This window comes from Williamsia sterculiae (genome assembly GCF_900156495.1).
Taxonomy (GTDB): Bacteria; Actinomycetota; Actinomycetes; order Mycobacteriales; family Mycobacteriaceae; genus Williamsia_B; species Williamsia_B sterculiae.
On record NZ_FTNT01000003.1, the window covers coordinates 115,076 to 171,903 of the forward strand.

Sequence of the window (56,828 nt, forward strand, 5' to 3'; positions counted from 1 at the left end):
TCGCGGGGCCACGGGCCGTGGGCGTGGTTCGCCGGTGCCGATGTGTGTCCAATCAGCGGCCAGCGGTTGGATCAGCGGCGAAGGCCTGCGTCTCTGGACCAGCTCCCGTCTCTAGACCAGCTCTTCGGACGGCATGGACACGGTCGCGCCGAGGTCGACGAGTCGCGCCTCGTGCTCGGTGAAGTGGTGACGGCAGAACAGCAGCAACCCACCCGCGGGGAGGTCCGCACGAACACGTGCGGCGGCTCCACAACGATCACACCGGTCTGCGGCAGTGAGAGGCGTGGAGATCGGGGGTGTAGTGGTGACATCTGACATTTTTCCTCCGTCCCGGGCCAGCGTGACGCTTTCCCTTCGCGTGCCGCGTCCGATGCGACGCGACGCACTCACTGTCTCAGACGATGCTGGACGCCGTATTGTTCCCGGCCCGCCCCGCCGTGTGTTGTCACTCACCCGTAACACGGGGCCGATGGGACGTTCTCGGAACACCCCGTGGCCGACGGTCGATGGCAGGACGCGTTGGGATGTGCGCTGGTCAGCGAAGGAAATCCACTGTGCGTAGCGGTTTTGTCCCGGTTCTGTTCATCGTCGGAGCCGTCTGTCAGTACGGCGGTGCCGCGCTGGCGATTCCGCTCTTCGCGAACTGGGACCCGGTCAGCGTGGCCTGGTTGCGGTGTCTCGCCGCCGGGGTGGTGTTGGTCACAGCGCTCCGTCCGCGGGGCGTCGACCGGAGTCGATTACTCAGGGCAACGATCTTCGGGTTGACCACGCTGGCGATGAACGGTGCCTTCTACCTGGCCATCGACCGCATCCCGCTCGGAGTCGCCGTGGCGGTGGAGTTCGTCGGTCCGGTGGCCGTGGCCATTCTCGGCTCCCGACGGCTCGCCGACGTGGCCGCCGCCGTGACCGTGCTCGTCGGGGTGGTGCTGGTGTCCGGCGCATCACTGAGCGGTGAGTGGGTCGGGGTGGTGTGGGCGCTGGCCGCGGCGGCGATGTGGGCGGGTTATGTGGTGATCGGCAAACGCATCAGCGACCGATCGGCGTCGGGTGCCGACACCGACGCGGACCGCCCTCGGCCCTGGAGGCGAGGGGTGGAGGATCTGGGCATCGGTCTGACGGTGGCGTCGTTGCTGCTCATACCGCTGATCGTGGTCCTGCGGGTGGTGGACGTGCAGAGTGTGTCGAGGACCGGGGGCGGTCCGGTGGCCTGGTGGCATCTGGTGGCGCTCGGCATCGCCGTCGGTGTGCTCTCCAGCGCGGTGCCCTACGTCCTCGATCAGGTGTCGCTGTTGTTCCTGGGGCGGGCCCGGTTCGCGTTGCTGCTGGCGTTGCTGCCGGTGACCGCGGCGCTGGTCGGCGCGGTCACCCTGGGTCAACTGGGTGACCTCCGCGAGTGGCTGGGCATCGTGATGGTGTGCGCGGCCATCGCTCTGACCGCCCTGAACGACGCCCGCCGGTCACCGGCGCGGAAGTATCCGCCCGGTGACGGGATCGCGGATCCGCCTGCCTGACCGCTTATCGTGGGAGAGTGGTCGCCATGACGACCTCCGAGACCGCAGACGACCCGACAGGTCCGCTGGTGCACCTGTGCCCCCGCGACGACTGGGCGGCCGCGGACGGTGACCTGCGGCCCGCGTCGTTGGCCGACCAGGGGTTCGTCCACCTGTCCTTCCTCCGCCAGGTGCACATCCCGGCGTCGGCATTGTTCGCCGGACGGGACGATCTGTTGCTCCTGCACATCGATGTCGATCGACTGACGGACCCGGTGGTCGTGGAGGCCGCAGACCCGCCGCGGTCGGACGGTATGCGCTTCCCGCACCTCTACGGACCGATACCGGTGACAGCGGTTGTCGGGACCGAGGCGTACCCACCGAATGCCGACGGGACGTTTTCGGCGCGCTGACATCGGTGGGGCAGTAGCGTGCCCGGTGTGCCCATCGCCCTCGAGAACGTCGCCATCGCCGTCCGTGACCTCGACGCGACGATCAGGTTCTTCACCGACCTCGGTCTGACCGTCCTCGGCCGCGACGAGGTGAGCGGCGCATGGGCCGACACCGCCGTCGGGTTGGACGGCAACCACGCCAAGATCGCCATGCTGCAGACGCCGGACGGGCACGGTCGGCTGGAACTGTTCGAGTACATCCACCCCGACGCCATCGAGACCGAGCCCACCCTGCCCAACGAGATCGGCATGCACCGCGTGGCGTTCTCGGTCGACGACATCGACGACGCTCTGGCGATCGCCGCTCGGCACGGTTGTCATCCGTTGCGCGGGGTCGCGAACTACGCCGACGTGTACAAGCTGACCTATGTCCGCGGACCGAGCGGCATCATCGTGATGTTCGCCCAGGATCTGACGGCACGGTGAGATCTCGGTCCGACGCGAGCGACTAGTCCAGGTAGTCGCGCAACACCTGCGAACGTGACGGGTGGCGCAGCTTGGACATGGTCTTCGACTCGATCTGCCGGATGCGCTCGCGGGTGACCCCGTACACCTGCCCGATCTCGTCGAGGGTGCGCGGCTGACCGTCGGTCAGGCCGAAGCGCAACCGGACCACGCCGGCCTCGCGCTCCGACAGGGTCTCCAGCACCGACTGGAGTTGATCCTGCAGCAGGGTGAACGAGACGGCGTCCACGGCCACCACGGCCTCGGAGTCCTCGATGAAGTCGCCGAGCTGACTGTCGCCCTCGTCGCCGATGGTCTGGTCCAGTGAGATCGGCTCGCGCGCGTACTGCTGGATCTCCAGGACCTTCTCGGGCGTGATGTCCATCTCCTTGGCGAGTTCCTCCGGAGTGGGCTCGCGCCCGAGGTCCTGGAGCAGTTCGCGCTGGATACGACCGAGTTTGTTGATGACCTCCACCATGTGCACCGGGATACGGATGGTGCGGGCCTGATCGGCCATGGCGCGGGTGATGGCCTGTCGGATCCACCAGGTGGCGTAGGTCGAGAACTTGTACCCCTTGGTGTAGTCGAACTTCTCGACCGCACGGATCAGACCCAGGTTGCCTTCCTGGATCAGGTCGAGGAACGCCATGCCGCGGCCGGTGTAGCGCTTGGCCAACGAGACCACCAGACGCAGGTTGGCCTCCAGCAGGTGGTTCTTGGCGCGGTTGCCGTCGCGGGAGATCCACAGGTAGTCGCGACGCTGGGCGGTGGTCAGCTTCTCGCCGGCCTCGGCCTTGCGCCGCATCTGCTCGGTGGCGTAGAGACCGGCCTCGATGCGTTTGGCCAGCTCCACCTCCTCCTCGGCGTTCAGCAGGGCGACCTTGCCGATCTGCTTGAGGTAGGCACGGACGGAGTCGGCCGACGCGGTGAGCTCGGCGTCCTTGCGCGCCTGCCGCAACGCCTCGGACTCCTCCTCGTCCCAGACGAAGTCGCCGGACTTCTTGTCCTCCTCGGTGGGCTCCTCGATCTCCTCTTCGTCGGCCGGGCCGGCCTTCACGGCCTTCGGGGTCGGCGCGGTCGAGGCGGCGTCCGCGGTGTCGTCCGTGTCGTCGGTGATCTCGACGTCGGTGTCGGTCAACTCACCCTCGGGTGCGTCGATGTCGTCTATCGAGGTGTCGGCCTCGTCACCGTCGACCACGCCGTCGGCCGCTGTATCGGCGGTGGCGGCAGCTGCCTTCTTCGCGGCGGCCTTGCGGGGAGCCTTCTTCACCGCGGTCTTCTTGGCCGGGGCTTTCTTCGCCGGCGCCTTACGGGCCGTCTTCTTCGCGGTCGTCTTCTTCGCCGGTGCCGGAGCCGCGCCGGTACCCGTGTCGTCGGACTCCGAGGTCTCGGGGTCCTGTGTTGCCTGGCGGGTCTTGGTGGCTGCCACGTATACCTTTCGAAAACTAGCTCAGGTGGCGGCACGCCGATGGTGATGAACCTCGGCGGCTCTGCGATGTGATCGTGTCCCCGATGGGGTAGGACCTCTCCATTGTAACGACTACCGCGTCGTCGGCCCGCCGTGGTGCTCGCAGGCGCCCGGCGAGCCGAGGGCCCGGCAGGCGGCGATCACACCTTGAGACCGGCCGAGACCGCCATCGCCGCGCCCACGATACCGGCGGTGTTCTGCAACGTGGCCGGGACCACGGGCACCGTGTTGGTCAGGTGCGGCAGCCATTTGTCGGCCTTACGGCTGATCCCGCCACCCACGATGAACAGGTTGGGTGAGAACAGCTTCTCGTAGGTGATGAGCACGGCCGACACCTTGGTGGCCCACTTCTCGTACGACCAGCCCTTGTCCTCCTTGACCTTCGACGAGGCCTGGTGTTCGGCTTCCTTCCCGTCGACCTCGAGGTGGCCGAGTTCGGTGTTCGGCAGCAGGACCCCGTTGTGCAGGATGGCCGAACCGATCCCGGTACCGAAGGTCAGCAGGAAGATGACCCCCTTGGCGTCCTTACCCGCGCCGTAGGCGTCCTCGGCCATCCCGGCGGCGTCGGCGTCGTTGAGCACCGAGACCTGACGACCGTCGAGCGCGGTACTGAACAGCGAATAGACCTCCGTGCCGATCCATCCCTTGTCGATGTTGGCCGCGCTGCGGGCGACCCCTCCGGTCACCACCGACGGGAGGGTGATCCCCACCGGGCCCGACCAGCTGAAGTGTTCGACCACCTCGCGCACGCCCTTCGCCACCGCGTCGGGGGTGGACGGGTGCGGGGTGAGCACCTTGTGCCGCTCACCGACCAGGGCGCCGGTGTCGAAGTCGACCACCCCGCCCTTGATGCCGGAGCCACCCACATCCACCCCGAACCCGAGGTTGGTGCCGGTGGGTGCGGTCTGGATGCCCGGGTGGGACTCGGGCAGGGAGGTGTCGGATTGTTCGGGCGTCGAGGCGGACATCGGGATCCCTTCGAAGTCGAGGTGTCGGCGTGGACGTCACACGCCCAACAGACGAGAGCTGGACAGGCGCAAACTGCTGACAAGGCTAGTCACGCGGGCGGGTTCGCGCGTTGCGTCTCGCGATCCTCTCCTCACCGGGCGCGCCGGTCGGTTCGGCGTCGCGCACCGTGCTGTGCTGACATGGAGGTGTGACCGACGTACCGGCGACACCCGACCGATCGACCCACCTCACGACCTCGACGCACGGCGCCGGAGAGCGGGTGACCCGAGACCCGGTGGAGCTCACCCGCATCGCCGTCGAGATCGCCGAGGCGGCCGCTGAGCACGTCCGCGCGCGGCGGGCCGAGGTGTTCGGGGCGGGCCCGGGGCCGGCGCAGTCGCACGCGGTCACCGCCAAGTCGACGCGGACCGATCCGGTCACCGTGGTCGACACCGAGACCGAGACCCTGGTCCGCCGTCTGTTGGCACAGCGTCGGCCCGACGACACCGTGCTCGGCGAGGAGGACGGCGGCAGCGTCGACGTCCCCGACGGTGTGCGCTGGGTGGTCGACCCGATCGACGGCACGGTCAACTTCCTCTACGGGATCCCCGCCTACGCCGTCTCGTTGGCCGCGCAGATCGCGGGGGAGTCGGTGGCCGGGGCGGTGGTCGACGTCGCACGGGGCATCACCTACAGCGCCGCTGCGGGTGCCGGTGCCCGGGCCGACGACGGCGTCGAGTCCCGGGTACTCCGGTGCTCGGTGGTCGACGAGGTGGGGATGACGCTGGTGGCCACCGGTTTCGGCTATGCCGCCGACCGCAGGCGCAGGCAGGGCGAGATCGTCGCCGGGTTGTTACCGCAGGTCCGTGACCTCAGGCGGGTCGGCTCGGCCGCCCTGGATCTCTGCATGGTCGCCGCGGGTACCGTCGACGCGCACTTCGAGCACGGACTGAACCCGTGGGACTGGGCGGCCGGGGCGCTCATCGCCGCCGAGGCGGGGGCGGTGGTCACCGTGCCCGGTCCGGGGTCGCGCGGACAGGCAGGCGACGTGACCCTGGCGTCGGCGCCCGGCGTCGCCGCGGAGTTCACCGCGATCCTGCGTGATCTCGGTGCGTTGGATCCCGTCCCGGGCTGACCGACTCCCGGCGCCGGTCAACACTTCCCGGAGTGGACCGCCTTGATCAGGGACGGGTCGACGCCGGCCTTGGGATCCTTGGGGTCGGCGGAACGCAGTGACTCCAGCGCGGCCTGCGCGTCCTGCGACTGCTCGCGACCGGTGAAGTGCTGTCCGAGCGCCACGTCCACCTCGGTGCCCTTGCGACCGTCGTTGACGACCTGCGCGCACGGAACGGCGAGCCATACCGACGCGGCCGCGGCCTTCCCCGCGTCGCCGAAGCGGATCTGCGCCACACAGTTGAGGTCGGTGGCGCCGTACACGGTGTCGTCGCCGTAGGGGTTCGCGGCGGTGGGCAGGAATCCCTGCCCGGTCAGGTCATCGAGGACCTGGTGCGCCTGGCCGCGTTGCCCGGATGCGTTGAGCACCCGGACGGTGAACGTGGACAACGGTGCCGGGGCCACCCCGAGCATGGTGTCGCGGTCGATGACGGTGAGTCTCGCCGGAGCTGCCGGAGCTGCCGATGCGGTCCCGGACGCGGCAGCCGGGGCCGTCGGTTGCGGGCAGTCCACCGGGGTGGCGTTGGACGAGGCCCGCGAGAGGGCGCTGATCCAGACGGCGCCCATGATGACGATCAGCACCACCACGGTGATGATCGCGGGCACGATGCGGCGTCGGCGGAACGGTCGACCACGGTCGTCGGTGGGATAACCGGTCGTGATGTTCGAAACCACCAGAAAACGCACCTTTCGGGCCGGGTTGTGCGAGTCACCACTGTACGGTGCGCGCAACGCCATCCGGCGCACGTTCGCGGCGGTGTCGGCAGCCCCTTCGACGGCCGGATGCCGCAGGTGTTGACGCGGGCACCCCTCCTGGGTATGCTTCGCCCGCTTCCCCGGTATTCACGTCGACCGTCTGTCACACAAGGGACAGTGGCGAAGATCACACGATACCGGCATGGTGTGGGCAACGAATCGGAGGCATTCGACGTTGTCCAGTGAACGCGGTCGAGGCCCAACAGTGAGCCGAGATCGGCGACGTGGCATCCGCGGCAGACCAGGCCGCCGGCCACAACTCACCACCGGATGCTTCCAACACGACGTTAGGCGGACACATGGCGACTGACTATGACGCACCCCGGCGAACAGAGACCGAGGAGATCGGCGAGGACTCGCTCGAGGAACTGAAGGCACGGCGCAGCGAGGCCCAGGCGGCCTCGGTGGACGTGGACGAGGGCGATACGGCGGAATCCTTCGAACTCCCCGGCGCGGACCTGTCCGGCGAGGAGTTGTCGGTCCGGGTCATCCCCAAGCAGGCCGACGAATTCACCTGTACCAGCTGCTTCCTGGTGTATCACCGCAGCCGGCTGGCTCGTGAGTCCGGAAGTCAGCGGATCTGCGTCGACTGCGCCTGAGCGCGTCTCGACCCGGACGACCGGGGCCATCGGGCTCCACGAGGGACGCCCGCCCGCGGCGACGATGCCCCAGGGCGACAACATAAGTGAACACGAGGTGAGCGCGGTGTGGCGCTCACGTGACGAACTGCCCGACACCCCGACGGTGCCGGGCAGTCTTGTGTCTCGGGTCGGTCAGCGCGTGGCGGCGTCGGTCAGACCCAGCGCCGTGATCAGCCGCTCGGGATGCCGGGTGCTGACCAGCCAGTACGGCGTCGGGTCGTCGGGGTCGTCGAGGACCAGCAGCACCATCGTCTTCACCCAGAACTTGTGCACCAGATAGGCCGCCGGGTCGAGTTGCCTGCCCAGTGCCGCGCTCTTCGCGGTGGCGGGAACACTGCCCGCCCTCGCGATGACCGACACGGGCAGATGGGCCCTGTGGGCGAACAATTCCGGCGGGAAACCGTCGGCACCGGGCGCGACCCGGATCTGGGTGCGGCCCATCGACCACAGCATCCAGGCCGCCAACGCCGCGAGCAGCGGATAGGCGATCGCACTCCACAGCATGTGTCGCGCCGAGATCTGGATCTCGTATCCGAACACCGCCACCACGACGGCCGCGGCGGGCCACCACCACAGGGGGACGCGCAACCGCTCGTCGAAGGTGTGCGACGCGGCCGCGCTCTTGGGGGAGTCGGTCGAGGGGGATCCAGCCACGCCGTCAGCGTAGTCTCCCCGATGTGGCAAGCGATTCGGAGATCATCGACCCCCGTCCCGAGGCGCACGAGGTGTCCGCGGTGCGGGTACGCCGCCTCGATGTGGGGCTCCCGCTCCCGACCCGGGCTCACCCCGGTGACGCCGGTGTCGACCTGCACTCGGCTGTCGACGTCCGGCTGGAACCCGGTGCCAGGGAGCTGGTCGGCACGGGGATCGCGCTGGCCCTGCCCGTCGGCACCGTCGGCCTCGTGCACCCGCGCTCCGGTCTCGCCGCCCGCGCCGGACTGTCGATCGTGAACACCCCAGGCACCATCGACGCCGGGTACCGCGGAGAGATCAAGGTGTGTCTGGTCAACACCGATCCGACCACGCCGATCACCATCTCCCGCGGTGACCGTATCGCCCAGCTGCTGGTCCAGCGGGTGGAGCTGCCCGAATTCGTCGAGGTCGACGAGCTCGACGACACCAGCAGGGGCACCGGTGGATACGGGTCCAGCGGCGGCCACACCACGCTGGCGACCTCGGCCCCGTCGACCACGGAGGTGACGCCCTGATGGCCCGCCGCGACCGGCCCACCGACTCCGACGAGCAGACCCCGCAACCGGCCATCGGCCAGGGTCTGGGCCCCTACGACATCGGCGACCTCGGCGCCGAACCCGATCTGGAGAACTCCCATCTCGACCTCGGGTCGGTCTTGGTGCCGGTGGTCGAGGGCGGCCAGGTGACCGTCGAGATGTCCGCCGAACACCAACCGCAGGCGGTGCACCTGGTCACCCCGCACGGCCGCATCACCGTGGCCGCTTTCGCCGCCCCCAAGTCGCCGGGGTTGTGGCGTGAGGTGATGAAGGAACTCACCGAGTCGTTGCGTGGCGAGGGTGCCCAGGCGGCCTACGAGAACGGCCACTGGGGGCGCGAGATCGTGGCCACCGTCCCCGGTGCCGTGCACCGGTTCATCGGTGTCGACGGTCCACGGTGGATGGTGCGGTTGGTCGCCAGCGCACCCCCGGAGTCCGCCGACGCGCTGACTCCGGTGGCCAGGGCGGTGCTCAGCGAGAGCGTGGTGCGGCGGGGGACCGATCCGTTGCCCCCCCGCGAACCGTTGCCCGTGGTGCTGCCCCCTGTGCTCGCCGAACAGGTCGCCGCGGCCCAACAGCAACTGCTGGCCGAGCAGGCCGGAGACGAGGGCGCCGGATTCGACGTATCCGCCACCGAGACCCCCGTCGTCGAGACCGCGGCCGTCGCTCCCGGCTCCGACGAACCGGTCGCCGACCCGCCGCCCGGAGCCCGGTTCCAGAGCGCCCAGGCGACCGTGTTCAGCGAGGACGACGAGACACAGCCGGTCGTGCAGGACACCCCCGACGATGCGGTGACGCCCCCGGACGACCCCGCATCGGGGTCGGAGTCGGCCGAACCGTCGGAGGGCTCGGCGCTGCAACAGCTACGCCGCCGTCGGTGGCGGCGCGGCTGACGGCTCCGCGGCGTGCGGGACCTGCCGCAGGCGCATCGAAAGCGCAGGTCAGAGGCGTGAGTTCGGGCGGTCGGGCCGCCTGTGGTGAACCGCCGCGCACAGGTCTACAGTGGCCATGACCAAGGCCGGATGGGCCAGGGCTTGACAACGATGTCGGCGGGTGCGTCGACATGGTTGCCGGGAGTCGGGCACAGCCCGCCCGACGGAGAGGTGACAATGACCGCAGGTGGATACCTGAAGCGTCTGACGCGCAGGTTGACCGAGGACCTCGAGAGTCTCGACGCCGAGGAGATCTCACAGGAGTCGCGTGCGGCCGGTGGGCAGCGCGCGGCGGAATGTTGTCGAGGCGAAGAGGTCACGATGCACGGCGAACTGCGGTCGGTGCAGACGTGTTCGAAGGCCGCGCACAGCGGGGTGATCGCCGAATTCTTCGACGGCACGGACGTGGTCAAACTGAAGTGGATCGGTCGCAACCGCATCCCGGGTCTCGAGCCGGGTCGCAAGCTCACCGTCCGGGGTCGGGTGGGCGAGAAGGACGGGGTCAAGGTCATCTTCAACCCGTACTACGAGCTGCTCGGTGAGGACTGACCCCGTTTCCGGTGGCACCGACCCCGAGGGGGATCGAGTCCCCGGCGGGGACCACCACGGTGGTGACGACGAGACCACTGCCGGCGACGCGCGAGGTGACCGCGCGGACAACGGGACGATGCTCGAGCAGCTCGGTGGGGTCTCCGGGCTGATCTACTCCACGGTGCCGATCGTGGTGTTCGTGCCGGTGAACAGTTTCTTCGGTCTGAAGTGGGCCATCATCGCCGCCCTGGCGTCGGCCGCGGCGATCTTCGCCATCCGGTTGGCCCGCCGCGAAGCGCTCCAACCCGCCGTCTCCGGTCTCATCGGGGTCGCGATCTGTGCGTTCATCGCCCACCGCACCGGCAGTGCCAAGGGCTACTTCCTCTTCGGTATCTGGTCGACCCTGGTGTACGCCGCCGTGTTCGTCCTGTCGATCGTGGTGCGATGGCCGTTGGTCGGCGTGGTCTGGAACATGATCAACGGCAACGGCTCCGAGTGGCGCAGACATCGCCGGACGTTGGTCGCCTACGACATCGCCACCGCCTGCTGGGCGGTGCTGTTCATCGCCCGCTACCTCGTACAGTCGTCGCTCTACGACCACGACCAGACCGGCTGGCTCGCCGCGTCCCGCATCGCGATGGGCTGGCCACTCACCGCCGTCGCCGTGCTCGCGACCGTGCTGCTGGTGCGGTGGGCCGACCGCGGCGCCGCCGAGAGCCCGGACAACACCCGGTCGGGTGCCGCGTCACCGGAGCACGCCGGGGACTGAACCGACGATCAGGGCTCGATGATGGCGGTGCGCAGCGCCTCCTCGACCTCCACCGGGGCGATGAAGACCAACTCGTCGCCGCCCTCCACCGGGTCGTCGGACTGCGGCACGATCACCCGGCCGCCGCGCAGGATGGCGACGAGTGCGGCGTCGCGGGGCAGCAGCAGTTTGCGCACCGGTTTCCCGGCCAGTGGCGTGTTGTCCGGCAGCGTCATCTCCACCAGGTTGGCCTGGCCCTGGCGGAAGGTCATCAGCCGGACCAGATCACCCACCGACACCGCCTCCTCGACCAGGGAGGCCAGGATGCGGGGGGTGGACACCGCGACGTCGACGCCCCAGTCCTCGTCGAACAGCCACTCGTTGCGCGGGTCGTTGACCCGTGCGACCACGCGGTTCACCGCGAACTCGGTCTTGGCCAGGAGACTGACCACCAGATTCGCCTTGTCGTCGCCGGTGGCCGCGACCATCACGTCGTAGGTCTCCAGCGCGGCCTGTTCCAGGTTGTCCAGCTCGCAGGCGTCGGCGAAGAGCCAGGTGGCCCCGACCACCGCGTCCTCGTCGATGTGGGCGCGTTTGCGCTCCAACAACGTCACCTCATGGGAGTTGGCCAGCAACTCGCGGGCGATGGACCTGCCCACCGCGCCTGCGCCGGCGATTGCCACCTTCACGGGTTCCTCCTGTGGGCACGGGTGCCGTACGGATGGCTCACGGTCGCGTAGGCCCCCGTCGTCTGGGATGCCGTCGCGCGCGATGTCGATGGTCGGGGAGTGGGTGACCGGTCAGGCATCGTCGCGCTCCCGGGGTGCGGCGGCGATCGCGCGGGCTTCGTCGATGCGTTCGCGGAGCACCGCGACGTAGATCGAGTCGTCCTGCTGCAGCGCGGTCTTCGGATCCGGCAACACGGCGTTGCCCAGGCGCAACAGGAACACCACCCGGGCCCCGGTCTGCGCCTGCAGCTTGGCTGCGGTCACCCCCACCCACGATTCGTGCAACTCGAGGGGGATCACCACCACCTTGCGTGACGGGTCGCTCCAGCCGTCGTCGGCGCGGGACTCACCGAGCGCGGACATGAACCGTTCGGTGGTCCACGGCACCGTCGCGACGGTCGGGATGCCGAGGCGTTCGTAGACGGCCGCCCGTTTGGCGTCGTAGATCCGCGCGACGACCCGTTCCACGCCGAACTGCTCGCGGGCGACTCGCGCGGAGATGATGTTGGAGTTGTCACCCGAGGAGACCGCGGCGAACGCGTCCGCCTCGTCGATGCCCGCCTTGCGCAACACGTCCCGGTCGAATCCGACGCCGCGCACGCGGGTGCCCGTGAAGTCGGGGCCGAGTCGGCGGAACGCGGTCTCGTCGCGGTCCACGATCGCGACGGTATGACCCGCCCGTTCCAGCGCCACGGCCAGGGACGACCCCACCCGGCCGCAGCCCATGATGACAATCCGCAAACCGAACTCCTCGCTGGTCGGTGGTCGGTACGCACCGGTCCGCCACGTCGTGCACGACGCATCGTGACGCCAGTATCCCCCGGCGGTCTGAAACCGTAGCGCGTGCGTCCGGCGAAAACTGCGGGAGATCCGATCTCCCACAGTTTCGGTTGTCAGCCGCCGATGCATCGACGGGAGATCCCCGGTCGAGCGGGAAATCGGATGTCCCGCAGTTTTCGCGGGCAGGCCACCGGCGGCCGGAGCGTGCGCGGTCACCGGACCACATCGGTCCGGGAGTATGCGGGTCGGGGGGACGACGTCGGTCGCCAACCCCTAGTGTTGCCTGCGTGTCGAAGGTCTCGAAGGTGTCCGTGGCGACCAAACGGCTGGTGCTCGGACGCCCCTTCCGCAGCGACAGCCTCGGTCACACCCTGCTCCCGAAACGCATCGCGCTGCCGGTCTTCGCCTCCGACGCCATGTCGTCGGTCGCCTACGCCCCCCAGGAGATCTTCCTGGTGCTCTCGGTGGCCGGGTTGTCGGCGTACACCTACACCCCGTGGATCGGGATCGCTGTCGCGGTGGTGATGGCCGTGGTGGTCGCCAGCTACCGACAGAACGTGCACGCCTACCCGTCCGGCGGTGGCGACTACGAGGTCGCGACGGTCAACCTCGGTCCCAAGGCCGGGTTGACGGTGGGCAGTGCACTGCTCGTCGACTATGTGCTCACCGTCGCGGTATCGATCTCGTCGGCCGCGGAGAACATCGGTTCGGCGATCCCGTTCGTCGAACAGCACAAGGTGCTCATGTGTGTCGGCGCGATCCTGCTGCTCACCGCGGTGAACCTACGCGGCATCAAGGAATCGGGTGCGGCGCTGGCCGTCCCCACCTATGCCTTCATCGTCGGCATGGTCGTGATGCTGGTCTGGGGGTACGTCGAGATCTTCGTGATGGGGAGGTCGCTCACCGCCGAGACCGCGTCATACGGGGTGAAGGCCGAGCACAACCACCTCGTCGGCATCGCGTTCGTGTTCCTCATCGCCCGGGCGTTCTCGTCCGGCTGTGCCGCGCTGACCGGTGTGGAGGCGATCAGCAACGGGGTGCCCGCCTTCCGCAAGCCGAAGTCCCGCAACGCCGCGACCACCCTGCTGCTGCTGGGGTCGATCGCGGTGGTGTTGCTGCTGGGGATCATCCTGCTGGCCAAAAAGATCGGTGTGAAATACGTCGCCAACCCCGCCTCCGACCTGGTCGGTGCACCGGCGGGTTATCAGCAGAAGTCGCTGATCGCCCAGCTCGGGCACGCGGTGTTCCACGACTTCACGCCCGGCTTCTATTTCATCACCGTGGTCACGGCGCTGATCCTGGCGTTGGCCGCGAACACCGCGTTCAACGGGTTCCCGGTCCTCGGTTCGGTACTCGCCCAGGACAGGTATCTGCCGCGGCAGTTGTACACCCGTGGCGACCGGTTGGCCTTCTCCAACGGCATCCTGTTCCTGGCCGCCGCGGCGATCGTCTTCGTCGTGGCGTTCGGCGCCCAGGTCACCGCGCTCATCCAGCTCTACATCGTCGGTGTGTTCGTCTCGTTCACGCTGAGCCAGACGGGCATGGTGCGGCATTGGACCCGCAGCCTGCGGACCGAGACCGACCCCCGTGCCCGCGGCCGGATGCAGCGGTCGCGGGTGATCAACTCCATCGGGCTGCTGATGACCGGCACCGTGTTGATCATCGTGTTGCTGACCAAGTTCACCGCGGGTGCCTGGATCGCCATCGTGGCGATGATCGCGATCTTCGTGATCATGATGCTGATCCACCGGCACTACAACACCGTGCAGGATGAACTGCACAACGCGGATGCGGACTACGAGTCGATCCTGCCCAGCCGCACCCACTCGATCGTGTTGGTGTCCAGTCTGCACCTGCCGACCCGTCGCGCGGTGCTCTACGCGCGGGCCACCCGCCCCGACGAACTCGAGGCGGTCACCGTCAACGTCGACGACGCCGAGACCCGCAAGTTGGTGTCGCAGTGGGAGAAGAGCGACATCTCGGTTCCGCTCAAGGTGATCGCCTCGCCGTACCGGGAGATCACCCGTCCGATCATCGACTACGTCCGTCGGGTGCGGCGGGAGTCCCCGCGCGACGTCATCACGGTCTTCATCCCGGAATATGTGGTCGGCCACTGGTGGGAGCAGATCCTGCACAACCAGTCGGCGCTGCGACTGAAGGGTAGGTTGCTGTTCGAACCCGGGGTGATGGTCACCTCGGTGCCGTGGCAGTTGTCGTCCTCCGACCGCCGCAAGGACCGGGACACCCTCTACACCGCACCCGGTGACACCCGGCGCGGTGTCGGGTCGGTCCGTGCGGCCGACCGCTCGCAGCGCTGATGACCGGTCTCGGATGGGTGGGGCAGGTGCTCACCGTCGAGATCACCGGATTCGCACACGGCGGGCTGGGTGTGGCACGCCATGACGGCCGGGTGGTGTTCGTGCGCGGCGCGCTGCCGGACGAGCGGGTGACCGCCCGCGTGGTCGACGATCGCAAGGCCGCCTTCTGTCACGCGGAGCTGGTCGAGGTCCTCACACCCTCGGTGCATCGCATTGATCCCGTCTGTCCGGCGGCCGCCGCGGGCGCGGGATGTTGTGACCTGTCCTTCGTCACCGGGTCGCACGGACGAGAACTCAAGAGCCGGGCGTTGGCCGATCAGCTACGCCGCATCGGCGGAGTGGACTGGGAGGGGGTGGTGGAACCGATCGGGTCGTCGGACACCGACGCACCCCAGGTCGGTTGGCGTACCCGGGTTCGTCTGGCGGTCGACGCCGACGGTCGTCTCGGCTACCACAGACACGGCAGCGACGAGGTGATCGCGCAGACCGACTGCGCCCAGCCGGTGGCCGGCCTCACCGACGGGCTCGCCGGTCTCGGCGGACTGCGTCCCGGCACCGAGCTGGTGGTGTCGATCGACGACGCCGTCGGCGACGCGGCCCCCGCGCGGCAGATCGTGCAGATCGCCGCGCCGAGCCGCGGTCGAGGTCGGCAGCGCCGCCGCCCCCGTACCGGACCGCCCCGGGTGATCGAGGGCGGCCCGACCACCCTGCGACGAGTCGGGGAACGGATGTGGCAGGTACCGGTGACCGGGTTCTGGCAGGCGCACCGCGACGCCGCCCTGGTGTACAGCGACGTGGTCACCGGCTGGGCATCGACCGGCGCGGAGGTGGCCGTCGGCTGGGACCTCTACGGCGGCGTGGGGGTGTTGGCCGGGGCACTACGCGACGCCGGGGTGGCGCAGGTGTGGACCGCCGAGGGTGACGCCACGGCCACCGCGGTGGCCGTGAACAGCTTCGCCGACGACAGCGGGGTCCACCCGGTCACCGGGTCCACCGAGACGGTCGTCACCGGACTGCCCCGTCCGGGCGTGGTGGTCGCCGACCCGCCGCGGTCCGGGGCGGGCAGGGCGGTGGTCGCCGCGATCTGCGCGGCCGGACCCGACACCGTGATCCACGTGGGCTGTGACCCCGCCGCCCTCGCGCGGGATCTGCGGTTGTTCGCCGAGCACGGATACCGCGTACGCGACATCCGCGGATTCGACGCGTTCCCGCTCACCCATCACGTAGAGGCCATCGCCGTGTTGAATCGCGACCGGTGATCGTCTGCGATCTGAGGCCACGTCCGTAGACTGTCGCCTACACCGCAGATTGGAGTGTCGATGGGTCAGCTCGAAGCGATCCGGTGTCCCGCAGACCTGCGTGGACTGTCGGACGAACAGGTCTGCGACCTGGCCGACGAGATCCGAGAGTTCCTGATCGACAAGGTTTCTGCCACCGGCGGTCATCTCGGCCCCAACCTGGGTGTGGTCGAGCTCACCCTCGCCGTGCACCGGGTGTTCGACTCACCGACCGATCCCGTCGTCTTCGACACCGGCCATCAGAGCTACGTGCACAAGATCATCACCGGCCGGGCGGCCGGTTTCGACCGATTGCGTCAGCGCGACGGTCTGACCGGGTATCAGGACCGAGGTGAGAGTGAACACGACTGGGTGGAGTCGTCGCATGCCTCCGCCGCGATCTCCTACGCGGACGGACTGTCGAAGGCCTTCGAGCTCGACGGGGCCGACCGACACGTGGTCGCCGTCGTCGGGGACGGCGCGCTCACCGGCGGCATGTGCTGGGAGGCGTTGAACAACATCGCCGACGGTCACCGCCCCGTGGTCATCGTCGTCAACGACAACGGCCGCTCCTACGCACCGACCATCGGCGGCCTGGCGCGACATCTGTCCGGTCTGCGGTTGCAGCCCGGATACGAGAAGGCCCTGGAGGAGACCCGCAAACTGCTGCAGCAGGTGCCCGTGGTCGGACCCGCGGCGTACGCGGTGATGCACGGTCTGAAGACCGGTCTCAAGGACCTCGTGGCCCCGCAGGCCATGTTCACCGACCTGGGGCTGAAATACGTCGGACCGGTCGACGGCCACGACCTGCACGCCATGGAGTCGGCCTTGTCGCAGGCCAAGGCCTACGGCGGTCCGGTCATCGTGCACGCGGTGACCCGCAAGGGGATGGGTTACGCCCCCGCGGAGAACGACGAGGCCGACCAGATGCACTCCACCGGCATCATCGACCCCACCACCGGCATCCCCACCAGCGTGCCGCCACAGGATTGGACGTCGGAGTTCTCCGCCGCGTTGGTCGAGGCCGGCGCGCGCCGCGACGACATCGTCGCCATCACCGCGGCGATGTCCGGCCCCACCGGGTTGGCCGCCTTCGGCGAGCGCTTCCCGCACCGGTTGTTCGACGTCGGCATCGCCGAGCAGCATGCGCTCACCTCGGCCGCGGGTCTGGCCCTCGGCGGCAAACATCCGGTGGTCGCCATCTACTCGACCTTCCTCAACCGCGCCTTCGACCAATTGCTCATGGACGTGGGTCTGCTGCACCAACCGGTGACGTTGGTCCTCGACCGCGCTGGGGTGACCGGCCCGGACGGTCCCAGCCATCACGGTATGTGGGATCTGTCGCTGCTGGCGCTGGTCCCGGGAATGCGGGTGGCCACCCCGCGAGACGCCGTCCGGTTGCGCGAGGAACTGGGCGAGGCGCTGGACGTCGCGGACGGCCCGACCGCGCTGCGGTTCCCGAAAGGCCCGGTGCCGGAGGACATCCGCGCGGTGGAGCGGCTCGACGACGGGGTCGACGTGTTGTACCGGTCGACCCGCCACCCCGACGACGTGGTGATCGTCGCGGTGGGGGCGCTGTGCTCGTTGGCGGTGGACACCGCCGAACGGTTGGCGCATCAGGGGATCGGCGCCACCGTGGTCGACCCGCGGTGGGTGCTGCCCGTGCCCGGTTCGGTGGTCGAGCTGGCCCGGTCGCACCGGCTGGTGGTCACCGTCGAGGACAACGGGGTGCAGGGCGGCGTGGGGGCCACGGTCACCGCCCGGCTGCAGGACGCGGAGATCGACATCCCGGTACAGGTGCACGGCATCCCGCAGGAGTACCTCCAGCACGCCTCCCGGGGGCAGTTGCTCGAACAGCTCGGCCTGACCGCGCAGGACCTGTCGCGCAGCATCACCGCCACGGTGTCGGGAATGCAGTCGGCAGGCGTGCACGACGACTCACGCGACGACGCGGACGTCGAGGCGTCCGGGGTCGACACCTCCGGGGTCGAACAGGACCGCTGAGTCGGCTCAGTCGTCGGCGGTGGCGGTGTCGTCCTGCGCGTCCGCACCGACCAGCGCGGCGGCGATGGCTGCGACGGTCAGCTCGCGCTGCCACCGGCGCGCGGATCCCTCGCTCAGCCGGGCGTCGACGCTCTCCGCGGTGACCGGGGACGGCAGTCCGTCCCAACACAGCTGGCGCACCAGATCGGGTTGCAGCAGGTTCTCCGCGGGCACGCCGTGTGTCTCGGCGATCCCGGTCAGCTCCGCGCGGACCGCGGTGAACCGCCGGGACGCGTCGGGGTTGCGTTGCCGCCACCGACTCACCGGCGGCAGACCGGGTTGGCCGGCGCCGCGGGCGGGCAGGTCGGCGTCGGGCAGTGCCCGGGCACGTTCGATGGCCCCCCACCACCGGCGGGCCTGCCGCCGCTGTCGCGGGCCCTTGAACACCGGTAGTCGCAGCAGGTCGTCCAGGCTGGTGGGCGATGCGGTGGCCGCCTCGACCATCGCCTTGTCCGGCAGTACCCGCCCCGGGGCGACGTCGCGGTTGCGCGCCACCTCCTCGCGGGCCTCCCAGAGTTCCCGCACCACCGCGAGTTGTCGGGGACTGCGCACGGTGTGGATCTGCGAGGTGCGGCGCCACCGATCGGTCCGCGGCGCCGGATCGGGTCGGGTCCGGACGTACTCGAACTCCTCTGCCGCCCAGCGATCCTTGCCCTGGTCGGCCAGGGCCGTCGCCACCGCGTCACGCAACTCCACCAGCACCTCGACGTCCAGGGCGGCGTAGTTCAACCAGTCGTCGGGCAGCGGGCGCTGCGACCAGTCGGCCGCACCGTGGCCCTTGGCCAATCCCAGCCCCAGGAATTCGGCGACCATCGTCGCGAGGTTCACCCGCGCCACCCCGAGGAGCCGGCCGCCCAGTTCGGTGTCGAACAGCTGGGCACACCGGAAACCGAGCTCGCGGAGACAGGGCAGATCCTGGTCGGCGGCGTGCAACACCCACTCCGGGCCGTCCAGGACCTCGGTGAGTGGGGTCAGCGCCTGGGGCGCGTCGATGGGGTCGACGAGAAACGACCCGGCGCCCTGCCGGCGGATCTGGATCAGGTACGCCCGCCCCGAATAGCGGAACCCCGAGGCGCGTTCGGTGTCGAGGGCCACCGGTCCCGAGCCTGCCGCCAGCGCAGCGGCCGCGGCCGCGAACTCGGCAGGTGTGGTCAGCACGGGTGGAACCCCGTCAGCGGGTGTCGTCAGGGGCTCGGGTTCACCGGCGGGGTCGTCGGTGACGGCGGCATCGGGAACGGGGGTCTGCGAGGCAGGTGTCACCGCGTCGGCGGGGTCCTGAGCCGTCATCGCGGGGTCGGGTCAGCTCGGGATCTCGCCCAGCCGGGTGATCCCGGCGGGAGGCAGTCCGGCGACCGCCGAGAGCACATCGCAGAACGCCTCGACGTGGGACCCCAGCGCCAGGCCGGTCGCGGTCCAGGACGCGCGCAGTTCCAGCTGATGGGCCCGGGGTGGGCCGGCGATGTCACCGAAGCGCACCGAGGTCGTCGACGTCACCGTGCCACCGAGTGCCGTCACCTCCGAACCGTCGTTCCGTGGCGCCTCGGTCAACGCGTCCGACAGCCAACTCCACGCCACCTCGGGCAGCAGCGGGTCGGTGGCCAACGCCTGCTCCACCTCGGCCTGCAGATAGGCGACCAGGCGGATGGTGCCGTTCCAGGCATCCTGACCGTCAGGGTCGTAGAGCAGGATGAGGCGACCGAAGGCGGTTCCGTCGGAGTCGGTGGGCACCACGTCGGTCTCGGGCTGGCGCACCTCCGCGCCGAGCGCGTAGCTGTACGGGGCCAACCGTTGCGGCGGGCGGATGCTGCCCACCTCGATCTCCGGTCGGATGCGGGCCGAATGCATCGAATCCACGGCGACACGGAAATCGGCAGGTTGAGCCGAGGTTCCGGATGTGGTCACCCGATCGACGGTAGGCGTAACCGCAGCACCGGGCGGGTAGGCGCGCCGACGGGGGACGGTCGCGGCGTGAGACGATGGTTGCCGATGAGCCTCCCGACGACGCCGTCCGCGACGGCCGCAGCCGCCACCCGCCTCCCGTTGATCGCCGCGGCCACCGGTGCCACCCCCGACCGCAGGCCGGTGTGGTTCATGCGGCAGGCCGGACGGTCGTTGCCCGAGTATCGGGAGGTGCGGGCCGGCCACGGGATGTTGGAGGCGTGTTTCGACGCCGACCTGCTCACCGAGATCACCCTGCAGCCGGTGCGCAGACACGGGGTCGACGCGGCGATCCTGTTCTCCGACATCGTGGTGCCGTTGCGGGCCGCGGGCATCGACCTCGACATCGTCGCCGGTACGGGTCCGGTCATCGCCGAGCCGGTGCGCGACCGGGCGGGTATCGCGACCATCCCGCAGCTGCTGCCGGAATCGGTGGGGTCCGTCGCCCGCGGTATCGGCACGCTCACCGCGGTACTCCGATCCGACCATCCGGGCACCGCGTTGATCGGCTTCGCCGGGGCTCCGTTCACATTGGCGTCGTATCTGATCGAGGGCGGACCGAGCCGCAACTACGAGCGGACCAAGTCACTGATGTACTCCGACCCGGAGGCCTGGCATCAACTGGTCGGCAGGCTCGCGGACATCACCATCGCCTTCCTGCGCATGCAGCTCGAGGCCGGGGTCGACGCGGTCCAGCTGTTCGATTCGTGGGCGGGGATGCTCTCGTTGGCGGACTACCGCGAGTACGTGCAGCCGCACAGTGCCCGGGTCCTCGCCGAGGTCGCCGACTTCGGTCGCCCGCGGATCCACTTCGGCGTCGGCACCGGGGAACTGTTGGCCGCCATGGGTGAGGCGGGTGCCGACGTGGTGGGTGTCGACTGGCGGTTGCCACTGGACACCGCGCAGCGGCGCATCGGCGGCGACCGTGCGCTGCAGGGCAACCTGGATCCGGCGATCCTGTCGGCGCCCTGGGCGGTGATCGACCGCGAGGTCCGGCGGATCTGTGCCGAGGCCGACGCCGCGATCGCGACAGGCGCCCGCGGCCACATCTTCAACCTCGGACACGGGGTCCTGCCCGAGACCGATCCCACCGTGCTCACCCGCATCGTGGAGCTGGTGCACACGCTGTGAACCCCGGGTCGCCGGCGGCCGGACCGGCCCGACGGCTCACGATCGCGGTGATCGGCGGTGGCATCTCCGGACTGGTCGCCGCCCATGCTCTGCGCACCCACCTGGGTGCGGAACTGGACCTCGATCTGTTCGAACGGTCGGACTCGCTCGGTGGACTGCTGCGCGAGCGGGTGGTGGCGGGCCGGGCCGTCGACGTGGGTGCCGAGGCCTTCGTGGTGCGTCGCCCCGAGGTGCTCGCGCTGGTCGACGAACTGGGGTTGTCGCACAGCGTGGTCCACCCGACGGGTCGTCGGCCCGCGCTGTTGGCTCGGGGCAGGCTGTGGCCGCTGCCGCGTCCGACTCTGATGGGTGTTCCGGCGGGCCCCGAGGCGATCGCCGATGTCGCCGACGCGGACGACGTCGATTGGACGCGTGCCGAACCCACGCGACCGCTGGGGTGGACCCGCGGGGACGATCCGGCGTTGGGGGAGTTCGTCACCGAACGGTTCGGGGCCTCGGTCACCGCGCGCAGTGTCGACCCCATGCTCGCCGGGGTCTACTCCTGCCGGGCCGACGACATCGGGCTGCGGGCGGCGCTCCCGCAGCTCGCCGCCCGGCTCGACGCCGGTGCCGAGAGTCTCACCGCCGCGGTCACCGGACTGATCAGCGCGGGTGGGGACGGACCGGTGTTCGGCACCCTCGACGGCGGTTATTGGATGCTGGTGGACCGGTTGCGCGTCACATCGGGGGCCACCGTGCATCTGAACAGCACGGTCGACGCCGTGACCCACGACGGGACGGCCTGGCGGCTGGGAGACCGGGGTGAGCACGTCGGGGGTGCCTACGACGGCGTGGTCGTCGCCCTGCCCGCGCCCGCGGCCGCGACGGTGCTGCGCGACGGTGCACCGGAGGCGTCCGCGGCCCTGAGGCGGGTGCAGGTGGCCGGATCGGCCCTGGTGTCGGTGGCGTTGGCCCCCGCGGCCCGGATACCCGACCACTCGGGGGTGCTCGTCGCCACCGGCGAGCCGACCGCGGCCAAGGCGTTCACCTTCTCCTCGCACAAGTGGCAGCACCTCGTCGGCGATGCGCAGCATGTGCGGATCTCGTTCGGCCGTCTCGACGACCCGGTCACCCTCGCCGACGACGCACTGGTCGCCGCGGCGGTCCGTGACCTCGGCCGGGTGTCCGCGCTGGCCGGTGGCGCGGTGTCGCCGGGGGATGTGGTGGACGCGGTGGTCCAGCGTTGGCCGGTCGGGTTGCCGCGATACGCCCCCGGGCACGGCGACCTCATCGCGACCGTGGACGCGCACCGGCCCCGCGGCCTGGCGTTGGCCGGATCCGCCTATTCCGGGGTCGGGGTGCCCGCATGTGTGGGGCGGGCGCGGCACGCGGCCCGGCTGCTCGTCGGAGATCTCGCCGATGGCACGATGGGTGCATGACCGGACCGGATGCCCCACACACCGCCTGTGAGAGCGACGCCCGATGAGCAGGCTGAACCCATGAGCAGACTGAACTACGCGGAACTGAACTCGACCATCCGCTACCTGATGTTCTCGGTGTTCGCGGTGCGACCGGGTGAACTGGGTGACGATCGCGCCGCTGCGACCGCCGAGACCAAGACGTTCTTCGGGGAGCTCGAGGATCGCGGTGTGGTGGTCCGCGGGCTCTACGACGTCGCGGGGATGCGTGCCGACGCCGACTTCATGATCTGGTGGCACGCCGAGACCGTCGAACAGTTGCAGACCGCGTACCACGATTTCCGCCGCAGCACTCCGCTGGGCCGGGCGAGCACCCCGGTGTGGAGCAACACCGCCCTGCACCGACCCGCCGAGTTCAATCGCAGCCACATCCCGGCGTTCCTCGCCGGCGAGGACCCCGGCCGCTACATCTGCGTGTACCCGTTCGTGCGGTCGTACGAGTGGTACCTGCTGCCCGACGCGGACCGTCGCAAGATGCTCGCCGACCACGGGATGCAGGCACGGGAGTTCAAGGACGTCCGCGCGAACACCGTCGCGTCGTTCGCGCTGGGGGACTACGAGTGGATTCTGGCGTTCGAGGCGCCGGAACTACACCGCATCGTCGATCTGATGCGTGAGTTGCGGGCCACCGAGGCGAGGATGCACGTGCGGGAGGAGACGCCGTTCTTCACCGGCCCGCGGATCGAGCCCGCCGAGCTCATCGCCGCACTGCCCTGACCGGTCGGCCACCTCTCGACCAGATGAGATCGCCCGTGTCAGCTCGTGGGCAGGCGCCGTTCCGGCTCGGGTGAGGTGCCGACGGGTGTGCGGGCGTGCTCGTTGCGGACGTCGAGATAGCGGAACAGCAGCACACAGAACACGCTGAACATCAGCACCGACCAGCCCCAGGTGACCTTGTTGTACTCGAGCACCCGGCCCAGCGCCGCCCACCGCTTGGACGAGAAGCTGTCGAAGTTCATGCACAGGTAGACGCCCAGCCACACCGGCCAGTTGCGCATCACCGAACCCGGCATGAGGACGGTCATCACCATCGGGAACAGCAGCATCGAGTAGTAACCCTGCCCCAGCGACGACACCAGGAACGACGTGCAGAGCAGCACACCGGCCGAGGTGGTCAGCCACAGCAGCTCGTTGGTGCGGCGGTAGTAGCGGTAGAGGAACCACAGGCAGAACACCGCCATCAGGACGAACGCGATCCGCATCAGGTAGAGCAGCCAGGGCTGCACACCGAGGTAGGAGCCGTTGCCGGCGATGGAACTGTTGTAGTAGTCGCGCGCCAGACCCAGGTAGGGGACGGTGCGGCGGACGAACGACATCGGGTCGGCCGACAGCGGCCAGGCCAGCGCGGTAAGCACCACCGGGATGCCGATGGCGGTGACGAGTGCTCGCCACTGCCGGTTCAACAGCGGCAGCAGCAGCAGCGGCGCCAACACGGGCTTCACGGCCAGGGTGAGCGCGATGGGGACACCGGCCCACAGGTCGCGACGCGCGAGCAGCAACATCATGAACAGCAGCTCGCCGAGCAGGACGAACGAGTTGAAGTTGGTGAAGATCAATGTGTGCGCCACGGTCTCGGTGCTGAAGAAGAAGAACAGCACCAGCGGCATCACCACCGACCGCACGCCGTAGCCGAACATCCTGGTCAATAGATACGCGCAGATCAGCAGGGCGATCACGCTGACGAAGATGAACAGCCAGCGGGCTCGCTCGGGGTCGATGTAACCCAGCGGTGCCATCAACAGCGTTCCCGACGGTGGGTACAGATAGTGCGGGTCGACGGTGTTGTAGTTCTCGGTGTACACGGGCTGGTGGCGCAGGAAGGCCAGCGCGGCCTTGTAGACCGGGGTGAAGTCGTCGGTGCGGTCACCGTTGACGCCGAGGAACACCGATCTCTGCACGATCAACACGATGCTGATGGGCCACAGGATCAGCGACACGATGCGCTGGGTGTCCATCGTGGGCGAGAGTCTGTCGAGCATCGGCACCCGCGAACCGTACTACGACGGTGTGTCCGGAACGCGAACTGACACCGGCCCGGCGGTCACGCCGGGCAGTCCGTGGACGGCGGTGCGGTGCCCGTGTCCAGGTAGGCGCGGGTGGCACCACCCGCGCAGTCCGAGCGGGCCCAGGCCGAATATCCGACGCCCTGCCAACCGATGGCGCCCACCGAGACCCGGGCGCCGACGAGCGCTTTGGTGACGGCCTCGATGCCACCGTTGCCGTTCAGGGTGTCGGCGGCCGCGGACAGCAGCAGCACCGGCACGTCGAGGCCGGTGACGGTGGGCGCGGGCGGACCTGCCGACCAGCCGTTGCAGCGCAGCAGGTCCAGGGCGGTGGTGGTACCCGTGAGTCGGTACTGGGTGGTCCAGTCACCGAGAAGCTGGTCGACGGTGGACCGACCCACCGTGGCGGCGACGTCGTTGCATCGCCCGACGAGCTGACCGTCGCCGTCGCGCAGCGCATGTGCGGTGCTCACGGCTGTCTGCAAACGTGACGTGTCGCCGGCGCCGGCCGCGGAGAGGATGTCCGCGGCCGCGGTCACCGAGCTGCGGCGATCGAGCGGTCCGACGGCGAGCGAGGTGGTCAGCGCGGCAAGCACGTCGGTGTCGGAGAACCCGGACAGATCTCCTGCCGCGGCGCGGTCGAGGAGGCGGCGTACCGCGGCACCCGGGTCGGCACCGAGCGAGCAGTCGACGGCGCGACACTGGTCGGCGAAGCCGTCGAGGGCGGCCTGCACCCCCGCGGCGCGGTTCTGGGCGCGGTCCTTGGTGTCGGTGCGGTACGGGGTGGGGGTGTCGAGCACCAGCCGGGCGACCCGCGACGGGTAGAGCCCTGCGTAGGCCAGCGCGACGTCGCCACCCTGACCGACACCGACCAGACCCAGGCGGTCGACCTGCCAGATGGTGCGCAGCTTCTCGATGTCGGCGGCGGCGAAGGCACTGGTGTAGTCGAGTTGGTGGGGGCTGAGGGTCTCGGTGCAGCCGTCGGCGGCCGACGCCGCGGCGGCCGCCAGCCGGTCGGAACGCTGCGCTCCGGACGCGGCCGGGGGCGGCTGAAAGCCGTCGGCGACCAGGGTGCTGCGTTCGGTGCGGGTCAGACAGTCGATGGGATCGCTGTTGCCGGTACCGCGACGGTTCAGCGCGACGACCGGATGGTCGAGAAGTTGTTCGTGGTTGGGGCCGGCGGCGTAGAGCATCAGGGCCGCCGCCGAGGGCAGGTCGGTGCCGGTGGTCAACACCACCGGTGTCGCCTCCCGCGCGGTCCGGGTCAGCCGCGCGCGAACGGCACCGACGGTGACGGTGTCGAGCCCCTGGGTGCCCGGCGTGGCAGCGGTGCGGAACGACGCGCACTCGAGGATGACGTCCGACGCGGGGGTGGCGAATCCGTAGGAGCGGACGAGGTCGTCGCGGCAGTCGCGCCAGCCGAGGTCGGCGCGCGGCGACTGCAGTGCGGGCGGACCGGACGGTGCCTGCACCGACGACGAGGTACCGCCGCCGTGGGCGTCGTCGCCCACCACCAGTGGGGGACCGTTGTCGGGCCCGACGGCGCACCCGGCGATCACCACACAGCTGATGATGATCAGCCACAGTGCGATCGGACGTCCGACCGAGGAATGACGCGACGACGGGTCGTGCGGTCGGCGGTCCGGTCGGCGCATATCGGCGAGCCTAGCGGTGCGGATGATCAGGTCGGTCGCCTCAGGGTGTGGGGCGCGTCCACCGCGAGTAGAGGAAGCCGTCGTCGTCGGTGAGCAGTTGGGTCGGACGCAGGTGCCGGGGTCCGGATTCCTGGTGGGAGACCGCGATCCGCCCGGCATCCCCCGCGACCAGGGTGGGTCCGGTGGTCAGGCACAGTTCGTCGAGCAGGTCGGCGGAGATGAGACCACCGAGCAGCGTCGGTCCGCCCTCGCACAACACCCGCCACCGGCCGATGCCGGCGAGATGGGCGAGCACCGCGCTCAGGTCGACGTGGTCGTCGCCGCAGTCGACGATCTCCGCCCCCGCATCCGCGAGCGTCCGGCGCCGGCGGGCATCGGCACCGGCCGAGGCGAACAGGACGGTGCCCGGGGCGCGGGCGGCGTCGGAGTCCGGGGCCAGACTCAACGACGCGCTCACCACCGCGATGATCGGAGCCGCTGACTGGCCGTTGTGTTCGCGCAGATCCGCGACGTCGGGGTCGGGTTCGATGGCGTGATAGCTCTCGGCGGTGACGGTGCCCGCACCGACGAGCACCACGTCACACAGCCCGCGCAGCGCGGTGAAGATGGCCCGGTCACCGTCGGAACCCAGGGCCGCGGACGCACCGTTGCTGCTCGCCGCACCGTCGAGGGACGTCACCATGTTGGCGCGCACATGGCATCCCGACACCGCGGCGGGCTGGTCGGGGTAGGCGTACAGACGTGCCAACTCCGATGTGGTGGGGGTGGTGTGAGCACCCTTCCGCAGGACGTACATCACACCAGTCTGCGGGCACTTGGTTACGCTCTGCGCATGACCCCCCGGTTGAGCGACCGAACACCGCAGGTTGCGCCCGAAGCGCTGGTCGACCAGATGGTGCCGCCGCCGATGTTCGACGACGTGAGCTTCGACAGCTACATCCCGGCACCCGACGAACCGTCACAGGCCGAGGCGGTGGAGGCCGGTCGGGACTTCGTGAAGCGGGCCCAGAAGGCGCGGTCCGGTAAGCGGGGGTTGTTCGGCAAGAAGCAGGCCTCCACCGGTGTCGGGCTGTACCTCGACGGCGGGTTCGGTGTGGGCAAGACCCACCTGTTGGCGTCCATCTACCACGCGATGCCCGCCCCGAAGGCTTTCGCCACCTTCGTCGAGGTCACGCACGTGGTGGGCGCGCTGGGCTTCGCGAACGCGGTGGAGCGACTGTCGGACCACAGCGTGCTGTGTATCGACGAGTTCGAACTCGATGATCCCGGGGACACGATGCTGGTGTCGCGGTTGCTGGCCGAGCTCACCGAGGCCGGGGTCTCGATCGCGGCCACGTCCAACACCCTGCCCGGCCAGCTGGGCGAGGGCCGGTTCGCCGCCCAGGACTTCCTCCGCGAGATCCGCAAACTGTCGTCGGTGTTCGAGACGGTGCGCGTCGACGGTCCCGACTACCGACACCGCGATCTGCCGCCTGCGCCGGAGCCGCGGACCACCGAGGAGCTCACCGAACTCGCCGAGTCGACACCGGGGGCCACCCTCGACGACTTCGACGCGTTGTCGGAGCATCTCGCGACCCTGCATCCCAGCAAGTACAAGGACCTTATCGAGGGTGTGACGCTGGTCTGTATCTCGGATGTGCATCCGGCCGCGGATCAGTCGATCGCGCTGCGGTTCGTGGTGCTGGCCGATCGGTTGTACGACGCGAACATCCCGGTGACCGTGTCCGGGTCGAAGTTGGACGAGATCTTCACCGAGGAGATGTTGTCGGGCGGGTACCGCAAGAAGTACCTGCGGGCGACGTCGCGGCTGTTGGCGTTGTCCCGGTCCGCGGACACCTCCGACCGGGCCGGTTGAGTCGACGCGTCAGGTCAGCGGCAGCCGCATCACGAAGTCGTGTTCGATACGCCCACCGACATCGAAGGTCTTCTCGCCCGCGACCTCGAATCCCGTCTTACGGTAGAACTTCTGCGCGCGGACATTCTCCTGGTTCACGCCCAACCAGAGGGTGACCGCACCCGCATCGCGGGCGGCGGCCACGGCTGCTGCCATCAGCGCGTGGGAGACGCGGGCGCCGTGGTGGCCGGGTAACACGTACATCTTCGACAGCTCGCAGACCGGGCGTTCGGGTATCGCAGTGCGGACGTCGTCGGCGGTGGGGTCGGCATGGATCAGCAGGCAGTACCCGATGACGGCACCCGTGTCGTCACGGGCGGCGAAGACGTCGCGGTCGTCGGCGGTGAGGTGGTCGCGGAACTTCTCGGCGGTGAGGTGCAGGGCGGTGAACGCCGCTGCGGCCTCGGCCGTCGTCGACGGGGGACAAGCCAGCGGAAAGGTGGCCGCAGCCACGGACGCGAGCTCCTCGGCGTCCGCCGGGTCGGTGACGCGGTGTACGGCAGCGTCGTTCATTCCCGACACGTTAGCCGGGTAGGGCGGACGTCGGCACCGCGGCTCAGTCCCGCTGGTCGAGCCCCCTGGACAGTTCGGCGACGGCCGCGGCGAGGTGCTCGACCGCCTCGGCCAACAGTTGATGCGGGCGGTCCTCGCTCAGCTGGGCCTTGGCCAGTGCCGCGTCGCCCGCGGCCTGGTCGGCGAGTTCGGCTGCGCCTGCAAATGTCATCGTCGGATCGCCTCTCGTGAATGGACGTTGATCACAGGATTCCATCACCGCGCGGCATCGGCGGCGATTCCACCGTTCTGATCGACCCGACGATGCCTCGGTGGTCGACGGAGTCATGCGCGTGATGACGTGGCGGCGTGCATGTAGGTGGCCGGTGTCTGCCCGGTGACCCGGCGGAAGGCGGTGATGAAGGCACTGGGTGTGCCTTAACCGACCGTGCGAGCGGTGGCGCCGACGGTCGTGCCGTCGGCAAGCAGTTGGATGGCCGCCCGTATGCGCACCTGCGTCCGCCAGGTCGCGAAAGTCATCCCGGTCTCGGCGCGGAAGAGTCGCGAGAGGGTCCGCACCGACGTGTGCACCGCCATGGCCCACGCCGCGAGTTCGCGCTGATCGGACGGATGGTGGATGAGGTGTTCCGCGACCGCACGCACGCGGGCGTCGGCGGGCATGGACACGTGGATGTCGTGGGTGGGTAGTGGGGTGAGCAGTTCGAACATCAGCGCTTCGGCGTGGGGTCTGGTCGGTTCCTGCGGCTCGACATGGTGCAGATGTGTGATGACTTCACGCAGGAGGGGTCCGATCACCACCCCGGTGGGCTCGGACCAGTCGATGGGACAGCGGTCGGGCGCAAAGGTGATGAGTGACATGTCACCGGCGTGCAACACGGTTCCGGTGTGTTCGACGCCGCCGGGGACCCACAGCCCATACCCGGGTGGGACCAGCCAGTCGCGGGCGGCGACGACGCCGACGAGCGTGGCGCCCGAACTCCACATGAGCATCGGTTCCGGATGTGAGTGGGTGGGTAGTCGTTGATGATCGGTGGCCGTACCGCGGTCGATGCGCAGGATCGGCGAGCGGTACGAGGTCGTCGGCGGGTCCGGCGACGGGGAGTCCCGGGTGCTCACGGCGCTGATCCTGCCTGCCGCACAACTGCGTGCTCCATCCCCGCCACAGGGTTGGCCGGTATGGAGTATCGGTTGGCCATCGTGCTCACAAACGCCAGCTTAGGTTAGCCATACCTGACTGATAGGAGTGGGCGTGAATGAGTTGATGATCGAGGCGCGGGGACTGGTGAAACGGTACGGGGCCACCGATGTCGTCGCCGGGATAAGCCTGACGGTACCCACCGGAACGGTGTTGGGCGTTCTGGGTCCGAACGGTGCCGGCAAGACGACGACGGTCCGGATGTTGACCACATTGGCCACGCCCGACGATGGATGGGCGAGAGTGGCGGGGTACGACGTGGTTCGTGAGGCCACAGAGGTGCGGACCCAGATCGGGGTCACCGCGCAGGATGCCACGGTCGACGAGATGCTGACGGGGCGGCAGAACCTGGTGATGATCGCCGTCTTGAGCGGGTTGCGGCGCACTGCCGCGTCCAGACTGGCCGAGGCTCTTCTCGAGCGTTTTGAGCTCACGGCTGCTGCGGGCCGCGTGGTCAAGGGTTACTCGGGCGGCATGCGGCGGCGCCTGGACTTGGCCGCGGGCCTGGTGACGCGACCGCCGGTGTTGTTTCTGGACGAGCCGACCACAGGTCTGGATCCAGCGAGCCGGGTGCGGATGTGGGGCGTGATCCGTGAGCTGGTCGCCGATGGGACCACCCTGTTGTTGACGACCCAATATCTGGAGGAGGCCGACGAGTTGGCCGACCGCATCATCGTGGTCGACAACGGCAGCGTGATCGCCGAAGGCACTGCGGCCGAGTTGAAAACGCAGACCGGGGGAGCCCGGCTGCAGGTCACGCTGCCGGACTCCCACCCGGAAGCCGCCACTGCGCTGCGCCGGTTCACCACCGGAGACGTCACGGTCAGTGCCGATGGGCGACACCTGCGCGCCGCGGTCGCCGGTGGTTCGGGGTTGGCCAGCGCCGTGGTTCGCGCACTGGATGCGTCGGGTATCACCGTCGACGATGTGGAGGTCAGGCCGCCGTCGTTGGATGACGTCTTCTTTGCGCTGACCGGACACTCGTCGGTACCGCAATCGAGTACCGATGCGCGCACCGGTGAGCTGGCGGGGGTCCAGGTATGAGCGTGACGACCATGACCCCTACGACGGCGTTGCCGACCGCGGTGGCGAGGACGCACGGCGTGGGCCGCAGTGTGTCCGACGTGCTGGCCCTGACCCGCCGCAACCTGGTCCACATCTCCCGGGAACCGTTCCAATTATCGGACGTGACAATACAACCGGTCTTGTTCACGTTGATGTTCGTGTACGTGTTCGGTGCCGGGATGGTGTTGCCCGGTGGCGCTGATTACAAAGATTTCGCCGTCCCCGGCCTGCTGGTGTTCAACCTGGTCACCAGTACGGTCGGTACCGGGGTCGGTTTGAGTATGGACGTCAACAGCGGGGTCGTCGATCGATTCCGGACCCTACCGATGTGGCGTCCGGGAATTCTCGTCGCTCGTTCGGTCACCGACCTGCTCACCGCCGCCGTCTGTGCCGGTGTCGTCGCGGTCACCGGCTTCGCCATCGGCTGGTCGCCGACCGATGGTGCGGGGAGAGCGTTGGCAGCCTTCGCTCTCGTGCTGCTGTTCGGATATGCGGTGTCGTGGATGTGCGCCTGTCTCGGGCTGGCCAGCAAGGGAGTCGAGACCGCACAAGCGCTGGGCCTGCTCGTCCTGTTCCCGATCGTGTTCGTATCGAACGCGCTGGTGCCCACGCAGCGCATGACTCCGTGGTTGCGTGACCTCACCACCTGGAATCCGGTCAGCGCCGTGACCGCCGCGGCCCGGGAGCTGCTCGGAAATCCCAATCCGGCCTCCGCGATTCATGCCTGGCCGATGCAACATCCCGTCTACACGACACTCATCTGGTCTGCCGGGCTGGTGGCGGTCTTCGCGCCGATGGCCACATTCCTCTACCGCCGCCGGGCGGCCGACTGATCATGACTCCGACTGATCCAGGAATAGGGAACCGATGATGAAACACCGTCTGCTCGACCGTTTTCTGGTGCCTGCCCGGGTGCACGCCGCCGAATCCGTGGGACCACGTCTACGTCGTATCACTCTCACCGGGCCGGGAGTGTCCGGACTGTCCTGGGTTCCCGGACAACAGGTTCGCCTGCAGGTCGCCGCCGCCACCGCGGCTCTCGACTGGTTGGTCGGCACATTGCGTACCTACAGCGTGTGGGAGTACGACGGCGAGAGCATGGAACTGATCGTGTTCGAGCACGGTGACGGTCCGGGGGCCGGCTGGGCAGGCACCGTCAAGGCTGGCGATGAGCTGATGCTCCTCAAACCCGAAGGGTCCTTCACTGTCGTGCCGGAGGCCGACTACCACCTGTTCGTCGGCGAGGAGACCGCTCAGGTCGCCTTCGGCCCGATCCTGCGGGCACTCCCGGTCGGGGCGCGGGTATTCGGCCATCTCGAGGTCGACAGTCCCGATGAGCGTCTCGACCTCGGCAACGCCGATGATCACCAGGTCACCTGGTCGTATCGCCGTGGTGAGTCGGCTGCGGCGTCGACGACGCTGGTGGACGCGCTCCGCGGACTCGATCTGCCGCCGACGCCTGGAGTCGCTTATCTGGCGGGTGAGGCGCGGACCATCCAACTCGTCCGCCGCCATCTGGTGGAAGAGCGGGGTTGGTCACGACGCGATGTGCGGACCAAACCGTTCTGGACACCGGGCAGGAAAGGGCTTGACTGACGTCGTCGCCGATGGTGGAGGAGCCGGTTCGGTCAGTTCTTCACCAGTCCGCCGTCGACGACGAGGTTCTGACCGGTCACGGCACGTGACCACGGGGAGAGGAAAAACAATACTGCGTCGGCGAACTCGGCCGGGGTGGTGACCGCACGCAGCGGTGTGGCGGCGGCGATGGCGTCGAAGACCTCGTCGGGCGTCGCCGAGCTCGCGTCGGTGGTGCGGAGCAGTCCGCCGGAGACCATGTTGACGGTGATGCCGTCGGGTCCCAGATCGTGCGACATCGTGCGGGTCAGGCCGAGCAAGGCGGACTTCGCGGCCGTGTAATCGTGGTACGGCACCACAGGATTGTGAACGAGGTTGGTGCCGATGTTGATGATTCGCCCACCGCCTGCGGCGCGCATACCCGGCGTGGCGGCCTGCGTCGTGTTGAGCGCGCCGCCGACGACGCCACGAAGCTGTGCGTCGATCTCTTCCCACGTGAGGTCGTCCAGGTGTGAACGATGGTCGCCATTGAAGGAGTAGTCCGGCAGCGCATTGTTGACGACCGTGGTGATCGGTGACCCGAAATGCTCGGCGGCGGTGTCGACCATGGCGCGAACCGCCCGTGCGTCGGTCACGTCGGCACGTAGCGCCAACGCGTTGGCACCGAGGTCCGCGGCGAGCCTGTCGGCGGCCGCGGCGCTGCTGCGATAATTGATGACGACACGGGCGCCATGGTCGGCCACGGCCCGGACGATGTGGGCGCCGAGTCCTCGGCCGCCACCGGTGACCAGCACGATGTGTTCGTCAATGGGGCGAGCAGCAGACATTCGACCATCCCTTCGCCAGTGTGAACTGGAGCAGGTTCAACGGGTGTGATCTCAGCCGGCCTGTTGCCGACACCCCGTGTCGTCGATCATCTGATCGCACCGACGGGGGAGGATGCAAGCCGTCCGGCACCTGTCGGTGTAGCGATCAGACGCCGGCGGGTCTGTGCCATGGTGTGGCCGACGATGTGTCCCAGACATAGCAAAACCCCCAGTGAACTGGGGGTTTGCTGGTGCGCGATACTGGGATTGAACCAGTGACCTCTTCCGTGTCAGGGAAGCGCTCTCCCACTGAGCTAATCGCGCGGATCCGTTCCCGGAGGAACGGTGACCCAATCGGGTGTGGAGGTGGCGACGGGAATCGAACCCGTGTGCACGGCTTTGCAGGCCGTTGCCTCACCACTCGGCCACACCACCACGGTGAGATTGTTACCCGAGCGGATGACGGGATTCGAACCCGCGACCCTCACCTTGGCAAGGTGATGCGCTACCAGCTGCGCTACATCCGCACGCTCCGCGGGTGAGTGCTCTCTCTCGCGGTGCGAAGCGAAACACTATCCGATTCGCGGCGACCCGGCCAAATCCGCTGGTCGAGACTCTGGGCAACCTGGACGTCATGCAGCGGCCACCTGAGCCGCACGGAGGCTCGGCCCTGCGGTCCGGGGCGATTTGGGGACCGCCGGACGCGCCGTGTAGCGTTTCCCCTCGTCGCACCATGCGACGCACGGTCCCGTGGCTCAGTGGAAGAGCGTCCCGTTCACACCGGGGAGGTCGCTGGTTCGATCCCAGCCGGGACCACACATCGGTCGTACTTCCCTCGACTCAGCCTGAGTTCGAGTCGCTGAACCCGTCGCGTTCTCGCATCCGCCCCGCTTTCGTCAGTTCGATGATCGTGTCCGGGCGAAGCTTCTCCAGGAACGTGGTGTCGTGACTGACCACGAGCAGGGCGCCGCGGTAGGCATCCAGGGCCTCGGCCAACCGGTCCACGCTGGCGATGTCGAGATTGTTGCTCGGCTCGTCCAGGATCAGCAGCTGAGCGGGCGGTTCGGCGAACAGCAGACGGGCCAACGACACGCGGAATCGCTCACCACCGGACAACCGCCGAACCGGTCGATCCACACTGTCGCCCCGCAGCATCAGACGTGCGAGATGGTTGCGGATCGTCCCCGGCGGGGTGTCGGGCGCCGCGGCTGCGACGTTCTCCATCGCGCTGGCATCGTCGTCGAGGACGTCCAGACGTTGCGGTAGGTAGCCGACGAGCTCGGTGGCCAGACGGCCGTGGGCCCGCCCGGGAACCGGGTCCGACCCGCTCAGCAAGTGCTTCAGCAGCGTCGACTTCCCGGTGCCGTTCGCACCGATCAGCGCGACGCGTTCCGGGCCCTGGATCACGATCATCCGGTCATCCGCGTCCACCAACTCGGCGATGCGTCGCCCACGGGGGACATTTGGATCGGGTAGCTCGAGACGGATGTGCTCCTCGTCGCGAACACGTCCGTCCGCCTCGTCGAGCGTCGCCTGCGCCACTCGCACCTTGTCGTCGAGCGTGGAGCGCATCGCCCCCGCCGACACCTGCGCGTTGTTCGCGCGCTTTCCCGCGGCGATCTTCGGGATACCACCGTCGCGCTGCGTCTTCTTCGCGGTACGGGCTCGACGCGCCAGCTTGGTCTCGGCCTCGACGCGTTGACGCTTCTCCACGGTGAGTGATTGCTGAGCGGTGCGTGCCGCCTGCACCGCCGCGGCTTGCTCCTGCGCCCGCCGCGCCTCCCACACGCTGTACGGACCGCCGACGGTATCGAGTTCACCCCCGAACAACTCGGCGGTCTGGTCCATCCGTTCCAGCAGTTCGCGATCGTGACTCACGACGATGAGGGTTCCGGGCCACTCGTCGACAAATGCGGACAGCGTTGCCCGGGTCGGGCGGTCGAGGTTGTTGGTGGGCTCGTCGAGCAGGGTGATCGGTGTCCGATGGATGCGCAGACCGGTGATGGCGATGAGCATCGTCTCGCCACCCGACACCTCTGCGACCCGGCGGTCGAGGTCGGCGGCCGAGAATCCGATCTGGTCGAGCGCCTCGTCCGCTCGGGCCTCGATATCCCAGTCGTCACCGATCGTGTCGAAGTGCCGTTGGTCGACGGCACCGGACTCGATCGCCGAGAGCGCGGTCATCACCTGGTCGATGCCGAGCAATTCCGCGATGGTGGCGTCACGCCGAAGCGGCAGTGTCTGCGGGAGATACCCGACCTCCCCGACGACGTCGATGCGACCGGATGTCGGATGCAACTCGCCGGCGATGAGTTTCAGCAGGGTCGACTTGCCGGCACCGTTCCGACCGACCAGTCCGGTCCGGCCGGAACCAAAACTGCCGTCGACGCTGTCCAGGGCGACGGTGCCGTCCGGCCATTCGAGGGACAGATCATGCAGGGTGACAACTGATGTGGGAAGCACGGGCACTTCTCTCTCATCCGTCGGACGAATGCCGGATAGACTGTCGGACGAATGGTGGACAGCGGCAACGATGTATCTGGGGCCGATCGCGATGCGTCACAACGGCAGCGGCGCGCTGCCGGGATGCGGCCCGGGACCGGTCGGTGGGCAGCGGTCACCTGGTGACGGCGCCCTGGTCTCTCGCGCTCAGATGTCCATGTCGACGACGATAACAGCCGCGTCGTCTCGGGTGCGCCCCGTTTGTTTGTGCCGGGCGGGACCAGTCGGATGTGCTTACTCCGACGATGTGTGCGGGTGACGAGTGTGCACTGAGCGCGAGTTATCCACAGGGCGCAGTGATGTTGACCGATTTCTGTCGGTGGGTATGGATATTCTGACAGGGGCCCTTCTGTCTTCGTCGAAACATGTGCCTGCACAACATGATTGATCGTCGCCATCCTTGCCGACGCTTTCGAACACGTGTACGATGAACTCATGACTCGGGGGATGTTCACGGAGGTCGGCGACCTGCTCGTCGATCAGCTGGGGGTTGATAGCAGGGTGGTCGATGATGTGGATGCCGACATCGTCGACGCGATCGGTGGTGCGGTACGGCTGCGGGCGATCACCGATCATGTATTGGCGACGCTTGCGGCGCAGGCCGAGCGGGTCGGTGTCGGGAAACGGTCCGGGATGACGACGCGGGAACTGTTGCTGGCCAACGGAATGGCACCGGTCGCGGCGGATCGGTGTCTACGGGTGGGACGCGCAGTGGAGGAGTTGGCTTCCCTGCGGCGGTACAGCAGCAACGGGTTCCTCTCCGGTGAACACGTCGACGCGGTCGTGCGCGGGATCGCACATGTGAGCACACGTACCCGTGAGCCCATCGGCTCGGAGACGATCACGGAATTACAGAGCACGTTGGTCGGTCAGGCCATCTCCGGTGCCAGTCCCGCGGAGTTGATGGCTCTGGCGCGTGCGGTTGCTGTCGAGGCCGCACCCGACTACGAGGACACCATCTCGGCCGCCGAGGACGCCACAGTGAACGAGATGGGCTGGCATCAGGGTGACGACGGACGCCTGCAAGGGCACCTTCGATCTCGATGTCCTCACCGGGGAACGCCTGATCTGCGCGGTCGACACCGCATCACGACCACGACCCCTACCCGACGGCACCCCGGATCCACGATCCGCGGGCAGGCGTCGCGCCGACGCCTTCGGGCAACTACTGGACTGCGCGGTCCGCGCCGCCGCCGACGACGCGATGGTGGGAGCACCCAGGACCGAAGTCGTGGTCACCGTGCCGATCGCGGAACGGTACACGGTGCGCCTGGGGTGGTTGGGGTCCATCTCCGACCGGGCAGCGATGCTGGTCGGGTGCGACGCCGGGATCACCCGGGTCGACCTCGACCAGCACGGCGTACTCACCGCGGTATCGGCCACCAGACGCCTGTTCACCGGGGCGGTACGCAAGGCGATCGTCGTGCGTGACCAGCGCTGCATCAAGTGTGGGGCACCCGCGTCGTGGGCGGACTGCCACCACATCATCCACCACGCCGACGGCGGCCCGACCATCCTCGCCAACGGATGCCTACTCTGCCGGTCCTGCCACACCGCGGTGCACCACCAGGGATGGGAAGTGATCATCGGCCACGACCGCCACCCCTGGCTCATCCCACCCGCAACCCTCGACCCGAAACGACGACCCCTGCCCGCCCACAACCGACGAACCATGAGACTCGATCACACCCTGCTCACGGCGGCCTGATCCCGAGACCCGAGGCCCGAGCCGACCAGCGACCGCCGCTGCGGACGCGAATGATCCTTGACAATTCCATAGCGTGGCCCCCGTCCGGTGGTCGTCCACTACCGGCGCTCGGTCGGTGCCGCGGTCGTTCAGTACGATCGTCGGGACACGACGGGCCGCATCGGCTGCACATCGCGACACGCGGGCGACGACGACAACCGGGCGAGGATGATGACTGAGAACGCCGAATCGAGCACGGTGCGACCTGACGGTGGCGACCAGAAGTACGCCGACACAGAACAAGGTGGCGGTCGCGATACCGCCGGGCACGGCGACGCCGGAGACGATCCCAGCAGTCTGCTACCCGCACCGCTGCGGGAGCAACGCGAGAAGATCCGCAGCCATCGGACACTGAACCTCGCCTACCGCATCGCCGTCGGGGTGATCGGTACCGCGGTCCTCGTTCTCGGGTTCGTGCTGATTCCGTACCCCGGTCCCGGGTGGGTGGTCGTCTTCGTCGGGCTCGGGATCCTCGCCACCGAGTTCAGTTGGGCACACCGCCTGCTGACTTTCGCCCGCGCCAAGTACGACGCGTGGATGGAGTGGGTGAAGCGGCAGCACTGGACGGTGAAACTGTTGCTGGGTCTGGCGACCTTCGCGATCGTCCTGCTCACGCTCTGGCTGCTCAATGCGCTGCATCTGGTCGCCGGATGGGTGGGTCTGGATTGGGCCTGGTTGCAGAGCCCCATCTTCGGTTCCTGAGCCGCACCGTCGCGGTCGAACTCCGCGGGGACCGACCGACACGGTGCGGGGCGGCCATCGACGGGCCGGCGTGATTTGCCCCTGCGGTCCCGGCATGCCGCGGGTCGATACGATCTGAACTGTCGCAATCCGTCTGTTCTACCGTCGGCTGTCCGCAGCAGCGGTGGACCCTGCCACCGAGGAGCACCCCGTGCCCGATCAACCCGTCGTCACGAGCCACGCCACGATCCGTGTGCCGGCCGGGACGACTGCGGGCACCGCGCTGCGTGAGGTGGACGCACCCAACAAGGGACCGCAGGCCATCGTGGTGGTCCGCGACCCGGAGGGTCGGCTCCGCGATCTCTCATGGGCACCCGACGTCGACACCGACGTCGAGCCGGTCTCGGCCGACACCGAGGACGGCCGCAGCGTCATCCGGCACTCGGCGGCGCACGTGCTTGCGCAGGCCGTTCAGGATCTGGACCCCAGCGCCCGGCTCGGCATCGGACCGCCGATCACCGACGGCTTCTACTACGACTTCGACGTCGACCAACCGTTCACGCCGGAGGATCTCGCCGCGCTGGAGAAGAAGATGCGACAGATCATCAAGCAGGGGCAACGGTTCTCGCGTCGGGTGTACGCGTCCACCGACGAGGCCAGGGAAGAACTGGCCGGCGAACCGTTCAAACTCGAGCTCATCGACGACAAGGGCGGCGCGGCCGACGACCCCGAGGTCATGGAGGTCGGTGGGGGAGAACTCACCGCCTACGACAACCTGAACCCGCGCACCGGTGAGCGGATCTGGGGCGACCTGTGCCGCGGTCCGCACGTACCCACCACCAAGTACATCCCCGCGTTCAAGCTGACCCGCAGCTCCGCGGCGTACTGGCGAGGCAACCAGGACAACGCCGATCTGCAACGCATCTACGGCACCGCGTGGGAGTCGACCGAGGCGCAGGATGCGTACCTCGAGATGCTCGCCGAGGCCGAGAAGCGTGACCACCGGCGCCTCGGCACCGAACTCGACCTGTTCAGCTTCCCCGACGAGATCGGATCCGGGCTGCCGGTCTTCCACCCCCGGGGTGGCATCATCCGCAAGGAACTCGAGGACTACTCGCGGCTGCGGCACTCCCAGGCCGGTTACGAGTTCGTCTACACCCCGCACGCCACCAAGGCCGAACTCTTCCAGCTGTCCGGCCACCTCGACTGGTACTCCGACGGCATGTACCCGCCGATGCAGTTGGACGAGGAGCGCAACGCCGACGGGACGGTGCGCAAGCCGGCCATCGACTACTACCTCAAGCCGATGAACTGCCCGATGCACAACCTGATCTACGGTTCGCGGGGGCGCTCGTACCGCGATCTGCCGTTGCGGTTGTTCGAGTTCGGGACGGTCTACCGCTACGAGAAGTCGGGTGTGGTGCACGGTCTCACCCGCGCCCGCGGTTTCACCCAGGACGACGCGCACATCTACTGCACCCGCGAACAGATGGGCGCCGAGGTGCGGTCGTTGCTGCAGTTCGTCCTCGACCTGCTCCGCGATTACGGTCTCGACGATTTCTACCTCGAACTGTCCACCCGCAATCCGGACAAGTCCATCGGTTCCGACGAGGCGTGGGAGCAGGCGACCCAGGTGTTGCGCGAGGCCGCCGGGAGCTTCGGACTCGACCTGGTCGACGACCCGGGCGGCGCGGCGTTCTACGCACCGAAGATCTCCGTGCAGGCACGGGACGCCATCGGCCGCACCTGGCAGATGTCCACCATCCAGGTCGACCTGATGCTGCCGGACCGATTCGAACTCGAGTACACCGGTGCCGACGGCCGCAAACACCGTCCGGTGATGATCCACCGCGCCCTGTTCGGCTCCATCGAGCGGTTCTTCGGCGTGCTCACCGAGCACTACGCGGGCGCTTTCCCGGCCTGGTTGTCGCCGGTGCAGGTGGTCGGGATCCCGGTCGCCGAGGGTTTCACCGACCACCTCACCGGCGTCATCGACCGGTTGCGGGAGCGGGGGATCCGCGCGGAGGTCGACGAGTCCGACGATCGCATGCAGAAGAAGATCCGGACCCACACCACCGGTAAGGTGCCGTTCATGCTGATCGCCGGGGAGCGCGACGTGGAGGCCGACGCCGTCAGCTTCCGGTTCCGCGACGGCACCCAGGTCAATGGCGTACCCGCCGCCGACGCCGTGGAGCTGATCACCGACTGGGTCACCTCCCGGCGCAATCAGTCACCGACCGCGGCACTGCTGGAGGAACCGCATCCGGTCGGGGCCGACGGGGTGTCAGGTGGCTGACGACAACGTCCTGCGGGTGACCGGTGTCGGCGAAGAGGACCGACTGCAGCGGCTGTGGAGCCCGCACCGCATGTCCTATGTCGCCGCGCCAATACCGGCGGGCGGCGAGAAGGGCGACATCACCACCGCCGACGGCTCGTCGGCCAAGTCCGAGCACCCGTTCCTGGACATCCCGCGGATGTCGGACGAGGACGGACTGATCGTCGCGCGGGGCGCCACGGTCTACGCGGTGTTGAACCTGTACCCGTACAACCCCGGGCACACCATGATCGTGCCGTACCGGCAGGTCGCAGACCTCGAGGATCTGACGCAGGAGGAGTCCCACGAGGTGATGGGATTCACCCAGCATCTGATCCGCACCATCAAGTCGGTATCGAGTCCCCATGCCTTCAACGTGGGCCTCAACCTGGGTGCCGCCGCGGGCGGTTCACTCTCCGAACATCTGCACATGCATGTGGTGCCGAGGTGGGGCGGTGACGCCAACTTCATCACCGTGGTCGGCGAGACCAAGGTGATCCCGCAGTTGCTGCAGGACACCCGAGCGCTTCTCGCCGACGCGTGGGAGCGGGAGTCGTCATGAGGGGGTCCCGGTGCTGAGCATTCGTGGGCGCGCCTCGGTGTCCAAGGTGACCTTGCCCATCGGTCGATCGCTGTTGCGGACCGGGCTCACCCCCGACGCGCTCACCGTCGTCGGCACCATCGGCTCGGTCGCCGCCGCCGTGGTGCTCTATCCGATGGACCAGCTCTTCTGGGGTTCGATGGCCATCTGGCTGTTCGTCATGTTCGACATGCTCGACGGCGCCATGGCCCGTGCCCGCGGTGGCGGCACCCGGTTCGGCGCGGTCCTCGACGCCACCTGCGATCGTGTCGCCGACGGCGCGATCTTCGCCGCACTGGGGTGGTGGTCGCTGGTGACCCATCCGGACCGCTGGCTGTTCGTCGCGACGATGATCTGCCTGGTGACCTCGCAGGTGATCTCCTACGCCAAGGCCCGGGCCGAGGCCAGCGGCCTCAACGGCGACGGCGGGCTGATCGAACGCCCCGACCGGTTGATCATCGTCCTGGTGGGAGCCGGGTTCTCCGGACTGTTCGGCGCGCACTGGCTGATCCAGGTCGCGATGTGGTTCCTCGCCGCAGCCAGCGTGGTCACCGTGCTGCAGCGCATGTACTCCATCGCCACCTCGCCGGGGGCCCGCGACCTGCTGCCGATCACGAGCGCCGCGACCGAGACGACGGACGACGCGCAATCGTGACGGTTCGGGAACAACTGGTGGACCTGGGGTACGCGGCCGGGTGGTCCGCCGTGCGGGCCGCACCCGAACCGATGGCACGGGGTCTGTTCGATCGGGTGGGTAACCGGCTGGGTGCCAACGGCGGCCCCGTACAACTGCGCAAGAACCTGGCGCGGGTGATCGGCACGTCGCCGTCCGCGGTCCCCGAATCCCTGATGCGCGACGCGATGCGCAGTTACGCGCGGTACTGGTGTGAGGCGTTCCGGTTGCCGTCCATGGACTTCGTCCAGGCCGCGGCCCGGGTCCACCTCAGCGACGAGACACTCGCGCGGTATCACTCCGCGCTGGACCGCGGGAAGGGTGTGATCTTCGCGCTCCCGCACAGCGGCAACTGGGACATGGCCGGCGTGTGGCTGGTCCATGAGCAGGGGCAGTTCGCGACGGTCGCCGAGCGGTTGAGACCGGAATCGCTGTTCAACCGGTTCGTCGCGTACCGGGAGAGCCTGGGATTCGAGATCTTCCCGCTCAGCGGTGGCGAACAACCGCCGATGCATGCCCTCGCCGAGCGGTTACGGGCCGGCGGGGTGGTGTGTCTGCTGGGCGAACGGGACCTGGCCCGACACGGAGTGCCGGTCACCTTCTTCGGCGAGCCCACCCGGATGCCCGCGGGGGCGGCGAAACTCGCCATCGACACCGGCGCCACGTTGTTGCCGGTGCACCACTTCTTCGGCCCGGGTGCCACCTCGACCATCCTGTGCGACGCCCCGGTCGACGTGTCCGGGGGCGTCCGGTCGGCCACCCAGGCGGTGGCGGACGCGTTCGAACGCAACATCGCCGCCCACCCGCAGGACTGGCACATGTTGCAACCGCTCTGGGAGTCCGACTGGTCGGCCGAGCGTCGCGCCCGCATCACCGGCGACGGGTCCGGGGCCCAGCCAGCATGAAGGCCGGGACCGCATGAAGATCGGGATGATCTGTCCGTACTCGTTCGACATCCCGGGCGGCGTGCAGGCACACGTCGTGGAGCTGGCCCAGGTGTTCATCGAGCGCGGACACGAGGTCAGCGTGCTCGCCCCCGCCGGGGATGACGTCGAGCTCCCCGATTACGTGGTCTCGGTGGGCCCGGCGCTGGCCATTCCCTACAACGGCTCGGTGTCGCGGGTGAACTTCGGGCCCAAGGCCTACGCCAAGCTGCGGCAATGGCTGCTCGACGAGAGATTCGACGTGCTGCACGTCCACGAACCCAACGCGCCCAGCATCTCGATGTTGTCGCTGATGGTGGCCAACGGACCCATCGTCACCACGTTCCACACCTCGACCACCAAGTCGTTGTGGCTGAAGCTGTTCCAGGGCATCCTGCGTCCCTACCACGAACGGATCGTCGGGAAGATCGCCGTCTCCGAACTGGCCCGACGCTGGCAGATGGAATCGCTCGGATCCGACGCGGTGGAGATCCCCAACGGCATCCACGTGTCGATGTTCGCCGACGCCCGCCCGCTGGAGGGTTACCCCTCGCCGGGACGGTCGCTGCTGTTTCTCGGCCGCTACGACGAACCGCGCAAGGGCATCGACGTCCTGATCCGTGCGCTGCCGCTCGTCGTCGAGCGTTACCCCGACCTTCGGGTGCTGGTGGTGGGCGGCGGCAACGAGCGGGAATTGCGCAGGCGGGCAGGGGAGCTGGCCGACCACCTCGTGTTCCTCGGTCAGGTCGACGACCAGACCAAGGCCCGCGCGTTGCGGTCGGTGGACGCCTATTGCGCGCCCAACCTGGGTGGTGAGAGCTTCGGCATCGTGGTGGTCGAGGCGATGGCCGCCGGAGCCGCCGTGGTGGCCAGCGACCTCAACGCGTTCCGGCGAGTCCTCGACAACGGTCGGGCGGGCACGCTCGTGGAGGTGGGCAACCCGGAATCGCTCGCGGCCGGGATCCTGGCGGTTCTCGACGACGACGCGCTGCGGCTCCGGCTGACCGACCGCGCGCGCGCCTGCGCGGCCCGATACGACTGGCCACGGGTGGCCGACGAGATCCTGCGGGTCTACGACACCGTGACCGTCGGCGCCGAACCGGTGCAGGTCATCGACTGATGACCGTGTCCGCGCTGACCGTGCTGGTGACGGGATTGATCGTGGTCGTGGTGGTCGCAGGCCTCGGCTGGGCCTACAAGACCGCCAACCGCCTCGACCGGCTGCACGTCCGGGTCGACCTGGCCTGGCAGGCGCTCGACGCCGCGCTGGCCCGCCGGGCGGTGGTCGGACGTACGATCGCCGCCGGTCTCGGACCGACCGGGCGTGAACTCATCGCGGCCGCGGACGTCGCCGAACGCGCCGACCGCGACCAGCGCGAGGATGCGGAGAACGTGGTGTCCGCGCGGTTGGCCCAGGTCGACACCTCCGGTCTGCGGTCGCAGTTGGTCGCCGAACTCGCCGACGCCGAGACCCGGGTGATGATGGCCCGCCGGTTCCACAACGACGCTGTCCGTGACACCCTCGCGCTGCGACTGCGCCGTCCGGTCCGGTGGCTGCATCTCGGTGGTACCGCGCCGGTGCCGCGGTACTTCGAGATCGTCGAGCGCGGCGTCGACTGAGCTCAGCGGGGGAGTTCCGACGGTCGATCGGAACGGGCCTAGACTGGACACCCGTACCGCAGCCCGTCCACACGTTCGTCGATCAGGAGTGTCACGTGAGCAACGCCTTCGAGTCCGATCCGACCGCAGCCGCGTCGGGGCAGGGCACCGCCCGCGTCAAGCGTGGGATGGCCGAGATGCTCAAGGGCGGCGTGATCATGGATGTGGTCACCGCGGAGCAGGCCAAGATCGCCGAGGACGCGGGCGCCGTCGCGGTGATGGCGCTCGAACGCGTCCCCGCCGACATCCGGGCCCAAGGTGGGGTGTCCCGGATGAGCGACCCCGACATGATCGACGGGATCATCAACGCCGTCAGCATCCCGGTGATGGCCAAGGCCCGTATCGGCCACTTCGTGGAGGCGCAGATCCTGCAGGCACTCGGCGTGGACTACGTCGACGAGTCCGAGGTGCTGACGCCGGCCGACTACGCCAACCACATCGACAAGTGGGCCTTCACCGTCCCCTTCGTCTGTGGCGCCACCAACCTCGGCGAGGCGCTACGACGTATCACCGAGGGCGCGGCGATGATCCGTTCCAAGGGTGAGGCGGGAACCGGCGACGTCTCCAACGCGACCACCCACATGCGCACCATCGGCGACGAGATCCGCAGACTCACCTCCCTGCGTGAGGACGAACTGTTCGTCGCCGCCAAGGAGCTGCAGGCGCCCTACGATCTGGTCGTCGAGGTGGCCCGCGCCGGCAAACTGCCGGTCACCCTGTTCACCGCGGGCGGCATCGCCACCCCGGCCGACGCGGCGATGATGATGCAGCTCGGCGCCGAGGGTGTCTTCGTCGGGTCGGGCATCTTCAAATCCGGCAACCCCGCACAACGGGCGGCCGCGATCGTGCAGGCCACCACCTTCCACGACGACCCACAGGTGCTCGCCAAGATCTCCCGCGGTCTCGGCGAGGCGATGGTCGGCATCAACGTCGACGACATCCCGCAACCGCACCGGCTGGCCGAACGGGGCTGGTGAGCCCGCACAGCGCCCGCACAGCGATCCCGAGGACAGCCGGGACCGCACAAAACGGTGACGACCACACGACACCGGCCGCCGCAGACCATCGATGCGCGGTCGAGGGTGGTATGCATTGGTGCGTGATCACCGCTCAGGCAATCGAGTCATGACCGTGACCGGCGTCGGCGTGGTACGCGACGACACCCTCTCCGGGGCGGACGTGGTGGGGGATGTGCACGTGAGTTGGGCGGCGGTCAGCGACGTCGGCCGCTCCAGGGAGACCAACGAGGACGCGGCGTTGGCGATCCCCGGCCTGTACGTGGTCGCCGACGGCATGGGAGGGCACGACCGCGGCGAGGTCGCCTCCGAGGCGGCGTTGGAGTCGTTGCGGGCGGCCGAACGCGCCGACATCGCGGCGACCCGGCTGAGCATCGTGGACCGGCTTGACGCCGCGCAGCAGGACATCGCCGGCATCGACTCCGCATCGGGACGCAGCGCGGGCACCACGGTCACCGGGATCGCGCTGGTCGACGACCCGACCGGCCCCCAGTGGTTGGTGTTCAACATCGGTGACTCGCGCACCTACCGTTACGCGGCCGGTCAGCTCGACCAGGTCACCACCGACCACTCCCAGGTCCAGGAACTGGTGGCCGCGGGGTATCTCACCGTGGAGCAGGCCCGGGTGGACCCGCGCCGCAACGTGATCACCCGCGCGCTGGGCGCGGGGATGCCGCCGGACGCCGACTTCGTCTATCTGCCCGCGGTGGCCGGGGAGCTGATCCTCATCTGCTCCGACGGCCTGCCCGGCGAACTCCCCGACGCGGAGATCGAGGCGATCCTGACCGATCATCCCGACGTGGTGGACGCCGCGGACGCCCTGGTGGAGGCCGCGGTCGCCACCGGCGGTCGGGACAACGTGACCGTCGTCGTCGTCGCGGTGACCGATGCGCCTGCCGCCCCAGATCCAGCCGCCACCGAGACCGCCGCCACAGAGACCACCATGGACCACCCGCTGGTCGCCGACGCCGACGCAGCGGACCAGGTGGACGGCCCGGACGAGGGGACCGGCCCCCGGACGTGACCGAACCGTTCGTCGACTACTGCGGTGAGCGGTTCCCGTTGCGGCCGGATGTGTCCTTCTCCATCGGTCGAGAAGCCGACCTGACGGTCGACGACAACCCGTATCTGCACCGGCGCTTCCTCACGGTGCACCACGACAACGGGATGTGGTGGCTGTCCAACGTGGGTGCGCACCTGTCGGCCAGCGTGGCCACCGGCGACGTCGGGTTCTCCGCGACCCTCGCGCCCGGCGCCCGGATGCCGTTGGTGCTCGGGCGCGCCACCGTGGTGTTCTCCGCCGGTCCGACCACGTATGAACTAGACATCCACACCGACCCGGTGGCCGCATCCGGTGGGCAACTGACCGACGGGCATGTCGGTCGGACCACGTTGGGTGTGCCGTCGCTCACCGAGAGCCAGCGGGTGCTCATCGTGGTGCTCGCCGAAGAGATGTTGCGGCGCGACGGGACCGGTGCGAGTGCCATCCCGTCGTCGGCGGACGCGGCCGCCCGGCTCGGCTGGTCGATGACCAAGTTCAACCGCAAACTCGACAACGTCTGCGACAAGTTCGATCAGATCGGGGTCAATGGAATGCGCGGTGGCGGAGGCAGACTCGCGAGCAACCGCCGGGTCGCGCTCGTCGAGTACGCGGTGTCGTCGCGGTTGGTGACACGCGCCGACCTGCCGCTGATCGACGCCGAACGCGCGCGCAACTGACCGCTACACATGGGTAGTTCTCCCCATCGACTACCCGCTACGACGCCCATAACGTCGTGCTCATCACCACCGCCGTACCGGCGAGAGCACAAGGAGCACACCATGACCGTCGTCAGCGATCACGTCATCCCGACCACCCACCGCGGCGCCGCGCACCTGCGAGCCACCGGCACGGCATCGGCGCGGGTGCCGAGCGATCCGGCCCGCCGCGCGCTGCGCGAGCAGGCACTGGCACGCCTGGCACAGCGGACGATGCCGCTGCCGGGTCGCCCGTTCGGCGTGGTCGCCGACGACGGGACGGTCTCCGCCCACGACTGCACCTGCGGACGCCACCGGCGGTCGGACACCGCAGGTCCGCGCGCCGACCTGCCGCGTCCACGACTGTCCGACCGCGAGATCGAGGTGTTGCGCACCTGGATGCATGTGGACTCCAAATCCGCGGTGGGCGAACGGCTCTACATCTCGTTGGGCACGGTCAACACCCATCTCGCCAGGATCCGGGTGAAGTATGGCGACGTGGGCCGCGCGGCGCCCACCAAGGCCGCGCTGTTCGCCCGGGCCGTGCAGGACGGCATCATCGCCCTGGATGAGCTCTGACACCGCTGAGCTCTGACACCGCTGAGCTCTGAGGCCGGAGCGTCGCCCGCGAGGGGTGGGCGATAATCTTCTCGCGGTGCCGGAGTCCCATCCGGTCCGGGGCGACGAGACGAGGGCGGCGATGGCGCGGATCGAGGACATCCTGCAACTGGAGACCATCGACAAGGACATCTACCGCGGTGCCGTGCACGAGAGTCAGTTACAGCGCACCTTTGGTGGTCAGGTCGCGGGCCAGGCGCTGGTCTCGGCAACCAACACCGTCGAGGACCGCTATCAGGTGCACTCGCTGCACGGCTACTTTCTGCGCCCCGGCAACCCGACCCGCCCGACCATCTATCTCGTGGACCGCATCCGGGACGGTCGTTCGTTCTGTACCCGCCGGGTCACCGGCGTGCAGAACGGAGACGCGATCTTCACCATGTCCGCGTCGTTCCATGTGCTCGACGAGGGCATCGAACATCAGGATCCCATCCCGTCCGGCGTCCCGGGCCCCGAGGAGCTGAAGGATCAGCTCACCGAACCCGGCAGTGAACTGTCGGTCTTCCGCGAGTGGGAGAACTTCGACCTGCGGTTGGTCCCCGCCGACCGGTTCACCGGCAGCGACTATTTCGTCGCCCAGCAACGGGTCTGGTTCCGCTACCGGCACCGGCTGCCGGACGATCAGGTGTTCCACGTCTGCACGCTGGCCTACATGAGCGACATGACGCTGCTCGGTTCGGCGCGGGTACCGCACCCCGACGTCACCCCGCAGAGCGCGTCCCTGGACCACGCCATGTGGTTCCTGCGGCCGTTCCGCGCCGACGAGTGGCTGCTCTACGACCAGACCTCGCCGTCTGCCGAATCGGGCCGGGCGCTCACCCAGGGTCGCATCTTCGACGCCGCGGGCAACATGGTGGCCGCGGTGGTGCAGGAGGGGTTGGCGCGCACCGGACGGTCGATGCCCGCCGACCAGCACGCCCGCGCGGACAAGCGGGCGTGAGCCCGCGGGTAGGGGTGCTCGCCCTGCAGGGCGATGTGCGTGAACACCTCGCCGCGCTGACGGCGGCGGGGGCATCGGCGACCACGGTGCGCCGTGCCGAGGAACTCACCGGACTCGACGGCATCGTGCTGCCCGGTGGCGAGTCGACCACGATGAGCCGCCTGCTCGGTGTCCTCGACCTGTTCGACCCGTTGCGCGACGCGCTGACCGAGGGATTACCCGCGTACGGTTCCTGCGCGGGCATGATCCTGCTCGCCTCCGACATCCTCGACACCCGCCCCGACGCGCGGCACCTCGACGCCCTGGACATCACGGTGCGGCGCAACGCGTTCGGCAGGCAGGTCGAGTCCTTCGAGACCGATCTGCGAGTCGACGGCATCACCGACACCGGAGACGACCGCGGACCGATGCGGGCGGTGTTCATCCGGGCGCCCTGGGTGGAGAAGGTCGGCACCGAGGTGGAGGTGCTGGCCACCGTTCCCGACGGTCCGGCCGCCGGTCGGGTGGTCGCGGTGCGGCAGCGGTCGGTGCTGGCCACGTCGTTCCATCCCGAGGTCACCGGGGACCGGCGGGTACATCGGCATTTCGTGCGGATGATCGGCGGGTAGGATCAGGCGGCAAGTTTTCCCAGTCCGGTGTCGGCGCACCCGGCTGTCGTGCGACGAAAGGGGCTCACTGCGATGAGCGGCCACTCCAAATGGGCCACCACCAAGCACAAGAAGGCGGTGATCGACGCCAAGCGCGGCAAGATGTTCGCCAAGCTGGTGAAGAACATCGAGGTGGCGGCGCGCACCGGTGGTGGCGACCCGGCGGGCAACCCGACCCTGTACGACGCCATCCAGAAGGCCAAGAAGTCGTCGGTACCCAACGACAACATCGAACGGGCCCGCAAACGCGGCGGCGGTGAAGAGGCGGGCGGCGCCGACTGGCAGACCATCACCTACGAGGGTTACGGCCCCAGCGGCGTCGCGATCCTCATCGAGTGTCTGACCGACAACCGCAACCGGGCCGCCGGTGAGGTGCGCACCGCGATGACCCGCAACGGCGGCAACATGGCCGACCCCGGGTCGGTGGCGTATCTGTTCACCCGCAGGGGTGTGGTGACCCTGGAGAAGAACGGGCAGTCCGAGGACGACGTGTTGATGGCCGTCCTCGACGCCGGTGCCGAGGAGGTCAGTGACCTCGGCGACAGCTTCGAGGTGGTCAGCGAGCCGACCGATCTGGTGGCGGTGCGCACCGCGCTGCAGGACGCCGGTATCGACTACGACTCCGCCGAGGCGAGCTTCCGCGCATCGGTGGACGTGCCGGTCGACGCCGACGGCGCGCGCAAGGTGTTCAAGCTGATCGACGCCCTCGAGGACCTCGACGACGTGCAGGAGGTCTACTCCAACGTCGACGTCTCCGACGAGGTGCTCGCCGAGATCGACGACTGAGGGAGCTCACCCGCCTGAGGGAGCGCACCGACTGTGGGAGCCGATCAGCGCTGTGCGGCCACAGCGGGACGATCGGGGTGGTCGTAGCGGACCAGCAGATCCGGGATGGCACCCGGGTGGTGGTCGAGCAGCGGGTCCACCGTCCACGCCGCGTCGTCGGGCGTGGTGCGCAGCAGCGCCGCCCTGCTCATCTGCAGCCCCACGGTCGCGTCGAAGCGCAGACCGCGGCCGAGCAGCATCGGCCCGCACACGAACACCACCTGGTCGTCGGCGGCCACTCGCGGTCGGTCGCGCGGCGATCGGTCGGTGACCTCATCCCACAGCCGGGGTAACCACCGCCCGTGATCGCGCAGGGCGCCGAGCACCTCACGGTCGAGGGCGGCGTAGTCGAACCAGGCGGTGCGGAAACTCTCCGGATCGGTGTGCCCCCACTCCATCCGCACCGACGCCGGTCGGATGAAGTCGCGCAACGCCACCACCTCGGCGGGCCGGCCGGTCGCGCGCAACACGGCCGCGGCCCGGTCCCCGAGGACATCCGGTGTGGCCGCGTCGGCGCCGTCGATCGCGACCACGATCCGGCCGGTCCCGCGCGCGGCGAGATCGGCGACGGCGACGACGAGGTCGTCGGGAGAGCTGGGTCGGAAGTCGGGCATCGACCACATTGTCCCGTGTTGTTGCCGGGGACCGTCGGCGCACCCCGCTAGAATCTCGAACAACTGTTCGTTTTGTCGACGTCGGAGGTGCCGTGCGGGTGATGGGGGTCGATCCGGGTCTCACCCGGTGCGGTATCGCGCTGGTGGAGTCGGGTCGAGGGCGGGCGGTGACCGCACTCGACGTCGACGTGGTGCGCACGCCGTCCGACATGGATCTGGCCGCACGGTTGCTGGCCATCCACACCGCGGCCTGCCACTGGCTCGACGTGCATCAACCCGATGTGGTGGCGATCGAGCGGGTGTTCGCGCAGAACCAGGTGTCGACCGCGATGGGGACCGCCCAGGCAGGTGGGGTGGTAGCCCTGGCCGCCGGCCAGCGCGACGTCCCGGTCCGATTCCACACCCCGTCGGAGGTGAAGGCCGCCGTCACCGGCAGCGGGCGCGCCGACAAGGCACAGGTCACGGCCATGGTCACCCGGATCCTCGGCATGCAGACCAAACCGCGCCCGGCCGACGCCGCCGACGCTCTGGCCCTGGCCATCTGTCACTGCTGGCGCGGCCCCATGGCCGAGCGACTGGAGGAGGCCGCCCGTCGCGCGGCCGCTCAGCAACGGATACACCGGGATCGGGTGGCCGAGGCCGCGCGGGGCCGCGGGTGATCGCGTCGGTGCGCGGCCCGGTGATCGACGTCGCGCTCGACCATGTGGTCATCGACTGCGCGGGGGTCGGATACCGCGTGCTCGTCACCCCGGCCACCGCGTCGGGGCTGCGGCGGGGGGCCGAGGCCACGCTGCTGACCACGATGATCGTCCGCGAGGACTCGATGACCCTCTACGGGTTCACCGAACCGGATGCGCGCGCGCTGTTCACCGTGCTGCAGACGGTCACCGGGGTCGGCCCACGGTTGGCGATGGCCACCCTCGCGGTACTGGAACCGGACGCCCTGCGCCGGGCGCTGGCCGACTCCGACACGAAGACCCTGACCGCGGTGCCGGGCATCGGCAAACGCGTCGCCGACCGCCTGGTGGTGGAACTGCGCGACAAGGTCGAGGCGCCCGGGACCCCGGGTGACACCGCGGTCACCGCGGGCGCGGGGTCGTCGGTGCGGGATCAGGTGGCCGAGGCGCTGGTCGGTCTGGGGTTCACCGCCGCGCCCGCCGAGAAGGCGGTCACCGCGGTGCTGGCCGACGACGCCGAGGCCGACGCCTCGGTGGTGCTGCGTCGATCGCTGACCCTGCTGGGTAGGAGCTGACGGTGTACCCCGATGATCCGTCCGAGCAGGACCGCGATCTCAGCCCGGCCCGGCTCCGATCCGACGGCGACTACGACAACAGCCTGCGGCCGCGCAGCCTGACCGACTTCATCGGCCAGCGGCGGGTCTGCGAGCAGTTGGATCTGGTGCTACAGGGAGCCAAGGGTCGGGGGAGCACACCCGACCACATTTTGCTGTCGGGACCGCCCGGACTGGGTAAGACGTCGCTGGCCATGATCATCGCGGGCGAGATGGGGTCGGCGATCCGGGTCACGTCGGGTCCGGCGCTGGAACGGGCGGGTGATCTCGCGGCCATGCTGTCCAACCTGGTCGAGGGCGACGTGCTGTTCATCGATGAGATCCACCGCATCGCCCGCCCGGCGGAGGAGATGCTGTACCTGGCCATGGAGGACTTCCGGGTCGACGTGGTGGTCGGCAAAGGACCGGGCGCCACCTCCATCCCGTTGGACGTGGCCCCGTTCACCCTGGTCGGCGCGACCACCCGGTCGGGGTCGCTGACCGGACCGTTGCGGGATCGCTTCGGTTTCACCGCCCACATGGAGTTCTACGAGACCGACGAACTCGTCGACGTGCTGCGCCGCTCGGCCGACATCCTGGAGATCCGGATGGATGCCGACGCCGGGACGGAGATCGCCGGGCGCTCGCGGGGCACCCCGCGGATCGCCAACCGACTGCTGCGTCGGGTGCGCGACTACGCCGAGGTCCGCGCCGACGGGGTCGTCACCCTGGCCATCGCCCGGTCCGCGCTGCAGGTCTATGACGTCGACGAACTCGGTTTCGACCGTCTCGACCGCGCCGTGCTCAACGCGCTGATCCGCGGCTTCGGCGGCGGTCCGGTGGGGGTGTCCACCCTCGCGGTCGCGGTCGGGGAGGAACCCGCGACGGTCGAGGAGGTCTGCGAACCGTTCCTGGTGCGGGCCGGCATGGTCGCCCGCACCCCCCGCGGCCGCGTCGCCACCGCGGCGGCGTGGCATCACCTCGGCCTCACACCGCCGGCAGGCGCGCTCACCTCGTCGTTCGGGGTGCGGGTACGCGAGGACCCGACCGAGTCCCTCTTCGACGATCTCTGAGGCAGGTCGTGCCCCGGCGCGGTGACCTGAGCGTCGGCGGGCGGTCCCGGGAATGGCACACTGGAGGGTCAGCGCGGGTTCACCGCGATCACGTTCGAGAAGTGTCAAGGGACTGAATCAACACCATGGAAGCAATTCTTCCGATCCTGCTGGTCTTCGTGGTCGGCTTCATGTTCTTGTCGGTGCGACGCCAGAAGAAGGCGCAGGCCCAGGTCCAGGAGATGCAGGACGCGCTGCAGCCCGGTGCCCGGGTCCAGACCACCGCGGGGTTGTACGCGACCGTCGTCGGGGTCGATGACGGCGTGGTCGACCTGGAGCTCGCCCCCGGGATCGTCACCCGGTGGAACCGGTTGGCCATCCGTGAGGTGGTGCACGACGAGGACCTCGCCGGTTCGTTCCCGGGTGCACCGGTCCATACGACCAGCATCGACGACGACGTCGCACACGCCGAGTCGGTCGATCCGGATCTCGCCGATCCGTCGAGCCACGAGGTGATCGACGGTCAGGGCAACGGCGTGTCGAACGACTCGGTCTCGTTCGACAAGCGCCCCGACACCAACTGACCCCGAGAGTGATCGGGGGCCCGTGTTCGCGGTGACGCCGCGAGCGTGGAACCTTCGTACGCGTCGGCGACCCGTCGCCGACGCGTGCTCTACGGTGGTGCAGTCCGTCGGCCGAGGTGTCGGCGGGCCGTGATCCCGATACACGGGGATCTTCGGCATCTGGGATTTTCGACAGAGGAGACGTAGCAGCGTGGCTCGGTCCAGCAGTCAGGCCTCGCGCCGGGGGGTTCCCCCGGCGCGGATGGTGCTCATCTTCCTGCTCCTGATGGTCATCGTCTACGCGCTGGTGTTGTTCACCGGTGGCGGCTCGACCAAGCCGAAACTCGGCATCGACCTGCAGGGCGGTACCCAGGTCACCCTCACCGCCCGCACCCCCACCGGGTCGGCACCCTCGCAGGATCAGCTGAACAAGGCCAAGCAGATCATCGAGCAACGCGTCAACGGGCTCGGTGTCGCCGGGTCCGAGGTCGTCGTCAACGGCGACAACCTGGTCATCACCGTGCCCGGTGACGACGGCAAACAGGCCCGCACCCTGGGGCAGACCGCGAGGCTCTATGTCCGGCCGGTCACCTCGGTGCAAGCGGCGACCCCGCAGCCGGGTGCCGCGCCCGCCGTCGACGACAGTGCGCAGGCCATCGACGCGGCCAAGAAGGCCCGGCAGGCCCCGGCCAATGCCGACCCGAAGGCGCTGCAGGCCGGGATGGCGAAGATGAACTGCGCACCGAATGCGCCGGATCCGTTGGCCGGTAACGACGACCCGAACCAGTACCTGGTCGCCTGTTCGCAGGACGGTGCGCAGGTGTACCTGCTGGCGCCGAAGATCATCGACGGCACCGACATCAGCGACGCGTCGTCGGGTCAGGACACCCAGAACGGGGGCGGGTGGATCGTCAACGTGTCGTTCAAGGGTGCGGCGAAGGACTTCTGGCCGAAGTACACCGCGGACAACACGGGTAAGCAGACCGCGTTCACGCTGGACTCGCGGGTGGTCAGCGCCCCGAGCATCAACGGCGCGATCAACACCCCCAGCACCCAGATCACCGGCAACTTCACCCAGAACGAGGCCAAAGATCTGGCCAACGTACTGAAGTACGGTTCGCTGCCGCTCTCGTTCAAGTCGTCCGCCGCGGAGTCGGTGTCGGCCACACTGGGTCTGGCCTCGCTGCAGGCGGGGCTCATCGCCGGCGCCGTCGGCCTGGCCCTGGTGCTGGTGTACGCGCTGGTCTACTACCGCATGCTCGGGGTGCTGGTGCTGTTGTCGCTGGTGGCGTCCGGGATCATGGTCTACGGGATCATGGTGCTGCTGGGCCGCTACATCAGCTTCAGCCTCGACCTGGCGGGTATCGCCGGCCTCATCATCGGTATCGGTATGACCGCCGACTCGTTCGTCGTCTACTTCGAGCGCATCAAGGACGAGATGCGCGAGGGGCGGAGCTTCCGGTCGGCGGTGCCACGCGGTTGGGCCAGCGCGCGGCGCACCATCTGGACGGGCAACGCCGTCACCCTGATCGCCTCCGCGGTGCTTTACCTCCTCACCGTCGGTGACGTGAAGGGCTTCGCGTTCACCCTCGGCCTGACCACCATCCTCGACCTGGTGGTCGTGTTCCTGGTCACCCATCCGCTGGTGGTCTACGCGACGCGCTCGACCTTCCTGTCCAAGCCGACCGTCAACGGCCTCGGCGCGGTCAGCCAGATCGCCAAGGAACGGCGCCGTAACCAGCACGCTCCGGCGCCCGGCGCTCGCCCCACCGTCTTGACCAGTGAGTCCGTCTCCACCGGCAAGGAAGGACCCCGATGAGCAGGCCAGTGGACACGGGATCGGCCGAGACCGGAGCCGCGGGGGCCGCGGACACCGACGACCGCCTCCCCGCCGGGTCGGACGCCGACTACGTACCGGCGAAGGACCACTCGCTGCTGTCGCGGCTGTACACCGGTACCGGCGCCTTCGAGATCATCGCCCGCCGACGCATGTGGTACGGGATCACGGCGGCGATATTGGCCATCTGTGTGCTGAGTATCGCCATCCGTGGATTCACCTTCGGCATCGACTTCGAGGGCGGCACCCAGGTGTCGTTCCCTGCGACCGCCGAGACCAGCACCAGCGCGGTGGAGAAGGCTTACCGGGACACCCTGGGCACCGACCCGACCACCGTGCAGACCGCGGGGTCCGGGAGCAGCAAGACGGTGCAGATCCGCACCGAGACGCTGAGTCAGCAGGACACGCAGAAACTCACTCAGAAGTTCGCGACGACCTTCGGCCCGGAGGTCACCGCCGACAAGGTCAGTTCGTCCGACGTCAGCTCCAGCTGGGGTTCGGAGATCACCAAGAAGGCCATCATCGCGTTGGCCGTGTTCCTCGCGATCATCCTCGTCTACATCACCATCCGGTTCGACCGGGAGATGGCGTTCGCCGCGCTGGCGTCCCTGTTCTTCGACGTGCTGTGCACCGCGGGCATCTACTCGCTGGTCGGATTCGAGGTGACTCCGGCAACGGTGATCGGTCTGCTGACGATCCTCGGTTTCTCCATCTACGACACCGTGGTGGTGTTCGACAAGGTCAACGAGAACACCCGGTCGTTCCTGCACACCACCCGTCGCACCTACGCCGAACAGGCGAACCTCGCGGTCAACCAGACGTTGATGCGGTCGATCAACACGACGGTGATCTCGGCACTGCCCATCCTGGCGCTCATCGTGATCGCGGTGTGGTTGCTCGGCGTGGGCACGCTCAAGGACCTGGCGTTGATCCAGCTGGTCGGTGTGGTCGTCGGCGCGTACTCGTCGGTGTTCTTCGCCAGCCCGCTGTTGGTCACCCTCAAGGAACGACGTAGCGAGATCGCCCGGCACACCCGCAAGGTGTTGGATCGACGCATCCGGCAGGAGGGTGGGGTGGTACCCACCACCGACGACGACGAGACCGCCGCGCGACGTCCGCAGGGTGCGGCCGCGCGCCGTCGCAACCACCGCGTCGCGACGGGAGATGATGCTGGACGCGGTGGTACGCCGTCGCGGCCCAGCGGCAAACGCCGCACACGCTGAACGACAGGACTCCTGACAGTGACCCTGAGACGTCTGGCCCTCGCGCTCCTCGCCACCGGTTCGGTGGCCACCACGATCGCCGGGTGCTCGTCGGACTCGCCGTCACCGTCGGTCGACTACCTCATCGACGGCGCGGTCACCACCTACAACGCGAACACCGTCGAGGGCGGTCGCAGTGGGGCGTTGATGGCCTGGAACCGGGTGTTGCCCGGGTTCA

General features: G+C 68.8%; 58 protein-coding genes, 4 tRNA genes, 1 pseudogene and 1 riboswitch (1 of these 64 cut by a window edge). Of the genes and pseudogenes, 42 read left to right on the forward strand and 21 right to left on the reverse strand.

From position 1 onward, the window contains the following. Positions 1-111: 111 nt before the first annotated feature. Positions 112-318 (reverse strand): DUF7455 domain-containing protein, encoded by a 207-nt coding sequence (locus BW971_RS06120; protein WP_076477646.1) that lies wholly within the window; start codon positions 316-318, stop codon positions 112-114. Positions 319-554: 236 nt separating this feature from the next. Here BW971_RS06120 and BW971_RS06125 point away from each other — a divergent pair, with 236 nt between their 5' ends. Genes BW971_RS06125 through BW971_RS06135 form a run of 3 tightly spaced genes read left to right on the forward strand, consistent with a single transcriptional unit; the run spans position 555 to position 2,368 of the window. Further along, entirely contained in the window at positions 555-1,511 is a 957-nt protein-coding gene (locus BW971_RS06125; RefSeq protein ID WP_234974268.1) for an EamA family transporter, read from the forward strand. Positions 1,512-1,537: 26 nt separating this feature from the next. Further along, entirely contained in the window at positions 1,538-1,903 is a 366-nt protein-coding gene (locus BW971_RS06130; protein WP_076477648.1) for a DUF952 domain-containing protein, read from the forward strand. 27 nt (positions 1,904-1,930) lie between these two features. Further along, a complete protein-coding gene (locus BW971_RS06135; protein ID WP_076478204.1) occupies positions 1,931-2,368 on the forward strand; it encodes a VOC family protein in 438 nt (145 codons plus the stop codon). A 22-nt stretch (positions 2,369-2,390) separates the two neighbouring features. Here BW971_RS06135 and BW971_RS06140 read toward each other — a convergent pair whose 3' ends face one another. Both BW971_RS06140 and ppgK read right to left on the reverse strand, forming a co-directional pair. Then, positions 2,391-3,815: an RNA polymerase sigma factor gene (locus BW971_RS06140; protein WP_076477650.1), complete on the reverse strand. Its 1,425-nt coding sequence runs from the start codon at positions 3,813-3,815 to the stop codon at positions 2,391-2,393. Between the two features lie 179 nt (positions 3,816-3,994). After that, on the reverse strand, positions 3,995-4,822 hold the full coding sequence (ppgK, locus tag BW971_RS06145; protein ID WP_083709361.1) for a polyphosphate--glucose phosphotransferase: 828 nt from the start codon (positions 4,820-4,822) through the stop codon (positions 3,995-3,997). Between the two features lie 260 nt (positions 4,823-5,082). Here ppgK and BW971_RS06150 point away from each other — a divergent pair, with 260 nt between their 5' ends. Beyond that, entirely contained in the window at positions 5,083-5,937 is an 855-nt protein-coding gene (locus BW971_RS06150) for an inositol monophosphatase family protein (protein ID WP_076478208.1), read from the forward strand. Between the two features lie 17 nt (positions 5,938-5,954). On the opposite strand, the gene cei is transcribed toward BW971_RS06150, so the two are convergent. Further along, positions 5,955-6,650, reverse strand: a complete 696-nt coding sequence (cei, locus tag BW971_RS06155) for an envelope integrity protein Cei (RefSeq protein WP_076478210.1) — start codon at positions 6,648-6,650, stop codon at positions 5,955-5,957. A 380-nt stretch (positions 6,651-7,030) separates the two neighbouring features. Here cei and BW971_RS06160 point away from each other — a divergent pair, with 380 nt between their 5' ends. Continuing rightward, complete coding sequence (locus BW971_RS06160; RefSeq protein WP_076477652.1) at positions 7,031-7,330, forward strand: DUF4193 domain-containing protein; 300 nt, start codon at positions 7,031-7,033, stop codon at positions 7,328-7,330. Between the two features lie 174 nt (positions 7,331-7,504). Here the strand turns inward: BW971_RS06160 and BW971_RS06165 are convergent, their stop codons facing one another. Next, complete coding sequence (locus BW971_RS06165; RefSeq protein ID WP_234974269.1) at positions 7,505-8,026, reverse strand: DUF3093 domain-containing protein; 522 nt, start codon at positions 8,024-8,026, stop codon at positions 7,505-7,507. 23 nt (positions 8,027-8,049) lie between these two features. Here BW971_RS06165 and dut point away from each other — a divergent pair, with 23 nt between their 5' ends. From dut to BW971_RS06185, 4 genes are all read left to right on the forward strand, one after another. Then, a complete protein-coding gene (dut, locus tag BW971_RS06170; RefSeq protein WP_234974270.1) occupies positions 8,050-8,580 on the forward strand; it encodes a dUTP diphosphatase in 531 nt (176 codons plus the stop codon). Further along, positions 8,580-9,494 (forward strand): DUF3710 domain-containing protein, encoded by a 915-nt coding sequence (locus tag BW971_RS06175; RefSeq protein ID WP_076477656.1) that lies wholly within the window; start codon positions 8,580-8,582, stop codon positions 9,492-9,494. Before dut ends, BW971_RS06175 begins: the two co-directional genes overlap by 1 nt. A 216-nt stretch (positions 9,495-9,710) precedes the next feature. Continuing rightward, positions 9,711-10,082: an OB-fold nucleic acid binding domain-containing protein gene (locus BW971_RS06180; protein ID WP_076477658.1), complete on the forward strand. Its 372-nt coding sequence runs from the start codon at positions 9,711-9,713 to the stop codon at positions 10,080-10,082. A 118-nt stretch (positions 10,083-10,200) separates the two neighbouring features. Continuing rightward, entirely contained in the window at positions 10,201-10,833 is a 633-nt protein-coding gene (locus tag BW971_RS06185) for a DUF3159 domain-containing protein (protein ID WP_083709455.1), read from the forward strand. Between the two features lie 8 nt (positions 10,834-10,841). Here BW971_RS06185 and BW971_RS06190 read toward each other — a convergent pair whose 3' ends face one another. Both BW971_RS06190 and BW971_RS06195 read right to left on the reverse strand, forming a co-directional pair. Next, positions 10,842-11,501, reverse strand: coding sequence for a potassium channel family protein (locus tag BW971_RS06190; protein ID WP_076477661.1), 660 nt, complete (start codon positions 11,499-11,501; stop codon positions 10,842-10,844). Positions 11,502-11,612: 111 nt separating this feature from the next. Next, positions 11,613-12,281, reverse strand: coding sequence for a potassium channel family protein (locus BW971_RS06195; protein WP_076478214.1), 669 nt, complete (start codon positions 12,279-12,281; stop codon positions 11,613-11,615). Between the two features lie 326 nt (positions 12,282-12,607). Between BW971_RS06195 and BW971_RS06200 the strand changes: the two genes are divergently transcribed. From BW971_RS06200 to dxs, 3 genes are read left to right on the forward strand one after another with little or no spacing between them, the layout of a single operon-like run. Then, the gene (locus tag BW971_RS06200; RefSeq protein WP_076477663.1) at positions 12,608-14,638 is read left to right on the forward strand and encodes an APC family permease; all 2,031 of its coding nucleotides are present in this window, start codon (positions 12,608-12,610) and stop codon (positions 14,636-14,638) included. Further along, complete coding sequence (locus tag BW971_RS06205; protein ID WP_076477664.1) at positions 14,638-15,897, forward strand: class I SAM-dependent RNA methyltransferase; 1,260 nt, start codon at positions 14,638-14,640, stop codon at positions 15,895-15,897. The genes BW971_RS06200 and BW971_RS06205 overlap by 1 nt, the downstream gene beginning before the upstream one ends. A gap of 60 nt (positions 15,898-15,957) precedes the next feature. Next, positions 15,958-17,919, forward strand: coding sequence for a 1-deoxy-D-xylulose-5-phosphate synthase (dxs, locus tag BW971_RS06210; protein ID WP_076478216.1), 1,962 nt, complete (start codon positions 15,958-15,960; stop codon positions 17,917-17,919). A gap of 6 nt (positions 17,920-17,925) precedes the next feature. Here dxs and BW971_RS06215 read toward each other — a convergent pair whose 3' ends face one another. Continuing rightward, positions 17,926-19,245, reverse strand: a complete 1,320-nt coding sequence (locus tag BW971_RS06215; protein ID WP_083709371.1) for an HRDC domain-containing protein — start codon at positions 19,243-19,245, stop codon at positions 17,926-17,928. Positions 19,246-19,257: 12 nt separating this feature from the next. Next, on the reverse strand, positions 19,258-19,860 hold the full coding sequence (locus BW971_RS06220; protein WP_076477666.1) for a DUF3000 domain-containing protein: 603 nt from the start codon (positions 19,858-19,860) through the stop codon (positions 19,258-19,260). 84 nt (positions 19,861-19,944) lie between these two features. Between BW971_RS06220 and hemE the strand changes: the two genes are divergently transcribed. The 3 genes from hemE to hemQ are packed head-to-tail and all read left to right on the forward strand — an operon-like array spanning position 19,945 to position 23,201. Next, a complete protein-coding gene (gene hemE, locus BW971_RS06225; RefSeq protein WP_076477667.1) occupies positions 19,945-21,027 on the forward strand; it encodes a uroporphyrinogen decarboxylase in 1,083 nt (360 codons plus the stop codon). Further along, on the forward strand, positions 21,024-22,445 hold the full coding sequence (gene hemG, locus BW971_RS06230; RefSeq protein ID WP_076477668.1) for a protoporphyrinogen oxidase: 1,422 nt from the start codon (positions 21,024-21,026) through the stop codon (positions 22,443-22,445). The genes hemE and hemG overlap by 4 nt, the downstream gene beginning before the upstream one ends. A 60-nt stretch (positions 22,446-22,505) precedes the next feature. After that, positions 22,506-23,201 carry a hydrogen peroxide-dependent heme synthase gene (gene hemQ, locus BW971_RS06235; protein WP_076477669.1) on the forward strand — a complete coding sequence of 232 codons (696 nt, stop codon included), beginning with the start codon at positions 22,506-22,508 and terminating at the stop codon, positions 23,199-23,201. 38 nt (positions 23,202-23,239) lie between these two features. On the opposite strand, the gene BW971_RS06240 is transcribed toward hemQ, so the two are convergent. The 3 genes from BW971_RS06240 to BW971_RS06250 are packed head-to-tail and all read right to left on the reverse strand — an operon-like array spanning position 23,240 to position 26,938. Then, positions 23,240-24,469, reverse strand: a complete 1,230-nt coding sequence (locus tag BW971_RS06240; RefSeq protein ID WP_076477670.1) for a glycosyltransferase family 87 protein — start codon at positions 24,467-24,469, stop codon at positions 23,240-23,242. 56 nt (positions 24,470-24,525) lie between these two features. Further along, positions 24,526-26,142, reverse strand: a complete 1,617-nt coding sequence (locus BW971_RS06245) for an alpha/beta fold hydrolase (RefSeq protein ID WP_076477671.1) — start codon at positions 26,140-26,142, stop codon at positions 24,526-24,528. A gap of 40 nt (positions 26,143-26,182) precedes the next feature. Beyond that, positions 26,183-26,938 carry a dihydrofolate reductase family protein gene (locus tag BW971_RS06250; RefSeq protein ID WP_076478220.1) on the reverse strand — a complete coding sequence of 252 codons (756 nt, stop codon included), beginning with the start codon at positions 26,936-26,938 and terminating at the stop codon, positions 26,183-26,185. Between the two features lie 36 nt (positions 26,939-26,974). Between BW971_RS06250 and zapE the strand changes: the two genes are divergently transcribed. Continuing rightward, on the forward strand, positions 26,975-27,997 hold the full coding sequence (gene zapE / locus BW971_RS06255) for a cell division protein ZapE (RefSeq protein ID WP_076477672.1): 1,023 nt from the start codon (positions 26,975-26,977) through the stop codon (positions 27,995-27,997). Positions 27,998-28,006: 9 nt separating this feature from the next. On the opposite strand, the gene BW971_RS06260 is transcribed toward zapE, so the two are convergent. The 3 genes from BW971_RS06260 to BW971_RS06265 form a co-directional block, all read right to left on the reverse strand. Further along, positions 28,007-28,549, reverse strand: a complete 543-nt coding sequence (locus BW971_RS06260; RefSeq protein ID WP_076477673.1) for a GNAT family N-acetyltransferase — start codon at positions 28,547-28,549, stop codon at positions 28,007-28,009. A gap of 43 nt (positions 28,550-28,592) precedes the next feature. Then, positions 28,593-28,760, reverse strand: a complete 168-nt coding sequence (locus tag BW971_RS21445; RefSeq protein WP_159441831.1) for a hypothetical protein — start codon at positions 28,758-28,760, stop codon at positions 28,593-28,595. A 206-nt stretch (positions 28,761-28,966) separates the two neighbouring features. Then, complete coding sequence (locus BW971_RS06265; RefSeq protein WP_076477674.1) at positions 28,967-29,665, reverse strand: helix-turn-helix domain-containing protein; 699 nt, start codon at positions 29,663-29,665, stop codon at positions 28,967-28,969. A 145-nt stretch (positions 29,666-29,810) separates the two neighbouring features. On the opposite strand from BW971_RS06265, the gene BW971_RS06270 reads away from it, so the two are divergent. The 3 genes from BW971_RS06270 to BW971_RS06280 are packed head-to-tail and all read left to right on the forward strand — an operon-like array spanning position 29,811 to position 32,405. After that, complete coding sequence (locus BW971_RS06270) at positions 29,811-30,788, forward strand: ATP-binding cassette domain-containing protein (RefSeq protein ID WP_200799377.1); 978 nt, start codon at positions 29,811-29,813, stop codon at positions 30,786-30,788. After that, positions 30,785-31,642, forward strand: coding sequence for an ABC transporter permease (locus BW971_RS06275; protein ID WP_076477676.1), 858 nt, complete (start codon positions 30,785-30,787; stop codon positions 31,640-31,642). Before BW971_RS06270 ends, BW971_RS06275 begins: the two co-directional genes overlap by 4 nt. A 37-nt stretch (positions 31,643-31,679) precedes the next feature. Beyond that, complete coding sequence (locus BW971_RS06280) at positions 31,680-32,405, forward strand: siderophore-interacting protein (protein ID WP_200799370.1); 726 nt, start codon at positions 31,680-31,682, stop codon at positions 32,403-32,405. A gap of 32 nt (positions 32,406-32,437) precedes the next feature. Here the strand turns inward: BW971_RS06280 and BW971_RS06285 are convergent, their stop codons facing one another. The 4 genes from BW971_RS06285 to BW971_RS06300 form a co-directional block, all read right to left on the reverse strand. Continuing rightward, positions 32,438-33,211 (reverse strand): 3-oxoacyl-ACP reductase, encoded by a 774-nt coding sequence (locus BW971_RS06285; protein ID WP_076477679.1) that lies wholly within the window; start codon positions 33,209-33,211, stop codon positions 32,438-32,440. After that, positions 33,201-33,298: riboswitch (TPP riboswitch) on the reverse strand. (Overlaps the previous gene by 11 nt.) A 141-nt stretch (positions 33,299-33,439) precedes the next feature. Further along, a tRNA-Val gene (locus BW971_RS06290) sits at positions 33,440-33,514 on the reverse strand. Between the two features lie 37 nt (positions 33,515-33,551). After that, positions 33,552-33,625, reverse strand: a tRNA-Cys gene (locus tag BW971_RS06295). Positions 33,626-33,644: 19 nt separating this feature from the next. Further along, positions 33,645-33,717 (reverse strand) — tRNA-Gly (locus BW971_RS06300). 217 nt (positions 33,718-33,934) lie between these two features. Here BW971_RS06300 and BW971_RS06305 point away from each other — a divergent pair. Then, a tRNA-Val gene (locus BW971_RS06305) sits at positions 33,935-34,006 on the forward strand. A gap of 24 nt (positions 34,007-34,030) precedes the next feature. Here BW971_RS06305 and BW971_RS06310 read toward each other — a convergent pair. After that, positions 34,031-35,653, reverse strand: a complete 1,623-nt coding sequence (locus BW971_RS06310) for an ABC-F family ATP-binding cassette domain-containing protein (RefSeq protein WP_076478222.1) — start codon at positions 35,651-35,653, stop codon at positions 34,031-34,033. Positions 35,654-36,698: 1,045 nt separating this feature from the next. Between BW971_RS06310 and BW971_RS20820 the strand changes: the two genes are divergently transcribed. The 15 genes and pseudogenes from BW971_RS20820 to BW971_RS06385 all read left to right on the forward strand — a co-directional run bounded on the left by BW971_RS20820 (position 36,699) and on the right by BW971_RS06385 (position 50,013). Beyond that, the gene (locus tag BW971_RS20820) at positions 36,699-37,400 is read left to right on the forward strand and encodes an HNH endonuclease (protein WP_083709376.1); all 702 of its coding nucleotides are present in this window, start codon (positions 36,699-36,701) and stop codon (positions 37,398-37,400) included. A 210-nt stretch (positions 37,401-37,610) separates the two neighbouring features. Then, the gene (locus tag BW971_RS06320; RefSeq protein WP_083709457.1) at positions 37,611-38,141 is read left to right on the forward strand and encodes a TIGR02611 family protein; all 531 of its coding nucleotides are present in this window, start codon (positions 37,611-37,613) and stop codon (positions 38,139-38,141) included. Between the two features lie 190 nt (positions 38,142-38,331). Then, positions 38,332-40,416 (forward strand): threonine--tRNA ligase, encoded by a 2,085-nt coding sequence (thrS, locus tag BW971_RS06325; protein ID WP_076478226.1) that lies wholly within the window; start codon positions 38,332-38,334, stop codon positions 40,414-40,416. Between the two features lie 70 nt (positions 40,417-40,486). Next, positions 40,487-40,996: an HIT family protein gene (locus BW971_RS06330; protein ID WP_083709459.1), complete on the forward strand. Its 510-nt coding sequence runs from the start codon at positions 40,487-40,489 to the stop codon at positions 40,994-40,996. A gap of 10 nt (positions 40,997-41,006) precedes the next feature. Next, the gene (gene pgsA, locus BW971_RS06335) at positions 41,007-41,669 is read left to right on the forward strand and encodes a phosphatidylinositol phosphate synthase (RefSeq protein WP_076477683.1); all 663 of its coding nucleotides are present in this window, start codon (positions 41,007-41,009) and stop codon (positions 41,667-41,669) included. Further along, positions 41,663-42,592: a phosphatidylinositol mannoside acyltransferase gene (locus BW971_RS06340; protein WP_076478228.1), complete on the forward strand. Its 930-nt coding sequence runs from the start codon at positions 41,663-41,665 to the stop codon at positions 42,590-42,592. The genes pgsA and BW971_RS06340 overlap by 7 nt, the downstream gene beginning before the upstream one ends. 13 nt (positions 42,593-42,605) lie before the next feature. After that, complete coding sequence (locus BW971_RS06345) at positions 42,606-43,730, forward strand: glycosyltransferase family 4 protein (RefSeq protein ID WP_076477685.1); 1,125 nt, start codon at positions 42,606-42,608, stop codon at positions 43,728-43,730. Beyond that, positions 43,730-44,218, forward strand: a pseudogene (locus BW971_RS06350) (exopolyphosphatase); the annotation flags it as partial. The gene BW971_RS06345 and the pseudogene BW971_RS06350, both read left to right, overlap by 1 nt. A gap of 107 nt (positions 44,219-44,325) precedes the next feature. Next, positions 44,326-45,246 carry a pyridoxal 5'-phosphate synthase lyase subunit PdxS gene (gene pdxS, locus BW971_RS06355; protein WP_076477689.1) on the forward strand — a complete coding sequence of 307 codons (921 nt, stop codon included), beginning with the start codon at positions 44,326-44,328 and terminating at the stop codon, positions 45,244-45,246. Between the two features lie 148 nt (positions 45,247-45,394). After that, on the forward strand, positions 45,395-46,309 hold the full coding sequence (locus BW971_RS06360; RefSeq protein WP_076477691.1) for a PP2C family protein-serine/threonine phosphatase: 915 nt from the start codon (positions 45,395-45,397) through the stop codon (positions 46,307-46,309). Continuing rightward, a complete protein-coding gene (locus BW971_RS06365; protein ID WP_076477693.1) occupies positions 46,306-47,004 on the forward strand; it encodes an FHA domain-containing protein in 699 nt (232 codons plus the stop codon). The genes BW971_RS06360 and BW971_RS06365 overlap by 4 nt, the downstream gene beginning before the upstream one ends. Before the next feature lie 102 nt (positions 47,005-47,106). Then, the gene (locus BW971_RS06370; protein WP_076477695.1) at positions 47,107-47,601 is read left to right on the forward strand and encodes a helix-turn-helix transcriptional regulator; all 495 of its coding nucleotides are present in this window, start codon (positions 47,107-47,109) and stop codon (positions 47,599-47,601) included. A 121-nt stretch (positions 47,602-47,722) separates the two neighbouring features. Next, positions 47,723-48,580: an acyl-CoA thioesterase gene (locus BW971_RS06375; RefSeq protein WP_076477697.1), complete on the forward strand. Its 858-nt coding sequence runs from the start codon at positions 47,723-47,725 to the stop codon at positions 48,578-48,580. Beyond that, positions 48,577-49,188, forward strand: coding sequence for a pyridoxal 5'-phosphate synthase glutaminase subunit PdxT (pdxT, locus tag BW971_RS06380; RefSeq protein ID WP_076477699.1), 612 nt, complete (start codon positions 48,577-48,579; stop codon positions 49,186-49,188). The genes BW971_RS06375 and pdxT overlap by 4 nt, the downstream gene beginning before the upstream one ends. A 72-nt stretch (positions 49,189-49,260) precedes the next feature. Then, complete coding sequence (locus tag BW971_RS06385) at positions 49,261-50,013, forward strand: YebC/PmpR family DNA-binding transcriptional regulator (protein ID WP_076477701.1); 753 nt, start codon at positions 49,261-49,263, stop codon at positions 50,011-50,013. 44 nt (positions 50,014-50,057) lie between these two features. On the opposite strand, the gene BW971_RS06390 is transcribed toward BW971_RS06385, so the two are convergent. Next, positions 50,058-50,666: a nucleoside/nucleotide kinase family protein gene (locus tag BW971_RS06390; RefSeq protein ID WP_076478230.1), complete on the reverse strand. Its 609-nt coding sequence runs from the start codon at positions 50,664-50,666 to the stop codon at positions 50,058-50,060. 92 nt (positions 50,667-50,758) lie between these two features. Here BW971_RS06390 and ruvC point away from each other — a divergent pair, with 92 nt between their 5' ends. The 7 genes from ruvC to BW971_RS06425 form a co-directional block, all read left to right on the forward strand. Further along, entirely contained in the window at positions 50,759-51,325 is a 567-nt protein-coding gene (ruvC, locus tag BW971_RS06395; RefSeq protein WP_076477703.1) for a crossover junction endodeoxyribonuclease RuvC, read from the forward strand. After that, complete coding sequence (ruvA, locus tag BW971_RS06400) at positions 51,322-51,918, forward strand: Holliday junction branch migration protein RuvA (RefSeq protein WP_076477705.1); 597 nt, start codon at positions 51,322-51,324, stop codon at positions 51,916-51,918. Before ruvC ends, ruvA begins: the two co-directional genes overlap by 4 nt. Further along, positions 51,915-53,009 carry a Holliday junction branch migration DNA helicase RuvB gene (gene ruvB, locus BW971_RS06405; RefSeq protein ID WP_076477708.1) on the forward strand — a complete coding sequence of 365 codons (1,095 nt, stop codon included), beginning with the start codon at positions 51,915-51,917 and terminating at the stop codon, positions 53,007-53,009. Before ruvA ends, ruvB begins: the two co-directional genes overlap by 4 nt. 125 nt (positions 53,010-53,134) lie before the next feature. Beyond that, entirely contained in the window at positions 53,135-53,572 is a 438-nt protein-coding gene (yajC, locus tag BW971_RS06410) for a preprotein translocase subunit YajC (RefSeq protein ID WP_076477710.1), read from the forward strand. Positions 53,573-53,762: 190 nt separating this feature from the next. Next, positions 53,763-55,370 carry a protein translocase subunit SecD gene (gene secD, locus BW971_RS06415; RefSeq protein ID WP_407701199.1) on the forward strand — a complete coding sequence of 536 codons (1,608 nt, stop codon included), beginning with the start codon at positions 53,763-53,765 and terminating at the stop codon, positions 55,368-55,370. Continuing rightward, positions 55,367-56,611, forward strand: coding sequence for a protein translocase subunit SecF (secF, locus tag BW971_RS06420; RefSeq protein WP_076477714.1), 1,245 nt, complete (start codon positions 55,367-55,369; stop codon positions 56,609-56,611). Before secD ends, secF begins: the two co-directional genes overlap by 4 nt. An 18-nt stretch (positions 56,612-56,629) precedes the next feature. After that, a protein-coding gene (locus tag BW971_RS06425; RefSeq protein WP_234974271.1) for an ABC transporter substrate-binding protein crosses the window boundary here: on the forward strand, positions 56,630-56,828 show its start. It continues 1,481 nt past the right edge of the window; only the first 199 of its 1,680 coding nucleotides appear in the window; it begins with the start codon at positions 56,630-56,632; its stop codon lies beyond the right edge, outside the window.

Bases quoted from the DNA above. Each gene is read 5' to 3' on its own strand.
- BW971_RS06120 (WP_076477646.1), bottom strand. From the start codon at position 318: ATGTCAGATGTCACCACTACACCCCCGATCTCCACGCCTCTCACTGCC.
- BW971_RS06130 (WP_076477648.1), top strand. From the start codon at position 1,538: ATGACGACCTCCGAGACCGCAGACGACCCGACAGGTCCGCTGGTGCAC.
- ppgK (WP_083709361.1), bottom strand. From the start codon at position 4,822: ATGTCCGCCTCGACGCCCGAACAATCCGACACCTCCCTGCCCGAGTCC.
- BW971_RS06160 (WP_076477652.1), top strand. From the start codon at position 7,031: ATGGCGACTGACTATGACGCACCCCGGCGAACAGAGACCGAGGAGATC.
- BW971_RS06175 (WP_076477656.1), top strand. From the start codon at position 8,580: ATGGCCCGCCGCGACCGGCCCACCGACTCCGACGAGCAGACCCCGCAA.
- BW971_RS06180 (WP_076477658.1), top strand. From the start codon at position 9,711: ATGACCGCAGGTGGATACCTGAAGCGTCTGACGCGCAGGTTGACCGAG.
- BW971_RS06185 (WP_083709455.1), top strand. From the start codon at position 10,201: ATGCTCGAGCAGCTCGGTGGGGTCTCCGGGCTGATCTACTCCACGGTG.
- BW971_RS06205 (WP_076477664.1), top strand. From the start codon at position 14,638: ATGACCGGTCTCGGATGGGTGGGGCAGGTGCTCACCGTCGAGATCACC.
- dxs (WP_076478216.1), top strand. From the start codon at position 15,958: ATGGGTCAGCTCGAAGCGATCCGGTGTCCCGCAGACCTGCGTGGACTG.
- BW971_RS06215 (WP_083709371.1), bottom strand. From the start codon at position 19,245: ATGACGGCTCAGGACCCCGCCGACGCGGTGACACCTGCCTCGCAGACC.
- hemE (WP_076477667.1), top strand. From the start codon at position 19,945: ATGAGCCTCCCGACGACGCCGTCCGCGACGGCCGCAGCCGCCACCCGC.
- hemQ (WP_076477669.1), top strand. From the start codon at position 22,506: ATGAGCAGACTGAACTACGCGGAACTGAACTCGACCATCCGCTACCTG.
- BW971_RS06245 (WP_076477671.1), bottom strand. From the start codon at position 26,142: ATGCGCCGACCGGACCGCCGACCGCACGACCCGTCGTCGCGTCATTCC.
- BW971_RS06250 (WP_076478220.1), bottom strand. From the start codon at position 26,938: ATGTACGTCCTGCGGAAGGGTGCTCACACCACCCCCACCACATCGGAG.
- zapE (WP_076477672.1), top strand. From the start codon at position 26,975: ATGACCCCCCGGTTGAGCGACCGAACACCGCAGGTTGCGCCCGAAGCG.
- BW971_RS06260 (WP_076477673.1), bottom strand. From the start codon at position 28,549: ATGAACGACGCTGCCGTACACCGCGTCACCGACCCGGCGGACGCCGAG.
- BW971_RS21445 (WP_159441831.1), bottom strand. From the start codon at position 28,760: ATGACATTTGCAGGCGCAGCCGAACTCGCCGACCAGGCCGCGGGCGAC.
- BW971_RS06270 (WP_200799377.1), top strand. From the start codon at position 29,811: ATGATCGAGGCGCGGGGACTGGTGAAACGGTACGGGGCCACCGATGTC.
- BW971_RS06275 (WP_076477676.1), top strand. From the start codon at position 30,785: ATGAGCGTGACGACCATGACCCCTACGACGGCGTTGCCGACCGCGGTG.
- BW971_RS06280 (WP_200799370.1), top strand. From the start codon at position 31,680: ATGAAACACCGTCTGCTCGACCGTTTTCTGGTGCCTGCCCGGGTGCAC.
- BW971_RS06285 (WP_076477679.1), bottom strand. From the start codon at position 33,211: ATGTCTGCTGCTCGCCCCATTGACGAACACATCGTGCTGGTCACCGGT.
- BW971_RS06320 (WP_083709457.1), top strand. From the start codon at position 37,611: ATGACTGAGAACGCCGAATCGAGCACGGTGCGACCTGACGGTGGCGAC.
- BW971_RS06330 (WP_083709459.1), top strand. From the start codon at position 40,487: ATGTCCTATGTCGCCGCGCCAATACCGGCGGGCGGCGAGAAGGGCGAC.
- BW971_RS06345 (WP_076477685.1), top strand. From the start codon at position 42,606: ATGAAGATCGGGATGATCTGTCCGTACTCGTTCGACATCCCGGGCGGC.
- BW971_RS06360 (WP_076477691.1), top strand. From the start codon at position 45,395: ATGACCGTGACCGGCGTCGGCGTGGTACGCGACGACACCCTCTCCGGG.
- BW971_RS06370 (WP_076477695.1), top strand. From the start codon at position 47,107: ATGACCGTCGTCAGCGATCACGTCATCCCGACCACCCACCGCGGCGCC.
- BW971_RS06375 (WP_076477697.1), top strand. From the start codon at position 47,723: ATGGCGCGGATCGAGGACATCCTGCAACTGGAGACCATCGACAAGGAC.
- BW971_RS06385 (WP_076477701.1), top strand. From the start codon at position 49,261: ATGAGCGGCCACTCCAAATGGGCCACCACCAAGCACAAGAAGGCGGTG.
- BW971_RS06390 (WP_076478230.1), bottom strand. From the start codon at position 50,666: ATGCCCGACTTCCGACCCAGCTCTCCCGACGACCTCGTCGTCGCCGTC.
- yajC (WP_076477710.1), top strand. From the start codon at position 53,135: ATGGAAGCAATTCTTCCGATCCTGCTGGTCTTCGTGGTCGGCTTCATG.
- secF (WP_076477714.1), top strand. From the start codon at position 55,367: ATGAGCAGGCCAGTGGACACGGGATCGGCCGAGACCGGAGCCGCGGGG.